Source organism: Streptomyces sp. NPDC054770 (assembly GCF_053611985.1).
Map to the genome: position 1 here is coordinate 1 of NZ_JBSHBL010000031.1, position 54573 is coordinate 54573.

At 71.3% G+C, this 54573-nt stretch carries 54 protein-coding genes and 3 pseudogenes (1 of these 57 only partly in view); 28 read left to right on the forward strand and 29 right to left on the reverse strand.

Annotated features, from left to right (window positions below; all coding sequences use genetic code 11):
* Positions 1-199 precede the first annotated feature (199 nt).
* A complete protein-coding gene (locus tag ACWGKQ_RS25450; RefSeq protein WP_453294248.1) occupies positions 200-610 on the forward strand; it encodes an SsgA family sporulation/cell division regulator in 411 nt (136 codons plus the stop codon).
* Between the two features lie 3 nt (positions 611-613).
* Here the strand turns inward: ACWGKQ_RS25450 and ACWGKQ_RS25455 are convergent, their stop codons facing one another.
* Genes ACWGKQ_RS25455 through ACWGKQ_RS25475 form a run of 5 tightly spaced genes read right to left on the reverse strand, consistent with a single transcriptional unit; the run spans position 614 to position 6071 of the window.
* Positions 614-1048 carry a hypothetical protein gene (locus tag ACWGKQ_RS25455; RefSeq protein ID WP_453294249.1) on the reverse strand — a complete coding sequence of 145 codons (435 nt, stop codon included), beginning with the start codon at positions 1046-1048 and terminating at the stop codon, positions 614-616.
* The gene (locus ACWGKQ_RS25460; RefSeq protein ID WP_453294250.1) at positions 1045-2565 is read right to left on the reverse strand and encodes an alpha-amylase; all 1521 of its coding nucleotides are present in this window, start codon (positions 2563-2565) and stop codon (positions 1045-1047) included. Before ACWGKQ_RS25460 ends, ACWGKQ_RS25455 begins: the two co-directional genes overlap by 4 nt.
* The gene (locus ACWGKQ_RS25465) at positions 2562-5255 is read right to left on the reverse strand and encodes an MGH1-like glycoside hydrolase domain-containing protein (RefSeq protein ID WP_453294251.1); all 2694 of its coding nucleotides are present in this window, start codon (positions 5253-5255) and stop codon (positions 2562-2564) included. Before ACWGKQ_RS25465 ends, ACWGKQ_RS25460 begins: the two co-directional genes overlap by 4 nt.
* Positions 5256-5280: 25 nt before the next feature.
* Positions 5281-5592 (reverse strand): WhiB family transcriptional regulator, encoded by a 312-nt coding sequence (locus ACWGKQ_RS25470; protein WP_453294252.1) that lies wholly within the window; start codon positions 5590-5592, stop codon positions 5281-5283.
* Complete coding sequence (locus ACWGKQ_RS25475; protein ID WP_453294253.1) at positions 5589-6071, reverse strand: DUF1003 domain-containing protein; 483 nt, start codon at positions 6069-6071, stop codon at positions 5589-5591. Before ACWGKQ_RS25475 ends, ACWGKQ_RS25470 begins: the two co-directional genes overlap by 4 nt.
* A 206-nt stretch (positions 6072-6277) precedes the next feature.
* Between ACWGKQ_RS25475 and ACWGKQ_RS25480 the strand changes: the two genes are divergently transcribed.
* Positions 6278-7066, forward strand: a complete 789-nt coding sequence (locus ACWGKQ_RS25480; protein ID WP_453294254.1) for an SDR family oxidoreductase — start codon at positions 6278-6280, stop codon at positions 7064-7066.
* 218 nt (positions 7067-7284) lie between these two features.
* Positions 7285-8853 (forward strand): sodium:solute symporter family protein, encoded by a 1569-nt coding sequence (locus ACWGKQ_RS25485; RefSeq protein WP_453294255.1) that lies wholly within the window; start codon positions 7285-7287, stop codon positions 8851-8853.
* Positions 8854-8947: 94 nt separating this feature from the next.
* Here ACWGKQ_RS25485 and ACWGKQ_RS25490 read toward each other — a convergent pair whose 3' ends face one another.
* The 5 genes from ACWGKQ_RS25490 to ACWGKQ_RS25510 form a co-directional block, all read right to left on the reverse strand.
* Positions 8948-10066, reverse strand: a complete 1119-nt coding sequence (locus ACWGKQ_RS25490) for an ADP-ribosylglycohydrolase family protein (RefSeq protein WP_453294256.1) — start codon at positions 10064-10066, stop codon at positions 8948-8950.
* Positions 10067-10204: 138 nt separating this feature from the next.
* A complete protein-coding gene (locus tag ACWGKQ_RS25495) occupies positions 10205-10495 on the reverse strand; it encodes a hypothetical protein (protein ID WP_453294257.1) in 291 nt (96 codons plus the stop codon).
* A complete protein-coding gene (locus ACWGKQ_RS25500) occupies positions 10492-10728 on the reverse strand; it encodes a hypothetical protein (RefSeq protein WP_453294258.1) in 237 nt (78 codons plus the stop codon). Before ACWGKQ_RS25500 ends, ACWGKQ_RS25495 begins: the two co-directional genes overlap by 4 nt.
* A 36-nt stretch (positions 10729-10764) precedes the next feature.
* Positions 10765-11562 (reverse strand): helix-turn-helix domain-containing protein, encoded by a 798-nt coding sequence (locus ACWGKQ_RS25505; protein ID WP_453294259.1) that lies wholly within the window; start codon positions 11560-11562, stop codon positions 10765-10767.
* Positions 11563-11786: 224 nt separating this feature from the next.
* Positions 11787-12224: an ATP-binding protein gene (locus ACWGKQ_RS25510; RefSeq protein ID WP_453294260.1), complete on the reverse strand. Its 438-nt coding sequence runs from the start codon at positions 12222-12224 to the stop codon at positions 11787-11789.
* A 113-nt stretch (positions 12225-12337) separates the two neighbouring features.
* On the opposite strand from ACWGKQ_RS25510, the gene ACWGKQ_RS25515 reads away from it, so the two are divergent.
* From ACWGKQ_RS25515 to ACWGKQ_RS25525, 3 genes are read left to right on the forward strand one after another with little or no spacing between them, the layout of a single operon-like run.
* Positions 12338-13150 (forward strand): helix-turn-helix domain-containing protein, encoded by an 813-nt coding sequence (locus ACWGKQ_RS25515; RefSeq protein ID WP_453294261.1) that lies wholly within the window; start codon positions 12338-12340, stop codon positions 13148-13150.
* On the forward strand, positions 13147-13341 hold the full coding sequence (locus ACWGKQ_RS25520) for a DUF397 domain-containing protein (RefSeq protein WP_453294262.1): 195 nt from the start codon (positions 13147-13149) through the stop codon (positions 13339-13341). The genes ACWGKQ_RS25515 and ACWGKQ_RS25520 overlap by 4 nt, the downstream gene beginning before the upstream one ends.
* On the forward strand, positions 13305-13625 hold the full coding sequence (locus tag ACWGKQ_RS25525; protein WP_453294263.1) for a hypothetical protein: 321 nt from the start codon (positions 13305-13307) through the stop codon (positions 13623-13625). The genes ACWGKQ_RS25520 and ACWGKQ_RS25525 overlap by 37 nt, the downstream gene beginning before the upstream one ends.
* Before the next feature lie 9 nt (positions 13626-13634).
* On the opposite strand, the gene ACWGKQ_RS25530 is transcribed toward ACWGKQ_RS25525, so the two are convergent.
* Positions 13635-16121, reverse strand: coding sequence for a tetratricopeptide repeat protein (locus tag ACWGKQ_RS25530; RefSeq protein WP_453294264.1), 2487 nt, complete (start codon positions 16119-16121; stop codon positions 13635-13637).
* 195 nt (positions 16122-16316) lie between these two features.
* On the opposite strand from ACWGKQ_RS25530, the gene ACWGKQ_RS25535 reads away from it, so the two are divergent.
* The 3 genes from ACWGKQ_RS25535 to ACWGKQ_RS25545 all read left to right on the forward strand — a co-directional run bounded on the left by ACWGKQ_RS25535 (position 16317) and on the right by ACWGKQ_RS25545 (position 19162).
* Positions 16317-16832: a SigE family RNA polymerase sigma factor gene (locus tag ACWGKQ_RS25535; protein WP_453294265.1), complete on the forward strand. Its 516-nt coding sequence runs from the start codon at positions 16317-16319 to the stop codon at positions 16830-16832.
* 62 nt (positions 16833-16894) lie between these two features.
* Complete coding sequence (locus tag ACWGKQ_RS25540) at positions 16895-17323, forward strand: hypothetical protein (RefSeq protein ID WP_453294266.1); 429 nt, start codon at positions 16895-16897, stop codon at positions 17321-17323.
* Positions 17324-17446: 123 nt separating this feature from the next.
* On the forward strand, positions 17447-19162 hold the full coding sequence (locus ACWGKQ_RS25545) for an ATP-binding cassette domain-containing protein (RefSeq protein ID WP_453294267.1): 1716 nt from the start codon (positions 17447-17449) through the stop codon (positions 19160-19162).
* Positions 19163-19186: 24 nt separating this feature from the next.
* Here the strand turns inward: ACWGKQ_RS25545 and ACWGKQ_RS25550 are convergent, their stop codons facing one another.
* On the reverse strand, positions 19187-20614 hold the full coding sequence (locus tag ACWGKQ_RS25550) for an aminotransferase class V-fold PLP-dependent enzyme (protein WP_453294268.1): 1428 nt from the start codon (positions 20612-20614) through the stop codon (positions 19187-19189).
* Positions 20615-20747: 133 nt separating this feature from the next.
* Here ACWGKQ_RS25550 and ACWGKQ_RS25555 point away from each other — a divergent pair, with 133 nt between their 5' ends.
* On the forward strand, positions 20748-21248 hold the full coding sequence (locus ACWGKQ_RS25555) for a DUF2165 domain-containing protein (protein WP_453294269.1): 501 nt from the start codon (positions 20748-20750) through the stop codon (positions 21246-21248).
* Between the two features lie 9 nt (positions 21249-21257).
* On the opposite strand, the gene ACWGKQ_RS25560 is transcribed toward ACWGKQ_RS25555, so the two are convergent.
* On the reverse strand, positions 21258-22232 hold the full coding sequence (locus ACWGKQ_RS25560) for an ArsR/SmtB family transcription factor (protein WP_453294270.1): 975 nt from the start codon (positions 22230-22232) through the stop codon (positions 21258-21260).
* Positions 22233-22469: 237 nt separating this feature from the next.
* Between ACWGKQ_RS25560 and ACWGKQ_RS25565 the strand changes: the two genes are divergently transcribed.
* Positions 22470-22919: a peptidase inhibitor family I36 protein gene (locus tag ACWGKQ_RS25565; RefSeq protein ID WP_453294271.1), complete on the forward strand. Its 450-nt coding sequence runs from the start codon at positions 22470-22472 to the stop codon at positions 22917-22919.
* Between the two features lie 172 nt (positions 22920-23091).
* On the forward strand, positions 23092-24084 hold the full coding sequence (locus ACWGKQ_RS25570) for a hypothetical protein (RefSeq protein WP_453294272.1): 993 nt from the start codon (positions 23092-23094) through the stop codon (positions 24082-24084).
* Here ACWGKQ_RS25570 and ACWGKQ_RS25575 read toward each other — a convergent pair.
* Positions 24077-24658 (reverse strand): hypothetical protein, encoded by a 582-nt coding sequence (locus tag ACWGKQ_RS25575; RefSeq protein ID WP_453294273.1) that lies wholly within the window; start codon positions 24656-24658, stop codon positions 24077-24079. The genes ACWGKQ_RS25570 and ACWGKQ_RS25575 overlap by 8 nt on opposite strands.
* Positions 24659-24768: 110 nt before the next feature.
* Positions 24769-27381 carry a bifunctional FO biosynthesis protein CofGH gene (locus ACWGKQ_RS25580; protein WP_453294274.1) on the reverse strand — a complete coding sequence of 871 codons (2613 nt, stop codon included), beginning with the start codon at positions 27379-27381 and terminating at the stop codon, positions 24769-24771.
* Between the two features lie 442 nt (positions 27382-27823).
* On the opposite strand from ACWGKQ_RS25580, the gene ACWGKQ_RS25585 reads away from it, so the two are divergent.
* Positions 27824-29467: a peptidoglycan-binding protein gene (locus tag ACWGKQ_RS25585; protein ID WP_453294275.1), complete on the forward strand. Its 1644-nt coding sequence runs from the start codon at positions 27824-27826 to the stop codon at positions 29465-29467.
* Between the two features lie 106 nt (positions 29468-29573).
* On the opposite strand, the gene ACWGKQ_RS25590 is transcribed toward ACWGKQ_RS25585, so the two are convergent.
* Entirely contained in the window at positions 29574-31052 is a 1479-nt protein-coding gene (locus tag ACWGKQ_RS25590; RefSeq protein WP_453294276.1) for a DUF2079 domain-containing protein, read from the reverse strand.
* 174 nt (positions 31053-31226) lie between these two features.
* On the opposite strand from ACWGKQ_RS25590, the gene ACWGKQ_RS25595 reads away from it, so the two are divergent.
* From ACWGKQ_RS25595 to ACWGKQ_RS25620, 6 genes and pseudogenes are all read left to right on the forward strand, one after another.
* On the forward strand, positions 31227-31955 hold the full coding sequence (locus ACWGKQ_RS25595) for a response regulator transcription factor (protein ID WP_453294277.1): 729 nt from the start codon (positions 31227-31229) through the stop codon (positions 31953-31955).
* 10 nt (positions 31956-31965) lie between these two features.
* The gene (locus ACWGKQ_RS25600; RefSeq protein ID WP_453294278.1) at positions 31966-33597 is read left to right on the forward strand and encodes a sensor histidine kinase; all 1632 of its coding nucleotides are present in this window, start codon (positions 31966-31968) and stop codon (positions 33595-33597) included.
* A gap of 141 nt (positions 33598-33738) precedes the next feature.
* On the forward strand, positions 33739-34110 hold the full coding sequence (locus ACWGKQ_RS25605; RefSeq protein ID WP_453294279.1) for a VOC family protein: 372 nt from the start codon (positions 33739-33741) through the stop codon (positions 34108-34110).
* A gap of 79 nt (positions 34111-34189) precedes the next feature.
* A pseudogene (locus ACWGKQ_RS25610) lies at positions 34190-34813 on the forward strand (transposase); the annotation flags it as partial.
* A 40-nt stretch (positions 34814-34853) separates the two neighbouring features.
* Positions 34854-35591, forward strand: a complete 738-nt coding sequence (locus ACWGKQ_RS25615; protein WP_453294353.1) for an aldo/keto reductase — start codon at positions 34854-34856, stop codon at positions 35589-35591.
* A gap of 103 nt (positions 35592-35694) precedes the next feature.
* Entirely contained in the window at positions 35695-36492 is a 798-nt protein-coding gene (locus tag ACWGKQ_RS25620; protein ID WP_453294280.1) for a hypothetical protein, read from the forward strand.
* 314 nt (positions 36493-36806) lie between these two features.
* Here ACWGKQ_RS25620 and ACWGKQ_RS25625 read toward each other — a convergent pair whose 3' ends face one another.
* The 4 genes from ACWGKQ_RS25625 to ACWGKQ_RS25640 form a co-directional block, all read right to left on the reverse strand.
* Complete coding sequence (locus tag ACWGKQ_RS25625; RefSeq protein ID WP_453294281.1) at positions 36807-37412, reverse strand: TetR/AcrR family transcriptional regulator; 606 nt, start codon at positions 37410-37412, stop codon at positions 36807-36809.
* 191 nt (positions 37413-37603) lie between these two features.
* Positions 37604-38458 carry an alpha/beta fold hydrolase gene (locus tag ACWGKQ_RS25630; RefSeq protein ID WP_453294282.1) on the reverse strand — a complete coding sequence of 285 codons (855 nt, stop codon included), beginning with the start codon at positions 38456-38458 and terminating at the stop codon, positions 37604-37606.
* 94 nt (positions 38459-38552) lie between these two features.
* Positions 38553-39299 carry an SDR family NAD(P)-dependent oxidoreductase gene (locus ACWGKQ_RS25635; RefSeq protein WP_362571767.1) on the reverse strand — a complete coding sequence of 249 codons (747 nt, stop codon included), beginning with the start codon at positions 39297-39299 and terminating at the stop codon, positions 38553-38555.
* 33 nt (positions 39300-39332) lie between these two features.
* Complete coding sequence (locus ACWGKQ_RS25640) at positions 39333-40052, reverse strand: SDR family NAD(P)-dependent oxidoreductase (RefSeq protein ID WP_453294283.1); 720 nt, start codon at positions 40050-40052, stop codon at positions 39333-39335.
* A gap of 197 nt (positions 40053-40249) precedes the next feature.
* Here ACWGKQ_RS25640 and ACWGKQ_RS25645 point away from each other — a divergent pair, with 197 nt between their 5' ends.
* The 5 genes from ACWGKQ_RS25645 (at position 40250) to ACWGKQ_RS25665 (ending at position 44289) form a co-directional block, all read left to right on the forward strand.
* Positions 40250-40603 carry a VOC family protein gene (locus tag ACWGKQ_RS25645; RefSeq protein WP_453294284.1) on the forward strand — a complete coding sequence of 118 codons (354 nt, stop codon included), beginning with the start codon at positions 40250-40252 and terminating at the stop codon, positions 40601-40603.
* 33 nt (positions 40604-40636) lie between these two features.
* Entirely contained in the window at positions 40637-41014 is a 378-nt protein-coding gene (locus ACWGKQ_RS25650) for a DUF427 domain-containing protein (protein ID WP_453294285.1), read from the forward strand.
* Between the two features lie 208 nt (positions 41015-41222).
* Positions 41223-41543: a hypothetical protein gene (locus tag ACWGKQ_RS25655; protein ID WP_453294286.1), complete on the forward strand. Its 321-nt coding sequence runs from the start codon at positions 41223-41225 to the stop codon at positions 41541-41543.
* Positions 41544-42121: 578 nt separating this feature from the next.
* On the forward strand, positions 42122-43051 hold the full coding sequence (locus ACWGKQ_RS25660) for a polyprenyl synthetase family protein (RefSeq protein WP_453294287.1): 930 nt from the start codon (positions 42122-42124) through the stop codon (positions 43049-43051).
* Positions 43052-43218: 167 nt separating this feature from the next.
* Entirely contained in the window at positions 43219-44289 is a 1071-nt protein-coding gene (locus ACWGKQ_RS25665) for a terpene synthase family protein (protein ID WP_453294288.1), read from the forward strand.
* A gap of 16 nt (positions 44290-44305) precedes the next feature.
* On the opposite strand, the gene ACWGKQ_RS25670 is transcribed toward ACWGKQ_RS25665, so the two are convergent.
* The 3 genes from ACWGKQ_RS25670 to ACWGKQ_RS25680 all read right to left on the reverse strand — a co-directional run bounded on the left by ACWGKQ_RS25670 (position 44306) and on the right by ACWGKQ_RS25680 (position 45636).
* Complete coding sequence (locus tag ACWGKQ_RS25670) at positions 44306-44479, reverse strand: DUF6207 family protein (RefSeq protein WP_453294289.1); 174 nt, start codon at positions 44477-44479, stop codon at positions 44306-44308.
* Between the two features lie 192 nt (positions 44480-44671).
* A complete protein-coding gene (locus ACWGKQ_RS25675; RefSeq protein ID WP_453294354.1) occupies positions 44672-44794 on the reverse strand; it encodes a DUF6233 domain-containing protein in 123 nt (40 codons plus the stop codon).
* On the reverse strand, positions 44788-45636 hold the full coding sequence (locus tag ACWGKQ_RS25680; protein ID WP_453294290.1) for an LLM class F420-dependent oxidoreductase: 849 nt from the start codon (positions 45634-45636) through the stop codon (positions 44788-44790). Before ACWGKQ_RS25680 ends, ACWGKQ_RS25675 begins: the two co-directional genes overlap by 7 nt.
* Before the next feature lie 161 nt (positions 45637-45797).
* Between ACWGKQ_RS25680 and ACWGKQ_RS25685 the strand changes: the two genes are divergently transcribed.
* Positions 45798-47300, forward strand: coding sequence for a CehA/McbA family metallohydrolase (locus ACWGKQ_RS25685; RefSeq protein ID WP_453294291.1), 1503 nt, complete (start codon positions 45798-45800; stop codon positions 47298-47300).
* A 142-nt stretch (positions 47301-47442) separates the two neighbouring features.
* Here ACWGKQ_RS25685 and ACWGKQ_RS25690 read toward each other — a convergent pair whose 3' ends face one another.
* Positions 47443-48372, reverse strand: a complete 930-nt coding sequence (locus tag ACWGKQ_RS25690) for an AraC family transcriptional regulator (protein WP_453294292.1) — start codon at positions 48370-48372, stop codon at positions 47443-47445.
* Positions 48373-48472: 100 nt separating this feature from the next.
* Between ACWGKQ_RS25690 and ACWGKQ_RS25695 the strand changes: the two genes are divergently transcribed.
* Positions 48473-49387 carry an MBL fold metallo-hydrolase gene (locus ACWGKQ_RS25695; RefSeq protein ID WP_453294293.1) on the forward strand — a complete coding sequence of 305 codons (915 nt, stop codon included), beginning with the start codon at positions 48473-48475 and terminating at the stop codon, positions 49385-49387.
* A 365-nt stretch (positions 49388-49752) separates the two neighbouring features.
* A complete protein-coding gene (locus tag ACWGKQ_RS25700; RefSeq protein WP_453294294.1) occupies positions 49753-50658 on the forward strand; it encodes an oxidoreductase in 906 nt (301 codons plus the stop codon).
* A 74-nt stretch (positions 50659-50732) separates the two neighbouring features.
* Here the strand turns inward: ACWGKQ_RS25700 and ACWGKQ_RS25705 are convergent, their stop codons facing one another.
* The 4 genes and pseudogenes from ACWGKQ_RS25705 to ACWGKQ_RS25720 all read right to left on the reverse strand — a co-directional run.
* Positions 50733-50945 (reverse strand): cold-shock protein, encoded by a 213-nt coding sequence (locus ACWGKQ_RS25705; protein ID WP_453294295.1) that lies wholly within the window; start codon positions 50943-50945, stop codon positions 50733-50735.
* 131 nt (positions 50946-51076) lie between these two features.
* Positions 51077-51294 (reverse strand): annotated as a pseudogene (locus ACWGKQ_RS25710) (transcriptional regulator); the annotation flags it as partial.
* A gap of 110 nt (positions 51295-51404) precedes the next feature.
* Positions 51405-52703, reverse strand: coding sequence for an MFS transporter (locus tag ACWGKQ_RS25715; protein ID WP_453294296.1), 1299 nt, complete (start codon positions 52701-52703; stop codon positions 51405-51407).
* Positions 52704-53143: 440 nt separating this feature from the next.
* Positions 53144-53551 (reverse strand): annotated as a pseudogene (locus ACWGKQ_RS25720) (endonuclease/exonuclease/phosphatase family protein); the annotation flags it as partial.
* Positions 53552-53639: 88 nt separating this feature from the next.
* On the opposite strand from ACWGKQ_RS25720, the gene ACWGKQ_RS25725 reads away from it, so the two are divergent.
* Positions 53640-54026 carry a nitroreductase/quinone reductase family protein gene (locus ACWGKQ_RS25725; RefSeq protein WP_453294297.1) on the forward strand — a complete coding sequence of 129 codons (387 nt, stop codon included), beginning with the start codon at positions 53640-53642 and terminating at the stop codon, positions 54024-54026.
* Position 54027: 1 nt separating this feature from the next.
* Here the strand turns inward: ACWGKQ_RS25725 and ACWGKQ_RS25730 are convergent, their stop codons facing one another.
* Positions 54028-54573 carry the 3' portion of a DUF3455 domain-containing protein gene (locus ACWGKQ_RS25730; RefSeq protein ID WP_453294298.1) on the reverse strand. It continues 9 nt past the right edge of the window, so only the last 546 of its 555 coding nucleotides appear in the window; its start codon lies off the right edge, out of view — the gene reads right to left on this strand; its stop codon occupies positions 54028-54030.

The following is a 54573-nucleotide window of genomic DNA, read 5'->3' on the forward strand; positions in this document are numbered from 1 at the left end:
CGCTCGCGGTGGTCGCCGGCACGAAGGCGGCCCCCCGCGCACCATCCCGCCACCACTCGTTCCATGAGGCACCGCGCCACCGGCTCGCCCGCTCCGCGGGCCACCTGTTCGGTTACGCGATCCTCGGCTACATCGTCGTCCACCAGCGGCGGAGCCTCCGGAACCCGGTCGTCTGACGGGGGCCCAGAAAGGGAAGCACATGGATCTCGCCCTGCGGATGTGGCGGCACGTGTCCCTGCACGAGGCGCTGCCGGTCGAGGCCCGGTTCCACTACGACCCGGCCCGGCCCCTGGAGGTGCGCGTCGACTTCCTCACCGGCAACGGCGGCGCCGTCGCCTGGGTGCTCTCGCGCGACCTGCTCGTCAGGGGCCTCGGGCAGCCGGCCGGTGACGGCGACGTGCACGTCTGGCCGGCCTGCCCGCGCCATGACGGGGACGGCCTCTGGATCTTCCTCCAGGGACGGACCTGCGCGGCGCTCCTCGAATGCCGTACCGGCCCGCTGCGCGCCTGGCTCGAAGAGACGCTCAGAGCGGTTCCCTCCGGCACCGAAGGCCTCTCGATGGACTGGGACGAGGCCTTCGCGCACGTGCTGGCACAAGGGGACCGCTGACGGTCACCCGCCGACGGCCTGGACCCGGTGGCGCAGGTCCAGGCCCTCGGCGAGGGCGGACTCGGACAGCCGCGGCCGCCCCTCGCGGGACCGCAGCAGGGCGAGTTCGATGTGGTCGAGCCCGGCGCGCCGGGGCAGCACGTCGACCAGGCCGTACCGGACCGCCCGCAGCAGCCGGTCGCGCCGCACGTACCGGGCCACCAGTACGACGCGCGGCCGCCCCTGGTCCCCGCCGGCGCCGCGCATGAACGCCAGCGCCTCCTCGTCGAGTTCCGTGGCCAGGACCAGCAGCGCCTGCGCCCGTGTCTCCTGCCCCGGACGCAGCAGGCGCACCCGGGGCCGGGCCCGCAGGGCGGTGGAGATGTCGCAGGCGAACCGGAGGTCACCGGACCTGACCGCCACGGTCACCGGAGAGGTCCTTCGTTCCGTTCTTCTCATGCCTCCGAAGCTAGGCGGCCAAAACCGGCCGGGCTTCCGTCGGACGACTGCCCTGTCCCGGCCGCCGGCCGGCCGACCGCGAGCAGGTGCCAGTGCCAGGCGCCGAGGTCGACGAACAGGCCCGGGCCGGCCAGTTCGCCGCCGTCCCGTTCGAAGGTGTTCCCGGCCAGCAGGTCGGTCAGTTCGCACGGCTGCCCGGCAAGGTCGGCCCAGGGCAGCGGGACCCGCCCCTGGGCGGGCCGGCCGGAGTAGTTGACCACGACGAGGTACCGTTCCCGGCCCGCGGTCCAGGACCAGGCGAGCAGGTCGAGGTGGGTGTCGTTGTCCGGCCAGCCCGTAGCGGCCAGCTGCTGCCAGTCGCCCTCGCGGGCGGGTGCCACGGCGGCCAGCAGGCGGCCGTAGAAGTCGCGCAGGGACTCGTCGGCCGGTTCCTCGGGCCGCCGCGACAGGAACACCGGCGGCCGCACCCGGCGCCCTTCGAACTGGCCCTCGTGCCACAGCGTCGCGCCGGGCAGGGTGGCGACGGCCACGGCCGCCGCCCGCTCCTTGTCGCCCGGCAGGGTGGCGGCGGCCCGGGGTTCGTCGTGGTTCTCCAGGAAGCGGACGAGCCCGCGCTGGTAGTCGAGGCCGGCGCCGAGGTGGGCGCTGACGGATCCGGCGTCCTGGTGGACCAGGCGGTCGTAGAGCCGTTTGTCGTAGCAGTGGTCGAAGCCCTGCTGCTGGAGCGCCCATTCGAGGTCCCAGTACGCCTCCGCGACGAACAGGAGGCCGGGATGGCGCTCGCGCACGCGGGGGACGACGTACGGCCAGAAGTCCGCCGCGGGGGCCGCTCCCGCCAGGTCGCCCCAGGTCTTGGCGAACACGTCGTTCATGAGCAGCATCGCCATGTCGCAGCGCACGCCGTCCGCCTGGTCGCCGATCGAGACCAGCGTGTCGACGGTCGCCGTGCGGAGCCGCTCGCTGAAGGCGTTCAGCTGGACCACGTCCGGCCACGGCGGGAAGTACGGGTCGCGGCCGCGCGCGTACACCTGCCCGCCCGCCGCCAGGAAGGCCCCGGGATCGCGGGCCAGGTCGTCCGGTGTGCCCCGGACCAGGCAGTCCGGGCGCTCGGTGAGCCAGGGGTGGTCGGGGGCCACGTGGTTGGGGACGTAGTCGAGGATCAGGCGGAGTCCGCGCGCGGCGAGTTCGGCCCGGGCCGCGGCCAGCCCCTCCGGACCGCCGAGGCCCGCGTCGACGACGTAGTTCCGCACGCAGTACGGGGATCCGGCGATGTCCGCCGGGGCCAGGTCGGGCAGCGCGGCGCGGAAGGAGGCGAGCAGGCCCTCGTCCGCCAGGGCGATCGCCAGCCCGGCCGGGCTGCGCTCCCAGACGCCCATCAGCCAGACGGTGTCGATGCCCGGCCGGGCGACCTCGTCCCAGACCTCGCCGGGCACGTCCCCGAGGGTGACCCGGCGCCCGTACCGCCCGCTCAACTCCCCCAGCCACACCAGGGTGTTGATCTCGTAGATCACCGTCATGACAGCGGCTCCTCCCGCAGGGCGCCCCAGTCTCCCGCGCCGACGACATGGAACAGGGTGGCGGTGACCGCGGCCAGGCCGCTCCAGCCGGTCTGGTGGGAGGCGCCCAGGCCGGCGCCGGTGTCGCCGTGGAAGTACTCGTAGAACAGGATCAGGTCCTTCCAGTGCGGGTCCTTGGCGAACTCGGGCCGGGCCCCGTGCACCGGGCGGTGGCCGTCCGCGTCGCCCAGGAAGGTCGAGGTGAGCCGGCCGGAGATCTCGCGCGCGACCTCGTAGAGGTTCAGCATCCGCCCGGAGCCGGTCGGGCACTCCACGGTGAAGTCGTCGCCGTGGTGGGCGTGCAGGTTCAGCAGGGCGCGGACGAGCAGGATGTTGACCGGGAACCACACCGGGCCGCGCCAGTTGGAGTTGCCGCCGAACATGCCCGTGTCGGACTCGCCGGGCAGGTAGCCGACGCCGTAGGTCTCGCCGTGCACGTCGAAGGTGTACGGGTGGTCGGCGTGGTACCGGGAGAGCGAACGGATGCCGTACGGGCCGAGGAACTCCTCCTCGTCGAGCATGCGGGACAGGATGCGCCGCAGCCGGTCGTCGTCGAACAGCGCGAACAGGTGGCACCCCGCCGGGCCCGACCCGAGGATGTGGGACGAGACCAGGGTTTCGACAGCCGGGTGACTGCGGACGAACTCCTGTGCTCCCCGCACCAGTTCCGGGAAGCGCCGGTCCGTCCAGCCGCCGATCACGCTGGTCGCGGCCAGCGGGATCAGCCCGACCAGGGAGCGGACCTTCAGCCGGGTCGCGCCGCCGTCGGGCAGGCGCAGGACGTCGTAGAAGAAGCCGTCCTCCTCGTCCCACAGGCTCTGGTTGTCGTTGCCGATGCGGTTCATGGCCACGGCGATCCAGGCGAAGTGCTCGAACAGGGTCTGCGCGTGCTCGACGTAGACCTGGTTGCCGCCGGCCAGTTCGATGGCGATCTCGAGGAGGTTCTGGCAGTAGAGCGCCATCCACGCGGTGCCGTCGGCCTGGTCGAGGTGGCCGCCGGTGGGCAGCGGGGCGCTGCGGTCGAAGACACCGATGTTGTCCAGTCCCAGGAAGCCGCCCTGGAAGACGTTGTTGCCGTCGATGTCCTTGCGGTTGAGCCACCAGGTGAAGTTCTTCGACAGCTTCTGGAAGGCGCTCTCCAGGAAGACGCGGTCCCCGCTGCCCGTGCGGCGCTTCTCCAGTTCGTAGACGAAGAGGACGGCCCAGGCGTGCACGGGCGGGTTGACGTCGCCGAAGTTCCATTCGTACGCCGGGATCTGGCCGTTGGGGTGCAGGTACAGGCGGCGCAGCAGCAGGTCCAGCTGGTCCTTGGCGAAGCCGATGTCGACCATGGACAGGGCGATGGTGTGGAAGGCGAGGTCCCAGGCCGCGAACCAGGGGTACTCCCAGGTGTCCGGCATCGAGATGACCGCGTCGTTGACCATGTGGTACCAGGAGCTGTTGCGGATGCGCGGGTCGGCGGCGAGCGGATCGGCGCCGTGCTCGGTGAGCCAGCGCTCGACGTCGAGGTAGTAGTACTGCTTGCTCCACAGCATCCCGGCGAGGGCCTGCCGCACCGTGCGCCGTTCGTCCTCGCCCAGGCCGTCGGGGACGACGCCCTCGAAGAACACGTCCGCCTCGGTCCGCCGCGCGTCGAACACCTGCTGGAACTCGCCCCAGGGGTCGGCGAGTTCGGTGCCGGTCAGACGCAGCCGCACGGTGACGCTGCCGCCCGCGGGCACGGTGAGCACGTGGTGGACGGCGGCCTTGGTGCCGGTCCGCGCCGGGTTGACGGCGCCGGTCTCGCCGTGGACGACGTACCGGTCGATGCCGTCCTTGACGTACGGGGTGGCGTTCGGGCTGTCGAAGATCCGCTCGTTGTTCGTGTCGTTCTCGGTGAACAGGGCCTGCGGCCCGCCCCCGAAGCCCTCGAAGTACAGCCAGCGCGGGCCGAGTTCCTCGTGATCGGCGCGGATCGCGCCGTCCGCCTGCCGCAGGGCGGGCACGGCCGTGCCGCCCGCCCAGGACCAGGTGTGCCGGAACCAGAGCGTCGGCAGCAGGTGGAGGGCGGCCTCGTCGGGGCCCCGGTTGTGTGCGGTGATCTCGATCAGCAGGTCCTCGGGGCCGGCCTTGGCGTACTCGACGAAGACGTCGAAGTAGCGGTCCTCGTCGAAGACCCCGGTGTCGAGGAGCTCGTACTCGGGGTCGTGGCGCCCCCGGTCCCGGTTGACGCGCACGAGGTCGTCGTACGGATAGGCCGCCTGCGGGTACTTGTAGAGGTACTTCATGTACGAGTGGGTGGGCGTGGAGTCGAGGTGGAAGTAGTACTCCTTGACGTCCTCGCCGTGGTTGCCCTCGGCGTTGGTCAGGCCGAACATCCGCTCCTTGAGGATCGGGTCGCGGCCGTTCCACAGGGCGAGCGCGAAGCACAGCCGCTGCTTGTCGTCGCTGACCCCCGCGATGCCGTCCTCGCCCCAGCGGTAGGCCCGGGACCGGGCCTGGTCGTGGGTGAAGTACGACCAGGCGTCGCCGCCGGGGCTGTAGTCCTCGCGGACCGTGCCCCACTGCCGCTCGCTCAGGTACGGCCCCCAGCGCCGCCACGCGGTCCGGCCCGCGTCGGCGTCCGCCAGCCGCAGCCGCTCGGCGTCCGCCCTGTCACTGCTCTCCGTCATGACACGTCCTCCCCGCGCAGTACCTTCACTCAGACTCCGGCGTCCCGGACTCGGCCGCAACGGCTCCACGGGACCGGGACCGCCGGAGCCGGTCCCGGTCCTGCTCGGACAGGCCGCCCCAGACGCCGTACGGTTCGGGGCCGCGCAGCGCGGTCCAGGCACAGGCCTCGATCACCGGGCACCGCACGCAGACGGCCCGGGCCTGCTTCTCCCGCGCCCGCTTCTCGGCGCCGCGCTCGCCGGGCGGGGAGAAGAAGACGGAGCTGTCCATGCCCCGGCAGCGGGCGTGCTGCTGCCAGTCCCAGTAGGCGAGGAGCGGGCGGTGTCGCTGGATCATGACGCTTCCGCGGTCCCGTCCGCCTTCACTCCGTTCAGCCGCGCCTGGTTCTGTGCGAGGAAGGCCTGCACTTCCTGTTCGACCTGCCGGGCGTCGATCCCGAGGGCGTGTCCGATGTGGGCCGACCACACCTCGGAGCGGACATTGGTCTCGAAGTCCAGGTCGGCGCGGACCTTCTCGCGGATCGCCTGGCGGTTCTGGCTCACCATCACGAAGGTGGAGAGAAAGATCGCCTCCAGGCTGACGATCATGGTGAGCAGTCCGAAGGGGTACGGGTCCCAGACCGCGGCGCGGCCGAACAGCCCCTCGTTGAAGGCGATCCACACCGTGAACCACGCCGCGTGGAGGTAGACGAACGTCATGGTCCCGGAGAAGGCGGTGATCGCGTCCGCGATCCGGTCCTGGGTCCCGCGCATCCGCGCCAGAACGGCCTGCTCGTTCGGAAGACGTATGTCCAGCCCGTTGAGTCCGGGGGCCATGGCCACTCCTTGATCCGCTGGTCGCGACAGACGCCCGCCAGCGTACGGGCGGGGCGGCCGCCCTCCATGGGTCAATCGACTGCGTCGAAGACCGCACCCGACGACGGCACCGACCCCGCCCGCGCCCGCGCGGTTCCCCTTTCCGGCGCCCGCCCATACCCTGACGCTCCGTCAGAAACTCCATCACATCCGGGAGATGGTTCGCGATGTCACTGCTGACAGGCAAGACGGTCGTGGTGTCCGGAGTCGGCGCCGGGCTCGGGCACCAGGTCGCGGCGGCCGTCGTACGGGACGGCGGGAACGCCGTGCTCGGCGCACGGACCGAGGCGAACCTCGCGAAGAGCGCGGCCGGCATCGATCCGGAGGGCACCCGGACCGCGTACCTGGCCACCGACATCACCGACGAGGCCCAGTGCGAGGCGCTGGCGGAAGCGGCCCGGGAGCGGTTCGGCGGGATCGACGCGGTGGTCCATGTCGCCGCCTGGGACTCCTACTTCGGCGGAGTCGAGGACGCCGACTTCGCGACCTGGGCCTCGGTGATCGACGTGAACCTGCTGGGGACGCTGCGGATGACCCGGGCGTGCCTGCCGGCACTGAAGGCGGCGGGCGGCGGATCGGTGGTGTTCATCGGCACCCAGTCGGCGGTCGCCGCGCCCTCACAGGTGAGGCAGGCCGCCTACGCCGCGTCCAAGGGTGCGCTGACCAGCGCGATGTACTCGCTGGCGCGCGAGCTGGGACCGCACCGGATCCGGGTCAACACGGTGCTGCCGGGCTGGATGTGGGGGCCGCCGGTGCAGGCCTACGTCCAGTTCACCGCGCACACGGAAGGGGTGCCGGAGGACGAGGTGCTGGGCCGGCTGACCGGGCGGATGGCGCTGCCGGAGCTGGCGACGGACGGGGACGTGGCGGACGCGGCGGTGTTCCTGGCGTCGGACCGGGCGCGGGCCATCACGGGCCAGTCGCTGCTGGTCAACGCGGGTGAACTGATGCACTGAGGAGCTGCCCCACGACCTTCGAGTTGTTCATACTTGTGAACTAAGGTCAGGAAGACGAACGATTTTACTTTCACTTGACCTTACGCCCGCTTGTCGTGCCCGCGTAACGGAACCCACGATGAGCGGGCACTTCGCGGCCTTCCCCGTCCCCGCTCCGCTTATGCGAAGTGCCAGCCAGCTGAGCGGAGTTCAGTAGGCGGACCCTGGAAGGGGGGCGCATGAACGGGCTCGACTGGGCCGTGCTCATCGGCTACTTCGGTGTGATGGTCGCGATCGGTGTGTGGTCGCACAAACGCGTGGACAACGTCAGCGACTTCTTCACCGCGGGCGGCAAGATGCCCTGGTGGCTGTCCGGCATCTCGCACCACATGTCGGGCTACAGCGCGGTGATGTTCACCGGGTACGCGGGCATCGCCTACACCTACGGCGTGACCTCGTTCGTCACCTGGTCCTTCCCGATCGCGCTCGGCATCGCGATCGGCTCGAAACTCTTCGCCCCGCGCATCAACCGCCTGCGCTCCCGGCTGCACGTGGCGTCCCCGCTGGAGTACCTGAAGAACCGCTACAACCTCTCCACCCAGCAGGCGCTGGCCTGGTCCGGCATGCTGCTGAAGATCGTGGACGTGGCCGCGAAGTGGGCGGCGATCGCCACCCTGCTGTCGGTGTTCACCGGGGTCTCCCTGAACCAGGGCATCTTCATCACCGGCGCGATCACGGCGGTCTACTGCACGATCGGCGGCCTGTGGGCGGACGCGCTCACCGAGCTCGGCCAGTTCGTCATCCAGCTCCTGGCCGGCGTCTCGATGTTCGTCGCCGTCGTGCTGAAGCTGAACGACAAGGGCATCGGCTTCTTCGACGCCTGGGACCAGCCGGCCCTGCACGGCCACGGCAAACCACTGGTCGGCCCCTACGGAACGGTCTTCCTCCTGGCCTTCCTCTTCATCAAGCTCTTCGAGTACAACGGCGGCATGCTCAACCAGGCCCAGCGCTACATGGCGACGGGCAGCCCGAAGGAGGCCGAGCGCAGCGCCCGCCTGTCCGCCGCCCTCTGGCTGGTCTGGCCGGTGGTCCTCTTCTTCCCCATGTGGATGTCGCCGCTCCTGGTCCACGCCCAGAAGCCGGACGGCTCCGACTCCTACGGCCTGATGACCGAACAGCTCCTCCCGCACGGTCTGCTGGGCCTGGTCGTCGTCGGCTTCTTCTCCCACACGATGGCGATGTGCTCCTCCGACGCCAACGCGATCGCGGCCGTCTTCACCCGTGACGTGGCCCCGGTCCTGTCGCAGCGGGCCCGGGCCTGGGACCAGCGCTCGGGCCTGATCGCGGCCCGCGTCACCACGGTCGTCTTCCTCGGCCTGTCCATGACGGTGGCCACCCAGATCAACTCCCCCACCTTCAAGGACATCATCACCGTGGTCATCAAGTGGGTGGCCGGCCTGATGGGCCCGATCGCCATCCCGATGATGCTGGGCCTGCTCCGCCCGTTCCGCCGCTCGGGCCCCACCGCGGCACTCACCAGCTGGGCAGCCGGCCTGCTGGCCTTCTGGCTGGTCAACTACCCCATCAACTGGAACGTGGACGGCGGCGTCCCGCTCCAGTACCAGGTCTCGGTCCCGCTGGCCGTCTCCCTCGTCCTCTACATCCTCATCGGCTACCTGAAGCCGGAGGACACCCCGGAACGCCTGGCCGTCATCGAGACCGTGAACACGGACGGCGACGGGGCGACGGCGGCGGTGCCTGCCGGGGCCGGAGCGGGTGCGGGAGCCGGGGAAGGGGTGCCGGCGTAGTAGGGAAGCAAGGAGGGGCGCGCGCCGTGGGCCGGCAGCCGGCCGGTGGGGGCTGAGCGCGCGGTTCCCCGCGCCCCTTTCGGGGCGCTGTTGCTCAGGCGCCTCTCGGGTACCGGGCCAGCCACCCCGGTGCCGCGCCCGCCGGGTTGTGCAGGGCCGGGCCCTGGGTCATCTCCATCGCGAAGTCGTCGGAGAGTTCCAGGATCGTGGGGCGGCCCTCCAGTTCGGCCACCCAGGCCGGGGGGAGGGCCGTCTCGCCGTGCAGGGCGCCGAGGAGGCCGCCGGTGAGGGCGCCGGCGACGGCGGACGGGCCGGCCTGGTTGACGGCGAGGCACAGCCCGTGCCGTACGTCTTCTCCGACGAGCGCGCAGTAGACGGCGGCGGCCAGCATCCCGTCCGCCGCTCCGTCACCCGTCAGCTCCTCGACCCGGGCCGGGGAGGGCATCCCCTGCCGTACGGCGCCGAGCGCGTGCTGCAACGCGTCCGACACGGGCCGGTGCCCCGGCCGGGCGGCGAGCAGGGCCAGCGCCCGCTGGACGGCCCCGTCCAGCGAGTCCCCGCGGGCCAGGGCGTGCACGATCACCGCGTACGCGCCCGCCGACAGGCAGGCGGTCGGATGCCCGTGCGTCTGCGCCGCGCACTCCACGGCCAGCTGTACGACGAGCTGCGGCTCCCAGCCGACGAGCAGCCCGAACGGCGCGGACCTGGCGACGGCCTCCGGCCCCATGTCATCGGGATTCTTCGGCGACTCCAGCGTGCCCATCCTGTCGTCCCCGAGCCCGAGCAGCAGCGCCCGCGTCGGCTCCCGCCGCGCGTACAGCCACTCCTCCCGGGCCAGCCACCCGTCCTCCTCCCGCCGCTCGTCCGGACCCCAGTCCCGCTGGGTGGCGGCCCACCGCAGATAGGCCCGATGCAGGTCGGTGGGCGGATGCCAGGCCCCCGTGTCCCGCCGCACCTGGGCTCTTATCAAGCCGTCCACGGTGAAGAGGGTGAGCTGCGTGTGGTGCGTCACGGTCCCGCGCCGCCCGTACCCGAACCCGAGATCGACCAGCCCTTCGGGCCCGTAGGCCGCCCGGATCTCCTCCAGGGTCAGCCCGTCGACGGGCCCGCCGAGCGCGTCCCCCACGGCGGACCCGAGGAGAGTCCCCCGCACCCGGCTCCGGAAGTCCTGCTGCTCGACACGGCCCCAGACGGCACCCAACGTCGCACTCACCACCATGACCTCCTCACGGGCACCGTCCGTACATACGAGCGCACAGCACTGTAATCGACCGGGAACGGTCCGTTCAGGGGGCAGTTAGGTATGCGAAGTGTGGGTTGTGTGCTCCCGCGTGACCGGGTTTCGGCCAGGTCAGACAGGGAGAAAGGGGTCAGCCGTACACGGCCCGGCCTCCGCCTCGGCCTCGGCTCGGATCACACAGATCTCTTCAATGGCCTCGGTCGGATCCTGCTCCCCGGCATCCACGATACGTTCGAGCTCGCGCAGGCGCGCGGCACGCACCGGGCACCGTTCGATCGCCACGAACACGGCCCAGGAGGCCACGAAGGCTTGCAGGGGCGCGAGGCGTTCGACCGCTGTCCGTATAACCGCAGGTGTGAGCGCAGGCAGGGGAACAGGCGATTGTGCCGGGTCAGCAGTCATGCCCTGGGCAGGAAGCCGCGGTCTCGCAGTTCCTGGAGGGCGGCGGCGATCTCGAACTCGCTGTCTCCGAGCTGCCCCGCCAGCGCCTGGACGCTCGTAGGGGCGCCCTCGGGCAGCATCCTGAGATGGACGCCGACGCCCATCGCCATGAGGGACAGCCCCGGGCACCGGGCGAGGTCGTCGTGGCCCGCGAAGATGCGCGCCTTGGCCGTGGGCCTGAACGTGTAGGGCATCGAGAAGTGTCCCTTTCCTTGAGTGGGCCTCGCTGCTCAAGCAGCTCGCTCGGACCGTGCCCGGCAGTCGCGGCAGCGGCCGGGACGGGCCGACCGGAAGGCCCGCTCGCAGCCTTCGCACGTCTGGAGCGGATCCGGGCGGGCCGGCGCGGACGTGTCCCGCGGGGCCGGAGCCGGAAGGTGGGGCGGCAACCGGCTGGTGAGGCGGTGGGCCAGGAAGGCCGCCGGGTGCTTGATCGGGTCCTGGGGCAGGTCGGTCGTGAGAACGCGTGCGACGGCGGTGGGCGGCACGCCACGTTCCAGCCACTGGGAGACGGCCGGTACGAGACGGAGCACGTCCCGCTCGCCGAGAATCAGCCGGGAGTCGTAGGCACGAAGCCCCGCGAGCAGGTCGGCGGCCTTGCGGGGAGCCTGCGGCGCCCTCGGCAGGACTGCGGCCTTCGGCTTCGGTTCGGGGGCCCGGGCGGCTTCGACCATCGCCAGGCGCGGCCTGTTGTACGAGAACGTCCGGGTCACGACCTGGCCCGAGGGAAGACGCTCCTTGGTACGCAGATGGAACCCGTACCGCTCCAGCTCGCGCAGGGCCGCGGCGATCCTGATCTCGCCCTCGGGCAACTGCTCGGCGAGTGCCTTGATGCCGACCGGGGAGCCCTCGGGCAGCGACTGGATGTAGCTACCGATGCCCTTCGCCGTGGAGGACAACTCCGGGTGCTGGAGCAGTTCGTTGCTGACCACGGTGAAGTTGCCTTCGAGGCGTTCCTTCACATGGGTGACACCGGAGTGGGAACGCCGGGTCTTCGCGGGCGCGGGCGCGCTAGGCTGCTGGGCAGTCATGGGGAAGCGTCTCTTCCTTGATGATCAGGCCCTCGCACTGGGATGGCAGTCCCGGCGAGGGCCGAAGTATGTCTGGACTTGTCGCCGCAGACGCTGCCGCACAACTGACCCTCCACGCCAGCTGAGTTCGGCATATTCACTCCGGCGGGTGATCGCCGGGGACGGTAGGGGCGGGTTGGGTTCTTTCCCCGGTTCTTTGGTCTTTGACGTCGGGAACGGCCGGGTCATGGGCTCCCGCGATCCGGTGCCAGCTCGGCCCATACGACCTTGCACCCGGCCGGCGCCTCCGCCACGCCCCACCGGTCGGCGTACGCCCCGACGATCAGCAGGCCCCGCCCCGATTCCGCATCGCCGGACACCGGATCGTGGAGGCGCGGGACGCGGTCACCCCGGGCGTCCGTCACCTCGATACGGAGCGTGCGGTCGGCCGACAGCCGCAGCCCGAGCCGGAAGTCCCGTCCCGCCACGCGTCCGTGCAGCACCGCGTTCGACGCAAGCTCGGCCACGATCTGCGTCGCCGTCTCCGCGAACGGCATTCCCCATTCGTCTAGTTGGCGTTCGGTGAGCAGCCTCGCGAGTCGAGCACCTCTTCGAGTTGCGGACAGCTGAACCGTGAAGAGGCGCGTCGGGGCGATGACTTCCGGGAGGGATTTCTGGCTCATGTGACCCAGCGTGGCCTCCTCTCCCTACCCTGAACAGCGACGACCCCGGCACAGAGCGTGACTGTCCGGGTGCCGGTCGGGGTCGTACGGGTCGTACGCCGGAAGGGGCGGGTGTGGAGGACGAGGAGGCCGAGGCCGTACTCAGGGCGGTCGGGCGACAGATCAAGGTGTGGCGGGAGGCCGCCGGGATGCGACAGGGCGAACTCGGGGCCGCCATCGGCTACAGCGAGGAGATGGTGTCGGCCGTGGAGCGCGGGCGACGGATCCCCAAGCCCGACTTCCTGGAGAAGGCCGACGAGGTGCTGGGGGCGAGCGGGAAGCTCGCGTTCATGAAGGAGGACGTGGAGCGGGCCAGGTATCCGAAGAAGGTTCGGGATCTGGCGCGGTTGGAGGGCGAGGCGGTCGAACTCGGCGCCTACGCCAACCACAACATGCACGGCCTGCTCCAGACACCGGAGTACGCGCGGGCGTTGTTCGCCATGCGGCGACCCGCGTACCCGGAGGACGAGATCGAACGCCAGGTCGCCGCACGCGTTGCGCGACAGAGCGTCTTCGAGCGGGCACCCCTGCCGGAGCTCACCTTCGTCCTGGAAGAGGTGACACTGCGGCGGCCCATCGGAGGCAGAATGGTGCTACGGCAACAGCTCGAACACCTTTTGGACATCGGCACGTTGAGGCATGTCGCGATCCAGGTGATGCCCACGGAACGTGAGGACCACGCGGGAATGGGCGGCTCGCTCCAGCTGCTGAAACTCCGGGACGGCAAGACACTCGGCCACTCGGAGGCTCAGCTGCACAGCCGCCTGATCAGTGATCCCCGGGAGGTACAGATCCTGGAGATGCGCTATGGAATGATCCGGGCGCAGGCTCTCACGCCCCGGGAGTCGCTGGCCTTCATCGACAAAGTGCTGGGAGAAAAGGCATGACCCCCACCACGCTGAACTGGTTCAAGAGCAGCTACAGCAGCAACGACGGTCCCGAGTGCGTCGAGGTCGCCATATCCCCCGCGACCGTCACCACCGTCCACATCCGCGACTCCAAGGACAAGGACAGGGCCGGGCTCGCCTTCGCGGACGCCTCATGGGCCGAGTTCGTGCGGGACCTCGTCCGTCCGTGAACGGCGAGCCGGAAGTGAGTGCTCTGGCGATCAATGTCACGATCCCGCAGGCGCTCCGATGGACAGACACCCGACGCGATGAAGAGTTCACGCTGACCACACTCAACATCCGGCTTCTCCCGGACGGTCACGTCGCCGTGAAGGCCTACGGCCGACCGGTCGCCGGTGGCCGGGGGGCCTACGTCTCGTTCCCGGTCCCCGACCGACCAGAACTCGCGGCCCTGGTCGCCGCCGCGGCCGACCGGGCCGGGGTGTTGTGGGCCGCCCATCGCGGTCTCGGCTGAGCGTGGGCTTCAGGCCCGGTCGTACTCGTCGGCCTCCGCCAGTTCCCGGGGCAGCCAGCCGGCGTCGGGATCCATCGCGGCGGCCCGGCACAGGTCCTCGCGCATGCCCGGCAGGTCACCCAGCCGACGCCGGACCCGGGCCCGCATCGCCAGCGCCCACGAGTAGTCGGGGTTCAGCGCGAGGGCGCGGTTCAGGTCGGTGAGGGCCTCCTCCTGGCGGCCCAGGTTGGACAGGGACGCGCCCCGGCTCGCGTACGCCGACGCGTAACCGGGGTCGAGTTCGAGGGCGCGGTCGTAGTCGGCCATGGCCTCCTCGTCGCGGCCGGTGACGCGCAGGGCGTCGCCGCGTTCGCAGCGGCCCCAGGCCCAGTCGGGTTGCAGGGCCAGGGCGTGGTCGAGGTCGGCGAGGCGGCGGACCTGGTCGTCGAGACCGCGCCAGACGCGGGCGCGGCGGGCGAACGCCCAGGCGTAGTCGGGCTTGAGCTCCAGAGCGTGGTCGAAGTCGGCCAGGGCCGCGTCGAGGTCACCGTGGCGTTCGTGCGCGGCGCCGCGGGAGGCCAGGGCGAACTCGCTGGTGGGGTCGCGTCGGATCCCCTCGCTCAGGTCGGCCATCGCCTCGTCGTGGTGGCGGGCGAGTCTGTGGTGCTCGCCGCGCAGGATGACGTTCCACGGGTTGTCCGGCTCCAGTTCGAGCACCCGGTCGAGGTCGGCGAGCGCGCCTTCGTAGTCGCCCGTCCCGCCCCGGGTGACGGCGCGGCCCCGGTGGGCCCGCACCAGATCCGGGTCCAGGGCGAGGGCCCGGTCGTAGTCCTCCAGGGCCCGCTCGTGCGCGCTGTCCCGGGCGAGCGCGTCGGCCCGCAGCGCCCACGCGGTCGCCCGCCACGGCTCGTCGCCCCGGGCGCGGCCGAGCAGCAGCCGGATCAGTTCGGCGAGGCCGCCGCCGGCGAGCGCCCGGGAGAGTTCGCCGCCGCGGGTCCGTACGGCCTCGGCGTCCGCGTCCTGGCCGGCCTCGGCCAGCAGCCGCGCCCAGGGCCGTACGACCTCGTCGCCGTGGGCGCAGGCCGTGACGACGTCGGCGAGGACGGCCGGGAGCGCGGCGCGGGGTCTCGCGCACAGCAGGTGGTACGACTCGCCCAGCCGCAGCTCCCGCCACTCCTCGTCCGCCCACAACTCCTCGGGACTCAGGCCTGCTTCGGCCTCCGCGCGCCGCCTGCCGTACGCCTCGGCGAGCCGGGTGTGCCGCCGGGCCCAGCCCTGGGGCGAGCGCAGTCGCTGGAGCCGGAGCATCGGCGCCCGTACCACGTCGTGGTACTGCAGCCGTCCGCCGCGCTCGCTGACGAACGGCATGCTCCTCAGCCATGCGAAGAGCGCGGCCGCCTGGTCCTCGGGGCCGTCCAGGACCGACCGGAACGCGTCCTCGTCGAGCCGCCGGGGCAGGGCGCCCGCCAGCGCGGCCGCTCTGCGCACGGGGTCCCGCTCCCATTTCAGGAACCGGTCGACGGCCGTGGCGCTCGGGTCCCCCACCTCCTCGGGGCCGACGGCCCCGGACTCGGCCAGGGTGGAGACGAGCACCGGAAGGCCGCCCGCGAGACGGAGCACCTCCGCGACCACCGGTTCGTCCCGCACCCCCTTGTCCGCGAGCAGCCCCCGCGCCTCCGCCTCCGTGAACGGGCCGAGCGGGAGGTCGGTCATGAAGTCCGCGAAGCCGCCCCAGCGGGCGGTGTCGAAGGGGTGCTGGCCGGAGGTGACCACGACGACGTTGGCGGGGAGGGTGCCGTACCGGTCGGTGGTCATCACGTCGTGCAGCCAGGGGCCGAGGAACGGGCCGGTGCGCTCGTAGGTGTCGAGGAGGAGGACGATCCAGGGGGCGGTGTCGGCCGCGCCGGCCAGCTCGCCCAGCAGCACCGGGGTCAGCACCCGCTCCGGGGACAGCACCAGCTGGGCGTCCTCCTGGCTGCGGAACCGGGCCCGGAGCCGGTCGGCGCCCTGGGCGAGCCGGTCCGCGTCCAGGGCGACGGCGAAGGCCCCGGCCACCGGCACCATCCCCAGTCCCACCTGCGCCGCCCGCGCCACGGCCAGGCTCCCCGCCGACGGCCCGTCCGGCTCCGCCGGATCACCCATCACGAGGGCGGCCTCCGCCTCGTGCCGCCGCTCCCGGTGCACGGCCAGCAGCCGCTCCAGCTCCTTGAACCGCCGCCCCTGGGCGGCGAATTGACGGGCCATCGCCGTCATGGCCTCGGGCACGCTGCCCGCGCCCTCGTCGACGTATGCGGTCAACGCGCCGGCCTCCCGGGCGATCTGCTCCAACTCCCGCACCAGGAAGGTCTTCCCGACCCCCGCGTCCCCGTGCACATGGAAGAGGAACCGGTGCCGCTCGTCCTCCGGCGGCAGCTCCAGGTTCCGCCGGAACGCGGCCCGCTCGTCGACCCGCCCGACGAATCCGGCCCTCCGCCGCCGCCCGATCAGCTCCTGCATCGACGGCCGTGTCGACCCCATCCGCACCACCCCCGCAGCCGGTCCGTGCCAAGTCTGGCAGAGGCCCCGGCGAGGATCACGCCCGGAACGGGCCCCGCTCGGCGTCGGCGGGGACGCGGGCCTCGCCCTCGCTGCTGTGACTCAGGTCTCATCACGTACGTGCAGCAGATCCCGGGGTGTCTCCGTCGAGGAGGGGTGACAGGAAGGGAGGAGCGTGTGGAGACGGACTTCGACGGTTTCGTCACCGCCCGGTCGGCCGCGCTGTTCCGGGGCGCCCTCGTCCTGACGGGGAACCGCGACGCCGCCGAGGATCTGGTCCAGGAGACCCTGGAGCGGGCCTGCCGCAAGTGGCGCACGATCTCCGCCAAGGACGCCCCGGAGGCCTATGTGCGGCGGATCATGGTCAACCTGGCCAACGACCGCTGGCGGCGCTTCCGCCGTGCGGCTCTGCAGGCGGACGGCCCCGACCGGGCCGCCCGCGGCGACGAGTACGGACAGGTCGACAGCAGGGACCAGTTGCTGCGCGCGCTGCAGCAACTGCCCATGCGGATGCGGACGGTGGTGGTACTGCGGTACTTCCACGACCTCTCGGACAGCGAGATCGCGGCCGACCTGGGCATCTCGCCCAGCACGGTGCGCTCCCAGCTCGCCCGGGGGATCGAGAAGCTCAGAAGCCAGTTCCCCGCGCTCTCCGCCCCTTCACCACGGCAGCACACGGAAGGAATCCGATGACTTCGTACGGCGACGCACGGCCTTCCGGCTGCACACCTTTCGAAGAGGAACTGATGAACGCCATGAACCGTTTCGCGAACTCCGCCGATGCGCCCGACTTCGACGCGTCCCGGATCGTGCGCCGCACCCGGCGCAGGCGGGCCGTCGGCATCGGCGCCGTCGCCGCCGCCCTCCTCATGGCGGGTGGGGGAACCGCTCTGGCCACCTCGGTCGCGGGCGGCTCGCACTCGGCGGCGAGCAGCACGGCCGCCAAGAGCGACAGCACCACCCTGCTGTTCGACGACCACGGCGTGACCGTCCCGATCGACTTCTCGCGTCTGGACCTGGTGCTCGCCAAGGAGGTGCTCCTGAAGACACAGACGAAGCTCGGCACCGTCACCAAGAAGGCCGTCGAGAACTGCAAGCCCGGTGCGGTGGTAGGTGTGGACCCGCACGCCCCGAAGATCGTCGAGTCCGGCGCCACGGTGAACCTGACCCTGTGCGCCGGCTGATCCGCCGGGTCGAACCGGGTTCCTGATCGGGCGATCGCGCCTGATGGACGAAGTCGGCACGGGCCCGGCGGAGTTGGCCGGCCCGTGCCCTCCACGGGCCGGCTCACCTGACATGCTGCCCCCATGTCGACACCGCCCCCGCGCCCCCGCGCGTCCGTCGAGTCTCCCGCCCCGTCCCCCTCCGTCAACGGCCTGCGCCTGCGGGCGCGTCGGGTGGGCCGGGAGGTCCGTGGGGGAGGGCGGATACTCAACGGCATATCGGTCGATGTGCTCCCGGGGCGGCTCACGGTCATCGCCGGGAGCAGCGGGGCGGGCAAGACCGTGCTGTTGCAGACGCTGGCGGGGCTGAGCGCGCCGACCGAGGGGGAGGTGCTGCACGACGGGCGCCGACCAGGGCCGCCGGGGCCGGACTTCGGGTTCGTTCCGCAGGAGGACATCATCCACCGCGAGCTGCCGCTGCGCCGCACGCTGGTGTACGCGGCGGGTCTGCGGATGGCTCCGGGTACGGCGGCCCGGACGGTGCTGGAGACCGTCGACCGGGTGCTGGACACGCTCGGTCTGGCGGAGCGGGCGGAGACTCCGGTGCGCGCGCTGAGCGGCGGCGAACGCAAACGGGCAAGTATCGCGGTCGAGTTGCTCACCCGTCCCCGGGTGCTGTTCCTCGACGAGCCGACGTCGGGGCTGGACCCGGTCACGGGTGCGGCGCTGCTGCGCACCCTGCGGACGCTGGCCGCGGACGGCACCACCGTCGTACTGACCACACACGTCCTCGCCGACCTGCTCCGCGCCGACCAGGTGGTGTTCCTCTCCGCGGGCGGCGAGGTCGCGTACGCGGGCGAACCGGCGGCCCTGTTCGAGGCCTTCGGGGTCGGCTCGGTGGAGGAGGTGTACGAGGCGGTGGCGGGCGGCGCGCGCGTCGAACGAGCCGTGGCCACCGAGGACGTCGACCTGCCTGATGCCGTATCGCCGCCTTCCGATGCAGCGCGCGTCGGTGTCCTGGCCCAGTGGTCGCTGCTGACCCGGCGCGGTACCGCGCTGCTGCTGCACAACCGGCTCTCGGTCGCCGTCCTGGCCGGCTCGCCGGTGATGATCGTGGCGATGTTCGCGGTGCTGTTCCGCGCCGGCGCGTTCGATCCGGCGGCACCGGATCCGGGCTCCACCGCGATGATCATGTTCTGGATCGCGTTCGGCGCGTTCTTCTTCGGGCTGACGTACGGCCTGCTCCAGATCTGCACCGAGCTGCCGGTCCTGCGCCGGGAGTGGCTCGCGGGGCTGCGGATCGGCCCCTACGTCGCCTCGAAGCTGACGACCATGCTGCCGGTGCTCGCGGTCGCGGACGCGTTGTTGCTGGTCGTGCTGCGCGCCCTGGACCGGCTGCCCGCGGCGGGCTGGGACACGTACGGCTCGCTGTTCGCCTCCAGTGTGCTGGCCTCGGCCGCCGCGCTCGCGCTGGGGCTGCTCGCGTCGGCGGCGGTGTCGGAGCCGGGGCAGGCGACGCTGATGCTGCCGCTGCTCTGTTTCCCCCAGGTGCTGTTCTCGGGCGCCTTCGTGCCGGTGCCCCGGATGACGGTGGCCGGGAAGGCGATCAGCTGGGCGATGACCAACCGCTGGGCGTTCGAGGCGCTCGGCAGCGGGGTGGGGCTGGACTCGCTGTGGCGGGCGGGGGGCTCGCGGCTCGGTCCGCCGCTGCTGGCGTCGTACGGGGACTCGTTCGGGCATCCGGCGAGCCGCGGGTGGCTGGTCCTGGCGGGCTTCGCGGTGGTGTTCCTGGCCTGGACGTGGGTGATCCTGGTGCGCAAGTGCCGGGACGGTGCGGCGCGGGACCGGGCGGGGCGCTGATCCCCCGCGCGGTCACAAGGAGGCTCAGCAGCTCTCCCGTGCGGCCAGCCCGGTTGCCGTCGGCACCCGGTCCCGGTAGGTCCGCGTCACGAACGTCAGGAACGTCTCGATGTCCTCGGGCTGGGACGACAGGCCCAGGGAGACCCGGACGGCGCCCGCCGACGGCAGCCCCAGCAGCTCCAGGTACTCGTCCAGGGAGCCGACCTGCCGGTCGGCCGCCGAGCGCAGCAGGGTCAGCGGCAGGTCGAACGCCTCCTCGCCGGCGCCCGGATTGCAGAAGCAGCCGGTGCGCAGGGATATCCCGTGGGCGGCGCTGTCGCGGGTGACGACGCGTTCGTCGACGATCCGGCCGTCCGCGCCGAGCACGTTCAGCGCGACCGTGCCGCCGCGGGCCGCGTCGGCCCGGTCGGGGCCGTACACCCGGACCAGCGGGGAGCCGTCGCTGTGCCGCAACTCCCGTAGTCCGGCGAGCAGTCGGCCGGTGAGGGCGGTGACGTGGGCGTGGATGCGGTGCATGCCGATGCCGTCGATCCAGGCGAGTCCTGCGGTCACGTCCGGCAGGGACAGGAAGTTGACGGTGCCGTCCTCGAAGGCGGCCTCGTCGGCGGCGAGGACGTGCCACTGGGCCTGGGCGCTGACGGCGTAGATGGTGCCGCCCGAGAACCAGGGGCGGCGCAGCTTGGCGAGGGCCTCGCGGCGGGCGATCAGGCTGCCGATGCCGGTGGGGTGCCCGAAGACCTTGTACCAGCTGACTGCGGTGAAGTCCGGGTGGTGGCGGCCCAGGTCCAGGACGTTGGTCGGAGCGAAGGCCGCCGCGTCGAGCAGGGTGTCGTAGCCGTGTGCCCGGGCGGTGGCGATCCAGTCCAGCGAGTGCTGGACGCCGGTGAAGTTGCTCTGCGCCGGGTAGGCGAGCAGGCCGCCGGCGCCCGGTCGCGGGCCGGGTTGGGACAGGGCGGCGAGCAGCCGCTTCTCGTCGATGTGCAGGCCCGGTACGTACACGGTCGCGGCGCCCCGGGCCCGCGCGTACTCCCGGAGGCCGTTGACCGAGTTGTGGTTGTCGAGCGACATCACGAGCCTGCTGTCGCGGGTGAACGGGTACGCCTCACCGACCAGGCGCAGGGCGCCGGTCGCGTTGGGGGTGAAGATGACGGCGTATTCGCCGGGGTCGGCGTTGAAGTGCCGGAGCACCGCCTGCCGGGCCTCGTCCAGCAGGAGTCCGGAGGCACGGGAGGCCGGACTCTCGGAGTGCGGGTTGCCGAACAGGCCGCCGGTGATCCGGCGGGCGCTGCCCATGACGAGGGAGCGCGGCGGAAGCCCGGCGCCGGTGTGGTCGAGGTAGGTGTGTCCGCCCTCGTCGAGGTAGCCGAACTCGCGCGTCCGCAACTCCGCGAAGCCGTCGGGTCCTTCCGCTCCCCCGTCGCGTATGCATCCGGTGGCGTCCGCCGTATCCATGAGAACCCCCTCGCATGAAACTTCGACAAAGGTATCCGCGTGCGAGCGGATCGCGACCGCGCCACGACGTCGGACGGCCCGGCAACTGCCGAACAGGGGGGTGCAGTTGGCCGGGCCGGGGAAGGACGGTGGCATGTCCACCTCCCACGCGCCTCGTGCGCTTCCGCTCGCCGCCGCCGTTCTCACCGGCACGGTCGCTCTCTACATCGCCCTCGTCGCCTTCGGGAACATCACCGACTTCGGCACCAACCAGGCCTTCGTCCAGCATGTGCTGGCCATGGACACCACGTTCAAGGACGACGACCTGATGTGGCGGGCCGTCACCGACAAGGGACTCGAGAACACCGCCTATGTCGCCATCATCGTGTGGGAGACGCTGGCCGCGCTCGTGCTGATCGCCGGGACCTGGCTCTGGGTGCGCCGTGACGACGTGCGCGCGCGGCGCGTCTCCACCTACGGCCTGCTGATGCTCGTGCTGCTCTTCGGCGCCGGGTTCATCGGGATCGGCGGCGAGTGGTTCTCCATGTGGCAGTCCAAGACCTGGAACGGGCTGGATGCCGCGACCAGAGTGCTGGTGCTCACGGGGCTCGCGCTCATCGTCGTACAGCTCTCGGACCGGTCGGCCACGGACTGAACCCGGCGCTCAGCCCACGTTGGCGCGGAGCATGGACGCGCCGAGCGGGGTCAGGGTGTGCAGGACGCTCGCGGCCTGCCGCTGGCTGGTGATCAGGCCCGCGTCGCGCAGCACGGTGGTGTGCTGGCTGATCGAGGACGCGGAGACCCCGGCGACCCGGGCGAGTTCGCCGGTGGTCGCGCCGGCGGCGGCCGCGCGCAGCACGGTGGCCCGGGTACGGCCGAGCAGCGAGGTCAGCGAGGCGCCGGCGCCCCGGACGGGGCTCGGCTGCTGGTGCAGCGGGTAGACGAGGACCGGATCCATGGCGGGGTCGGCGATCGGGACCGGGGTCTGCCAGCAGAAGTACGACGGTACGAGCTTCAGGCCCCGCCCGCCGAGCCGGAGGTCCCGGTCGACGGTGGGGTGGCCGACGTACAGGACCGGTCGCCGCCAGCGGATGTCCGGTCCCAGGCCGTCGAGCAGGGCCTCGACGCCGCCGTCCAGCAGCGCCCGGCACCGGATGACCCGGTCCGCGTCGATGCGCGCCTGTATCTCCTCGCCGTACGGGGCGATCGCCGTGTCGTGGTAGTCCCGCAGCGCCCGGACCAGCTCACGGCGGCCGTCCGGGCGGACCAGTTCCGGCACCCAGGGCGGGGCGCCCGAGATCCCGGCGAGGGTCAGCAACTCGGCCAGCACCCGGCGGGGCGGGGTGGCAAGCACGGCCTCCAGACCGGCCTCCAGGCCCTCGGACGCCTCGGCCGGATTGAGGAAGTCGGGGTAGTAGGGGCCCCGGTGGAAGAGCGGCAGCAGCATCTCCCGCAGGACCCGCTGCTGTCCGCTCTCCTGTAAGCGCCGGCACGTGCCCCGGTACCAGTGCGCGTACGCCCAGCGGCCCTGCCGGGTCTGGAAGCGGTGCAGACTCTGCCCGACCTCCCACAGCGGATCCGGCTCGTGGATCACGCGGGTCCGGGCAAGGTCGGCGTCCGTGAAATGAATGCGGAGCATGGCGGTCCCCCCACCCCCACGGGCCCTGGTCCGGGGCCTGTTCGTCCCAGGATGACCAGCCCCGTCCGCCGCTGAACACCACGAAACCCGAAAAACTTCTGGAGTAACCGATTCCCCCCTGTTGACCTGCGTCTTTAAGGCCACGCTGCACATCATGGCCACCGGTGGACGCCTCTGACACCGTGAATCCCGTCCATGCCATTCACCCTGCTCAGTCACCGTTCAGGGAGCGACAACATGAAGAGAATGTCAGCCGTCGCGGCCGGCGTCGTCCTGCTGCTCGGCACCGCGGTCGGCACCGCTGCCGCCGACTCGTCCACGAGCTCTGTCATCGCCGGCTCCGCGTCGTCGGCCCTCTCCGCCCAGGTCGCCACGCCCGCGGCCGTCCCCTCCGGCTGCTCGGCCGGTTACCTGTGCTTCTGGGTCAACAGCGGCTACAACGACGGGCCGGGCAAGCTGTCCGGCTCCAACACCAACTGGACCGCCTTCTCCCACTCCACCTGCCAGACCGGGACGTGGAACGACTGCGCCTCGTCGATCTACAACGACGGCGTGAACGACAACGCCGTGGTGTACACCGACGCCGGTTACTCGGGCAGTTCGGGCGTGATCGACAGGGGTGTGGGCGGCGACCTCAGCGCGGCCTGGAACGACGTCATCTCGTCCAACTCGTGGGTGGCGCCCTGACCGCGCCCCGGCCCCGGTGACCCCCCGCGGGCGGCCGGGGTTCCGCCCCCGGCCGCCCGCTCCGGGCACCTCGCGTCCGAGCCGCAGCCCGAGCCGCAGCCCGAGCCGCAGCCCCAGTCGCCGCCCCAGCCGCAGCCCCAACCGCCGTTTCAGTCGCAGGAGCACCTCCACGATGCCGAAGGCCTGCACACCCCTCGTCCGTACGCCCAAAACCGGCGGCCTCCTCGCCTGCGCCGCAGCGGCCGCTCTCGCCCTCACGGGTTGCGCGAGCCCCGCCCCGGCACCGCACGCCGCCCGGACCACCGCGATCACACCGGTCGGGCTCGACCTGCTGACCTATTCCGGAACCTACCCGGCCGCCGAGAAGTCACTGACCCGCGCCGAGTCCCGGCTCATCGCCTCCTGCATGACGGCCAAGGGACTCCGCTACGTGGTCGTCGACTCCGCAGCGGCGTCCGCGACCACCCCGAGCGCCCAGGTGGACCTCCCGCGGCGGCGCGCCCAGGGCTACGGGCTGTACGCGCAGTACGCGGCCGCCACCGGAAAGCCGACGCCGACCGGCACTTCGAACGGATCCTCGAACGCGGCCTCGGCGAACGACGCGTACGTCCGGCGCCTGCCCACCGCCGAGGCGGCCGCCTACATGACGGCCCTGCGCGGCGCCACGTCCGACCTGCGCACGTTCCGCATGCCGGAAGGCACCCTGGAGTTCTCGGTGAAGGGCTGCGAGGCGGACAGCCGCAAGCGTCTGTACGGCAGCCTGACCACCTACGCGGAGCTGGCGCTCATCCCCCAGAACCTGAACGCCACGCTGACCCGCCCGGTCCAGCGCGACGCCGCCTACCTGGCCCTGATGCGGAAGTGGAGCACGTGCATGGCGGCCAAGGGCTACCACTACGCGCTGCCGACCGACGCCCAGGCCCGCTTCAAGGCGGCGTACGCGCGGTCCGGCGCCACCACGGCGCTGCGGAAGCGGGAGATCGCGACCGCGGTGGCGGACGGCACCTGCGCGCTGCGGCTGCGGATCCCCACCGAGGTCGTGACGATCAGGAAGCGCCTGGCCGGTTCCCTGCTGACCGCGCGGCAGAAGACCGCCATGGCCGAGCTGGCGCAGGACTGGCAGCGGGCGACGGCGACCGCGCGGCGGGTCGTCCGGTCTACTTGACCACCGTCACCCTGGTGTCCGGCTCGGTGCCGAAGGTCCACAGTGCCGCGCCGTCCGCCTTGGGCATCCGGATGCCGCTGGTCTGCTTGCCGGCGGCGGGCGCCGGGGAGGAGCCGTCGACCGCGTTGGAGAAGGCGATCGACAGCCCCGACTTCGCGGCGAAGTAGAGGATGTGCTCGATCTGGACGCCGTCCGAACCGGTCGTGGACGCCAGGGTCTTGGAGATCGTGTAGGTGCCGGGGTCGGGGCTGACCGTCCCCGGCCACACCGCGAAGGTGCGGGTCGCCTTGTCGCTCGCGTCGACCGTCCACACCCGCTTGGCGCCGAGCGAGTAGACGATCCGGCGGCCGGTGCCGGAGGCCGCCGGTACGGCGGGGGCCTCCGCCGGGGCCGATGACGCGGAGGGGTGGGCGCCCGCCGAGGCACCCGCCGACGCACTCGCCGACGGGCGGACCGCCGCGGCCGTGGGATGCGGCCCCTTGTCGGCCTGGACGGCCAGGAGGACGACGGCGACCGTCGCCCCGGCCGTCAGGCCGGAGACCCAGACCCAGGAGGGCAGCAGTCGGGCAGCCACGGGTACGCATCTCCTCCGCTATGAGCCCCCGACTGTTCGCACAGGGGTCGGATCATCGTACTGTGCGCTGCCCGCCCGCCCGACGGCTCAGTCACGGCTCAGTCCATGGCTCAGTCCAGCACCGGCAGCAGCTCCGGCAGGTGCCCGTCGGAGGCCTCCGCCGCCCGCTGCCGTTCCTGAGGCACCTCGCCGTACAGCGTCGTACGGGGCCGCGCCGGACGGCCCGCCGCCTCGGCCACCGCGATCAGGTCCCGGACCGACTTGTACGAGCCGTACGACGACCCCGCCATCCGCGAGATCGTCTCCTCCATCAGGGTGCCGCCCAGGTCGTTGGCGCCCGAGCGGAGCATCTCCGCAGCGCCCTCCGCGCCCAGTTTCACCCAGCTCGTCTGGATGTTCGGGATGTAGGGGTGCAGGAGGAGCCGGGCCATCGCCGTCACCGCCCGGTTGTCGCGCATCGTCGGACCCGGACGGGAGATGCCGGCCAGGTAGACGGGTGCGTTGGTGTGGATGAAGGGCAGCGTCACGAACTCCGTGAAACCGCCGGTCCGCTGCTGGATGCCGGCCAGCGTGCGCAGGTGGCCCAGCCAGTGGCGGGGCTGGTCGACATGGCCGTACATCATGGTGGAGGAGGAGCGGATGCCCACCTCGTGGGCGGTGGTGATCACCTCGATCCAGGTGGCCGCGGGCAGCTTGCCCTTGGTCAGCACCCACCGCACCTCGTCGTCCAGGATCTCCGCCGCCGTGCCGGGGACGGTGTCGAGACCCGCCTCCTTCGCCGCCGTGAGCCACTCCCGGATCGACATGCCGGTGCGGGTCGCGCCGTTCACCACCTCCATCGGCGAGAAGGCGTGCACGTGCATGCCGGGGACGCGTTCCTTGACCGCCTTCGCGATGTCGAAGTACGCCGTGCCGGGCAGGTCGGGGTGGATGCCGCCCTGCATGCAGACCTCGACCGCGCCGACGTCCCAGGCCTGCTGGGCCCGGTCGGCGACCTGGTCCAGGGAGAGCGTGTAGGCGTCCGCGTCGGTACGCCGCTGCGCGAAGGCGCAGAAACGGCATCCGGTGTAGCAGACGTTGGTGAAGTTGATGTTGCGGGTGACGATGTAGGTGACGTCGTCGCCGACGGCCGACTTCCGGACGTCGTCGGCGATCCCGGTCAGCGCGTCAAGGGCCGGGCCGTCCGCGTGGAACAGCGCGAGGGCCTCGGCGTCCGTCAGCCTCGTGGGATCGTCGGCCGCGGTCGCCAGGGCCGCGCGGACGTCCGTGTCGATGCGCTCCGGCGCCATCCCGGGGGCGGCCGCCTCCCGCAGCGCGCCCCAGTCGCCGTACACCTCGTCGAAGTCGTCGCGCCGGTCGGTCGTACGGCCCTCGGTGTCGATGGCGGCGTGCAGATCCGTGCGGCCGGAGGCGACGAAGACCTCCTCCGGCTCCTGCCAGGGGTGCCCCTCGACCACCGCGTCCGGCACCGCGAGGCCCGTCTCGGGATCCGCCAGCGCGGCCACGTGCGGGCGCAGCCGCGGGTCCAGCCAGGGTTCGCCGCGGCGGACGAACTCCGGGTACACGCAGAGACGTTCCCGCAGCTCGAAGCCGGCCGCCGCCGACTTCTCCGCCAGCTCCTCGATCTGCGGCCAGGGCCGCTCGGGGTTGACATGGTCGATGGTGAGCGGCGACACCCCGCCCCAGTCGTCGATACCGGCCGCGATCAGGCGCTCGTACTCGCCTGCGACCAGGTTGGGCGGCGCCTGGATGTTGCCGGCCGGCCCCATGACCAGCCGCGCCACGGCCACGGCCGCCACCAGCTCGTCCAGTTCGGCGTCCGGCATGCCGCGCATCGCCGTGTCCGGCTTGGCGCGGAAGTTCTGGATGATCAGCTCCTGGACGCCGTGGTACGACCGGGCCACGCGCCGCAGCGCGAACAGGGACTCGGCACGTTCCTCGTACGTCTCGCCGATGCCGATCAGGATCCCGGAGGTGAACGGGACGGAGGAGCGCCCGGCGTCCTCAAGGACCCGCAGCCGCACGGCGGGTTCCTTGTCCGGGGAGCCGTGGTGGGGGCCGCCGGGCTCGGACCACAGCCGGGTGGCGGTCGTCTCCAGCATCATGCCCATCGACGGGGCGACCGGCTTCAGCCGCTGGAAGTCGGTCCAGGACATCACACCGGGGTTGAGGTGCGGCAGCAGGCCGGTCTCCTCCAGGATCCGGATGGAGACGGCCCGGACATAGGCGATCGTGTCGTCGTAACCGTGCGCGTCCAGCCACTCGCGCGCCTCCGGCCAGCGGTCCTCCGGCTTGTCGCCGAGGGTGATCAGGGCTTCCTTGCAGCCGAGGGCCGCACCCTTGCGGGCGACGTCGAGGACCTCGTCGGGGGACATGAACATCCCGTGCCCGGCCCGGCGGAGCTTGCCGGGGACGGTGACGAACGTGCAGTAGTGGCACTTGTCGCGGCACAGGCGGGTGAGAGGGATGAAGACGCTCTTCGAGTACGTGATGACACCGGGCCGGCCGGCCTCTGCCAGACCGGCGTCGCGGACCCGGGCGGCGGACGCGGCGAGGTCGTCCAGGGCGGCGCCGCGCGCCTGAAGCAGCACGGCGGCCTCGGAGACGTCGAGGGCGACGCCGTCCCGGGCGCGTTTGAGGGCGCGACGCATGGAGTTCTCGGTGGGGCCGGTACCGCCGGGGCGGTCGGTGGGGCCGGTTCCGGAGGTCGCGGAAGTCGTCATTCTTCGAGCATACGTAGGGGCTCCGTGGGTTCAGTGGGGCCGGGGCATGCGATGCGGGGAGCGGGCGGGGGCCTCCGGCCGGCCGGCCGGCGCGGAGGGGGCGGGTGCGGGGGCGTCCGGCCGGTCGGTCGGCGCGCGGATCACGTTCTTCGTGGACCGCGCAGCTCCGCGCACCGTGGCGCGCGTCCCACGGACGTCCCAGAGCCGCCGGAGCGTCGCAGGTCGGTGCGGCAACGGCGTCCCGGTCTCCCGCGGCCGCCGATTCTCCTTCCCGGGGCGGGCCGCCGTCCGTAGCGTCCGCCTCGCTCGCGGTGCGCCGGCCGGCCGGGCCCGGCAAGCCCGTCGGGGCCACCGGTCCGACCCGCCCGAACCGCAGTCCGCACTTGCCCTTGTTCTCGCACTCCGCACTCCGCGGATCCAGCGAAGGAGAGGTTCCGCCGTCATGAGAACTCCGTATCGTGCTCCCACCGGCAAGGCGTCCACCCGGCAACGCGGCTCCATGACCGCGAGACCCGGCTGGAGAGTCAGAGCCGGCGTCTTCGCCGCCACGGCCGCGCTCCTCTCGGCGGGCACGCTGCTCGGTGCCGCTCCGGCGTCGGCGGCGCCCGCGGCGATCAGGCTGACCTCCTCGTCCTGCCCCGCCGAGATCGTGCAGGGCCAGGTGAGCGGCTGCGTCACGGAGTTGCAGAACCTGCTCAACGCCCACGGCGCCGGCCTGACGGTGGACGGCAGTTTCGGGGCGAACACGCTCTACGCGGTGCGCCAGTACCAGTCCGCCACCGCGATCGCCGTGGACGGCAGGGTGGGCCCCCAGACCAAGGCCAAGCTGTACGCGACCGGGGGATCGGCACCCTCGCCGGTCAACCTCAACTCCTCGTCGTGCCCGGCGAACATCGTCCAGGGCGACAAGGGCGGCTGCGTCACCGAACTGCAGCGGCTGCTCCGCCACTTCGGCTACTCGATCGACCTGGACGGCGATTTCGGACCGGCGACCTACAGCGCGGTCCGGTCCTTCCAGTCCTCCAACGGACTGACGGTCGACGGCCAGGTCGGCACGAACACCAAGCGGGAGCTCTACGACACCGACGAGTCGCCGTCCACCGCCATGGACCTGCGCTCGGCGTCCTGCCCGTCGAACATCGTGGAGGGAGACAGCGGCGGCTGCGTCGCGACGCTGCAGGCCCTGCTCAACGGCAAGGGCCAACAGCTCGACGTGGACGGCCAGTTCGGCCCGGCCACGCTGGCCGCCGTGCGGTCGTTCCAGTCGGCGGCGGGCCTCTCCGTCGACGGACAGGTCGGCCCCAACACCAAGGCCGCCCTGTACGCGAACATCAGCACCGGCGGCGGCAGCGGCGCACCGGCGCCGGTCAACCTGAACTCCGCCTCGTGCCCGGGCAACATCGTGCAGGGCCAGAAGAGCGGCTGCGTCACCGAGTTGCAGAGCCTGCTCAACCACCACGGAGCCGATCTCGCCGTCGACGGCGACTTCGGACCGCTGACCTACAGCGCGGTACGGGACTTCCAGGCCGAGAAGGGCCTGTCGGTCGACGGCCAGGTGGGCCCGAACACCAAGGCCGCCCTGTACGGCGCGGTCACCCCGCCTGCCACCACCCCGCCCGGCGGCGGGTACGGCAACATCCTCGCCGTGGCCGAGGCCGAGGTCGGCACGGTCGAGGGCAGCGCCCGGGCGAACAGCTACGGCTCGGCCGTGGGCCTGTCGCTGTCCACCAGCAACTACGCCTGGTGCGCGACCTTCGTGAGCTGGGTGGCCAAGCAGACCGGGGCCAGCTCCTACCGCAACACCTACGTCTCGGGCTGGGTCAAGCAGGCGCGGGCCGGCAACTACCACCTCTCGGTGACGACGAACCCGCAGCCGGGCGACATCGTGGCCTTCGACTGGAACGGGGGCAACGACTACACCGGCGGACACGAGCACATCGGCATCGTGCGAACGGTGAGCGGCGGCTCCGGCTTCACCACCGTCGAGGGCAACACCGGCAACCCCAACGGCGGTTCGGACGGCGTCTACGTCAAGAGCCGCAGCACGAACGACGGCTACGACGTGCTGTTCATCCGGGTCCGCTGACCGGCCGCCCCGGAGGCCGGCCGCCGGGCACGGCAGCCGGCCCCGAGGAAGCGCAGGGACGTAGGAGGTGCCACGAGTTCCACGGCGTCGCCGGCCTGCGGCTCTGTCAGGGCCGCCGCCGCAGGAGAACGTAGCCGTCCTGGTCCGCGACGGTCCGGTAGCGGCCGCTGTTCCGGACCTCGGACAGCAGCCTGCGGTCGTCGTCGGGTGAGATCGGCCAGCCCATCGGCTGCGCGCTGTCGTCGATGATCCACTCCGGGTCGGGACGGCTGCCCCCCAGGCCGAACACGCTGACCTGGGCGCGGTTGGTGAGCTGCGGGACCAGCCGGTTGGAGGCGGCGACGGTGGCGCCGTCCGGGATGCGGTCCATCAGCCGCCGGGCGGTCGCGAGCCGGGGGTCGGTGTGCCAGGTGGCGGGCTGCGTCAGCTGCCACAGCGGGAACGCGGGCAGCATGAGCACGGTGACGGCCGCGCTCGCCGCCAGCGCGTACCGCACCGGTCCGGGCCGGGTCAGCGCGTCGACGAAGGCGGCGAAGAGCACCGGCATCAGGACCGCGCTGTAGTGGTAGCCGGTTCCCCAGTAGGCCTGGTTGTCCGACGCGAAGCGCCACAGGAGCGTCGGCAGGGCCGCCCGCAGGAGCGGGGAGCGCACGGCCAGGAACCCGGTCACGGACAGCAGGGCCAGCACCGTCTGCGCCTTGGTGTCCGGGGTGACCAGCCCCACCGTGTAGTGGAGGAGCAACTCGCCGGCGCCCGGCGTGGCGGACCCCGCGCCGGGCACGCTGGAGCTGTAGGCGAACGTGCCGCCGGGGTTGAACGCCGGTATCACGACCAGCATCTCCAGGAAGGACCCGAGCACTCCGGCCAGGAACAGGACACCCCCCGTCCTGCGGTCGTCGCGTTCGCCGGTGCGCGCGATCAGCAGGCCTATGACCGCGACGGTCAGCCCGAGGTCCTCCTTGACCAGCAGCAGCGGCAGCGCCCACAGGGCCGCGGCCCGCGCCCTGCCACGGCCCACCGCCGTCAGGGAGAACGCCAGCAACGGCACCGCGAAGCACACCTCGTGGAAGTCGAACCCGACCGCCTGCGCGACACCCCAGGAGGCGCCGTAGCCGAGACCGACCACCAGCGCCGCCCGCCGGCCGCGTACCTCCTCGGCCCACCTGGCCAGGGGTATCACCGCCACCGCGAACAACGCGGCCTGCGCCACCAGCAGGGTCACCGGCGTCGGCCAGACCCGGTACAGCGGTGCCAGCAGGGCCAGTACGGGCGAGAAGTGGTCGCCGAGCAGCGGGAACCCCGGTCCCTTGAGCTCGGCCACCGGCAGGTGCCCGTGCGCGTAGGACCGTACCGCCTGCTCGAAGATCCCCAGGTCGTAGCCGGTGGTCAGCATCCGCTGGTGCAGCCGCACGGACAGCGCCGTGTACGTCACGAAGCACACCAGGGCGAGCGACAGCGCGGTCGCCCAGCCGGGGGCGCCCCGCGCCGGCCGGGCCGTTCCGGCGACGGGCCCGGCCGCGTCGTCGCGGGACGCCGGGCGGGACGGGCGGGGCGTGGAGAGGAGCGCGGTCAGGCGGGTCGGCATGTGGAGGCCTTTCGTCCGGCGGATCACCGGTGCGGCGCTCGCCGCGCGGGTGAGCCGGCGCGGCGAGCACCCTTCCGGGGCCCGGACACCGTGCCGGGGAGCCGCTGACCGGGCCCTGACCGAACCTGACGAAGCGGTCAGGAAGCCGCCGGAAGCCTGTGCCAGGCTGGCGGGGTGAGGATTCTGGTGGTGGAGGACGAGCGCGAGCTGGCGGAGACGCTACGCCTCGGGCTGACGGCCGAGGGCTATCGCGTGGACGTGGCCCATGACGGCCGCGAGGGCCTGTGGAAGGCCCGCACGGGTGACTACGCGGCCGTCGTGCTCGACCTGATGCTGCCGCTGCTCAACGGCTACCGGGTCTGCGCCCAGCTGCGCCGTGAGGGCATCACCACGCCCGTGCTGGTGCTCACCGCGAAGGACGGCGACTGGGACCAGGCCGAGGCCCTCGACACCGGCGCCGACGACTACGTCACCAAGCCGTTCACCTACCTGGTCCTGGTCGCGCGGCTGCGCGCACTCATGCGCCGGGCGCGGGGACCCGCCTCCCCGCTGCTGGCGGTGGGCGACCTGGTCCTGGACGTGGCGGCCAGAACCTGCCTCAGGTCGGGCGTCGCCGTGCCGCTCACACCCCGGGAGTTCGCAGTCGCCGAGGTGCTCGCGCGGCGGCCGGGCGAAGCGGTCACGAAGTCGGAGATCCTGCACCACGCGTGGCCGGACGAGGCCGAGGACCTCAACCTGGTCGAGGTCCGGGTCAGCGCCCTGCGCCGGAAGATCGACACGGCCTTCGGACGGCAGTCCCTCCTGACGGTGCGCGGGGTGGGCTACCGGTTGGTCGACGACCGCGGGGAGACGGAGGAGGGCGCGGTTCAGGAGCCCCCGGCCGGGCGGTGGGACGGTGCCTGACGGAACTCCGGTGACTGACGTTCCGAACGACCGGGATCCGAACGACCGTGATCCGAAAGGGCGGGATCCGAAAGGGCGCCGCGCCCTGGTATCCGCGTTCCCGTCCGGCGTGCTCCGCCGACTGCGGCGCGCCCGCCTTCTCCCCCGCTCGGTGCGGGCGCGTTCGGCGCTGGCCGCCGCCTTCGCCGCGGCCGTGCTCTTCACCTCCGGGGCCCTGCTGATGCGGCATCAGCTGTACGACGAGCGGCTGCGGGCCACCTCGTCGGTGGCCCAGCAGCAGGTCGACACCCTGCTCAGCGCAACCGCCGACTCATCCGTCGGCGGCCCCTGGGGAGCGCCGTACGAAATCGTCGCCGACGACGGCCTGCTCCTGGCGTCCAGTCCCGAGCTGGAGCCGTACGAGAAGGACGACCGCGCGTTCCTCCCGGGCCCGGGCCGGGGCGGGAGCCTGCCCCTGTACACCAGACGCCGGTTCACGTTCCCCACCGTGGCCGAGCCGGCGGCCCGCTCGCTGTCCGGACAGACCCTGACCACCGTCGAGGGGACGGTGCCCGCCTCCTACCTGCCCGGCGAGACGCAGGGGCGCGGGGTGGCCGCCGGCGCCCGGGTCCGGGTGTACGTCCTGATCGTCCCGGACGATGCCGAGCGGGCGGTCGGCGAACTCGACCGGGAACTCGTCGTGGCCGTTCCCCTCGCGACCGCGCTGGTGGCCGGGGTGGCCTGGCTGGCCACGCGGCGGGCGCTGCGGCCGGTCGAGGCGATCAGGGCGCGCACCGCCTCGGTGACCGCGACGGACCCCCGCGAACGGGTGGAGGTACCCGACACCGCCGACGAGGTGGCGGAACTGGCGCTGACCATCAACGCCACCCTGCAGCGGCTGGAGGAGGCGGCCACGGCACAGCGCCGGTTCGTGGCGGACGCCGCGCACGAACTGCGCAGCCCGCTCGCCACCCTGCTCGCGGGGCTGGAGGTGGCCACCGCCTACCCCGACCGGGCCGACTGGCCCGCCGTGGTGACCGCGGCCGGCCGGCAGGCGCGGCGGCTGAGCGGTCTGACGGAGGAGCTGCTCCTGCTGGCCCGGCTGGACGCGGGCGCCCCGCCGGCCCCCGCCGAACGGGTCGACCTGGCGGCACTGGCGGGTCGGCTCTTGGAGGAGTACGCGGAGCGCGCCGGGGGTTCCCCGCAGGTGGATCTCCTGGTCGCCGCGCCGGATGCCGCGACGACGGTGTTGGCGGCACCCGGTGACCTCGAACGGATCCTGCGGAACCTGCTCGACAACGCCCTGCGGCACGCCGTCGGCCGCGTGCTGCTGACCGTGGCCCGGGACTCGGCCGCACCCGGGTCGGTGCTGTGCACCGTCCGCGACGACGGGGCCGGCGTCGCGGAAGCCGACAGCGAACGGATATTTGAGCGGTTCACCCGCCTGGACGAGTCCCGCACCCGTACGGACGGCGGCACCGGCCTCGGCCTCGCCATAGCCCGCGACCTGGCGGCCCGGCACGGCGGCCTGCTCGTGCTGGCGGTGCAGCCGAAGGGTTCGGGGGCGTGCTTCGTCCTCCGTCTGCCCGCGGGAGACCCGATGCCGATACGGCCCCGCCCCTTCAGGGGTCGGGGGCGGTCCGCCAGGTCGCAGCGACCATGAAGGAGCGCGCCGCCGTCCACCGAACGCGCAGGCTCACACCTGGTCAGGCAAGGACCTGACACAGGCACTCAGCTTGTTCTTTAGCCTCGGGCTGGGCCTCTGCCACTGGCCCGCTCGCGGGCCAGTGGCAGAGTGAGCCGGATGATCGGACGCCTGTACACCGTTGTCATCGATTGCCCCGACCCAGATGAGCTCGCCGACTTTTACGAGAAGCTACTGTCGCTCTCACGGCAGGCGGACACGGGCGACTTCGTCGTGCTCCAGAACGCGGCGGGCACCCCGGTGGTCGCCTTCCAACGCGTGGAGGATTTTCGCGCGCCGCGGTGGACGGATTCCACGCGTCCTCAGCAAATGCACATCGACGTGATGGTCACGAACCTCGATACGGCTGAGGCCCAAGTGCTCGCCCTCGGTGCGACGCTGTTGGATGGTTCGGACAAGCCGATCGGTTACCGCGTCTACAAGGATCCCGTCGGCCATCCCTTCTGCCTGATCACTCCCGAGGGAGCCTGACCTCCGGCGTCGAAATGTGCCTCGAACTGGCTAGCTGACCTGGGCATTCTCCGGACGCCGAGGTGGCCTTCGCCTGATCATGTGCTCCGACCAAGGTGCACCGATCAGAACGAAGGCCGTGAGGGTGAATCACCTGCCTGAAGCCATTCCTGGGGAAGCGTTCGCGGAAGTGTCACGCTTCCGGACGGAGTTGTACGCGTGCCTGACCGGGCGGGGCGACGCGCTGTTCGAGTTGTGCGACGCGTTGCTGTGCACGGACGGGCCGGTGCGGACGCTGGTCGATCTGGCACTCGCGCCGGAACACCGCCGCGGGCACGGGGCTCTCTACGGCGGTCTCAACCGGGGGCGGATGGATGTGGCCCGGCTACGCCGCGCACTAGCCTCGGTGCCGCTGCCGCGGGCGGCGGACGGCCGGATCGTGCTGGCCGCGGACGTCTCGCCATGGCTCCGGCCGGACGCCAACACCTGCCCTGACCGGGCCTTTTGCCACACCTACCGGCGCGGAGGGGCAAAGCACCAGATGATCCCGGGCTGGCCCTACTCGGTCGTGGTCGCGCTGGAAACCGGCCGGACCTCATGGACGGCGGTACTGGACGCGGTCCGCCTGGCCCCCGGCGCCGACGTCGCCGCGGTGACCACGGTCCAGCTCCGCGAGGTCGTCGAACGGCTCGCCGCCGCCGACCAGTGGAAGCAGGGCGATCCCGGAGGCGGCCGTCCGTGCGGCCGCCTCCGGCGCGCAGTGGATCGACACCGCCCCCAACTACGCCACCGGCCGTGCCCAGGACCTGCTGGCTCCGGCCCTGGCCGCCCACCCGTCCCTGCGGATCGCGACGAAGGCCGGCTACTTCACCGCAGCCACCGGTGCCGACGCCGTGCACGCCGGTGTCCTCAACCAGGACCAAGCGGTGACCGGGCACAGCCTTGCCCCGGACTACGTGCGCTGGCAGACCGGCCGCAACCGAGCCCAGCTCGGGCGCGAGCGGCTGGACCTGGTCCTGCTGCACAACCCGGAGCGCGCCCACCCCGGCGATCGCCCCGCCCTGCACCGTGCGATGCGGGACGCGTTCGTCGTCCTGGAGCAGGCCGTGTCGGTCGGGCACGTGGCCGGGTACGGCATCGCCACCTGGGCAGGCCTGGAAGAAGAGGCGTTCACGGTGGGGCAGCTGCTCGCCCTGGCCACTGAGGCCGCGGGTGGCCGGCACCACCTGGTTGCCATCCAGATGCCCGTCAGCCTGGTGATGATGACGCCGATCGTGCAGGCCCTTCACGGCCGGGGCCCGCTGCCGGCCGCCGCAGACGCGGGACTGCGGGTCATGGCCTCCGCACCGCTGCACGTCGGCGAGCTCCCTGGCATGGTCGACCAGGAGCTCGCCGACCTCATCCGGCCTGGCCTGACCCCCGCACAGGCGTGCGTCCTGGCCGTCGCGTCATGTCCAGGAGTGACGGACGTCCTTCTCGCCGCCTCCGGTACGTCACACTGAAGGGAGGCGGCCGGCGCCGTCGCTCAACCCTCCCTGACCGTCGCCCAGTTGCGGGAGATCACCGATGTACTCGCCTCCCCCTGACCCAGACACCGAACGGCGCATGCGCGCCCACCACGCGCGCGCCGCGAAGGCCCTGGACGTCCAGGTGGAGCCGGGGACGGAGTTCTGGGGCTGGGCAGGGCGCACCCTGGGTGCCCCGGCCCGCACCGCTACGGGCGCGCCCGTGTGGCTGCGGCTGGTGTCCGCACCGGAGGACAAAGCCTCGGGGAAGTTGTGGGACGGCGCCCTTGACGCACAGCACGCCTACGGCGACCTTGACGGGCACCGGCCCGCGCTCCTGGCCGTCCACGACGCCGTCGACGACGGCACCGCCTACCGGGCGGAACTGTCGGTGCGCGTCAACCAGCCCGTCCTGTCCGACGACCCGATCCTCCAGCACGACCTCCAGCTGCCGGACTCCTGGTGGAACGACCTCGCCGGAACACTGGAGAAGGTGGCGGCCGTCGACACCGACCGCGTCGCCGTACGGCAGCAGTACATGGAGCGGGCCATCCCCGAGTTCGTCGGCATCCCGGCGCCCGCCGTGGCCCGTTGGAGCACCGCCCACTCCGACGTGCACTGGGCGAACCTCATCGCCTCGCCCCTGCGGCTTTTGGACTGGGAGGGCTGGGGCCGCGCTCCAGAGGGCTTCGACGCCGCCACCCTCCACGCCTACACGCTGCTCCAGCCGGAAACCGCCGCCCGCGTCCGCACAGCCTTCCCTGTGCTCGGCAGCCCGGCCGGACTCGCCGCCGAAGCGACCGTGTGCGCCCAGCTGCTCCAGACCGTGGCCCGCGGCGACAACCTGGTCCTCGAAGCCCGGCTCCGCAAGTGGGCTGAGGAACTCCGCCGCCGCTGAGTCCGCCATACCCCGCGTGCGGTCCGGGCAGTGTGCCGCCTCAGCACCTTCGAATGAGCGCGGCCGCGGCTTGGCTGTCGCCGGCCACGGCAGGTCAGGGCATGCCCGGCAGCGCGGAAGACCGTAGGCAGGGCGGCCGCGAGGGCGAAGCAGCCGAGGTGGCTGGTGGCGACCTGCGTCTATCGGCGCTGGTTGGCGTACTGCTGGGTTGGTCAGGGCACGACGTCAAAGGCGGTCGGACCCCGCGCTGAACGCCGTGCGACGGGCGATTTCCCTCCGACGGTCCCAGCTCTCGGTTCGGGAACCGCCTTTGCTTACTGCCTGGGGATGGCCGCTGTTCCGTCCTTGGGTGCCGCATCGAACAGTGCTGCAGCTGCTGCGCGGGCGGTGGTCGCTGCCGAGGGGTCCCGGTCCATGCGGGCCGATACTCCGGCGCCGTCGTACAGGAGGTGCAGTTGGCGTGCCAGTTCTTCGGGGTCGGTGGCGCCGGCCTGCCGGGCCAGGTCTGTGAAGAGCGCCCTTACCCAGAGCCGGTACCGGTCCGTGGCGTCTTCGACGGGGCTGCCCGGTAGTGCTTCTGCGCTGGCCGTCATGTGTGCGCAGCCGTTGAAATCGGGTTCGGTGAACAGCTGGCCCTGTGCGTCGAAGACGCCCAGCAGCCGCTCGCGGGGTGTGCGGAACCGGGTCAGGGCGCGTTCGACCTGCTCGCGGGTGTCGGCGTGGCGGGCGTCGAGATACGCCTCGACCAGTTGTTCTTTGCTGCCGAAGAGGTTGTAGAGCGATGCCTTGGCAACGCCTGCCTTCTGCACGATGCGCTCGATGCCGACGCTCTGTACACCTTCCTGGTAGAACAGCTCGTCGGCGGCGGCCAGGAGACGCTCACGTACGGTCGGTTTCGAGGCGTTGACCTTGCTGGGCATGACGCTTTCCTTCTTTCAGACTAGTGGTTCAGTTTACAGCTCCGCTCAGGGCTCCTTCGGCTGCTGGCCATGGCTAACAAGGTTAGACCGACCTGTCTTCCCGATCTGCGAACGGAGGTGGTCACCGCGATGCGGTGACCACCTCCGTTTTGCTGCCCGTCGGTGGCCAGGTTGTGTCGGCCGCTCGTGGGTCAGCGGTCGAGGAAGAACGTGGTGTGGGCGACGAACCGCTCGGGGTACTGGAAGTGGGCGCCGTGGTTGGCGTCCGGGTAGAGGATCAGCTCGGCGTTGGGGAGGAACTGCTGGAGGATGTAGGAGTTGATCGTGGGGATGATGATGTCGTCGGTGCCGTTGACCACCAGGACCGGGATCGTGATGTTCTTCAGGACCGCGTACGCGGGGTCCTTGGTGGCGCCGTAGGTGTGGATGGCGGTGCCCTGGCCGGCGTAGACCTGCTCGCCGAACGCGGAGTCGTCGCGGTCCTTGCGGGCCACGATCCTCTCGACGTATGCGCGGCCCGCCTGCTGGCTGGTCTCGGTCGGGGCGAACAGGACCGGCAGCCACATGTCTTCCTGCCGGGGCAGCTTGACGGTGAACAGTGCGGCGGTCTGCGCCGGTGTCTCGCCGATGCCCACGCCGCCGCGCGGGCCGGTGCCCACCAGGACCATTTTGCGGGCCAGGTCGGGGCGCTGGATGGCGACCTGCTGGGCGACGAGGCCGCCCATGGAGTGGCCGACCAGGTCCACGCTCGTCAGCCCGAGGGCGTCGATGAAGCTGCCCGCGTCGGTGGCCATCTGCTCGATGGTGTCCGGGACGACGCCGCTGGTGGAGGCCACCCCGGTGTTGTTGAACAGGATGACTTCGCGGTCGGCGGCGAGCCCGTCGCTGATCGCCGGGTCGTGGTCGTCGAGGTTGCCGATGAAGTGCTGGAAGAACACGACCGGCGTCCGGCCGGCGGCCGCGTTGCCGAAGCGGCGGTAGGCGAAGCGGATGCCGTCGGCCTCGATGAACCGGGTCGGGGCGGTGTCGTGGGTGTGGTCGGTCACGGTGGCGCTTCTCCTTGAATCAGCGTCTTGAGATGGTGTGGCAGCCGCACGTGGGCTGTCCGGGCGCGCGGGCGAGCTGCGTGCCCGGTGCAGGTCAGTTGGCGCTGTGGCCGCCGTCGGCGTTGAGGATGTGGCCGGTGATGAACGACGCCTGGTCCGATGCGATGAACACGATCGCGTCGGCGACCTCCTCCGAGAGGCCGAGGCGGGCCAGCGGGACCTCGCTCACCAGGGCCGCCTTGTTCTGCGGTGTGCCGGTGAAGCGGGTCAGCATGCCGGTGTCCGTGGGGCCGGGGGCCACGCCGTTCACGCGGATTCCCGAGGCGGCGACCTCCAGGGCCACCGACTTGGTGATGCCTTCGACGGCGTGCTTGCTGCCGACGTAGACGGAGGCTCCGGCGGCGCCCTCGTGCCCGTAGGTCGAGGAGATGTTGACGATGCTGCCGCTGCCCTGTTCCTGCATGACGCGGACCTGGTGCTTCATGCTCAGGAGCACACCGAGGACGTTCGTGTCGAACGTCGCGTTGTACGTCTGCGCACTCTGGTCGGTGATCGGGCTGGGACGGCCCTCGGTACCGGCGTTGTTCACAGCGACATCGAGACGGCCGAAACGGGTGACGGTCTCGTCGACCATGGCACGCACCTCGTCCTCGTTACGGACGTCGGCGTTGATGAACTCGGCCCACGAGCCGAGCCCGCGCAGTTCCTCGACCAGGGCCTTGCCGGCCTCGTCACGGCGTCCGGTGACGACCACGTTCGCGCCCTGCTTGGCGAAGGCGACGGCGGCGGCGCGGCCGATGCCGGTCAGCGCACCGGTGATCAGTACGACGGGGGTATCCATTGCTCTGCTCGGATTCTGTAGATGTGGTGGCGGTCAGACGGCAGTGCGTCCGCCGTCGGCGGGGATGACGGCGCCGGTGATGTACCGGGCGGCGCGTGAGGCGAGGAAGCCGACGACGTCGGCGATCTCCTCGGCCTCCGCCGCGCGGGCCAGGAGCGTGGTCTTGCCCAGGTCCGTGAGTCGCTCCCTGGACGAGCCGCCGGTGTAGACCGGTCCGGGGGCGATGGTGTTGACCCGCACGCCCCGCGGGCTGTACTCGGCGGCCCAGGACCGGGTCAGCGAGGTGAGCGCGGCCTTGGTGGCGCTGTAGGCGGCGCCACCCGCAAGACCGATCTGCCCGGCCATGCTGCCCAGGTTGATGACGACGCCCTCGCCTCGCTCGGCCATCGCCGGTGCGATGACGGCCGTGAGGTAGTAGGCGCTGCGCACGTTGGCGTCGAACAGTGCGTCGTAGGTGTCGGGCTCCAGGTCGGCGGTAGGGCCGAACCAGGAGAACCCGGCGTTGTTGACGAGGACGTCGACGTTCTTGGCCGCCTCTGCCAGCTGCTTGACGGCGGTGACGTCGGTGAGGTCGGCGGCGATGAACTCGGCCCGGCCTCCGAGGCCCTCGATCCCCTTGACCACTGCGGCTCCGCGGCCGGCGTCGCGTCCGTGCACCAGGACCTTGAACCCGTCCCGGGCGAGCTTCTCCGCAGTCGCCCGGCCGATACCGGACGTCGCGCCTGTCACCAGGGCTGTGCGCACCTCAGACATGGCACGCCTCCTTCCGATTGACCAGACTGGTCTGTCTGATCTCGCAATCCAGCTAAACACTACGACCTGGTCTCGTCAAACGGTGGCCGACACTGAGCGTTCCACCTGCTGTTTGACAGCCCTGGGCATGGAATCTACGGTTGAAGAACAGATTAGACAGACTGGTCTGGCCAGTAGGTCACGACAGGAGACAGCGCATGAGCATCACCTTCTTCGGCGCCTCGTTCGACGCCACCGACGCCGCACGTGCCGCGGCGTTCTGGGCCGCCGTCCTTGGCCGCCGGGTCGCCGACGGGGCCGACGAGCACGACGCCGTGGTGGAGGCCGGCGATCCCGGCAGCGGGCCACGGCTGGCCTTCCACCGGGTCCCCGAGGCCAAAACCACCAAGAACCGCTTCCACCCGGACCTGATCACCAGCGACTACGAGGGCGAGAGAGGACGTCTGCTCGCGCTCGGGGCGACCAAGCTCCACGAAGTCGTGCGCGACGGCGCCCGGTGGACCACGTTCGCCGACGTCGAGGGCAACGAGTTCGACCTCATCGCCGGCTAGACCCCCCCCCCACCAGGAATCGAGGAGAACACCATGACGACGACAAGGCAGCCCAGGATCCCCGGCCCCGACCACCCGATCACCGTCGAGCCCACCGGCGCCCGCGTCGTGGCCCGTATCGGCGGACAGATCGTCGCCGACACCACCCGGGCCCTGACCCTGCGCGAGGCCGGCTACCCGCCCGTCCAGTACATCCCGCTCGACAACGTCGACCAGTCGCTGCTCACCCCCAGCGACACCCAGACGTACTGCCCGTACAAGGGCGACGCGTCCTACTACGGCCTCGCCCTCGCCGACGGCGCGCGGACCGACGCCGTGTGGTTCTACCCAGCGCCGTACGACGCCGTCGCGGACATCGCCGGCCACGTCGCCTTCTACACCGACCAGGTCGACGTGGTCGTCGGGGCTTGAGAGCCCAGAGGATTACCCGGTCCCGCCTCTGACGGGGGGGCGGTCATTCACCTGTGTTCCGTGAGCCCCGGCCGGACCGGAACTGAGTACTTCATCTCAGCAAACGCCGGGGGCGGCCGGGGTAGGACCCGGCGGGGCGGAGGGGGACACCGGCGTTACGGACGTCTCGGACGCCGAAGTCGACGAGGCCATGGAGCTGATCGAGCGGATGACCACTGACCGCCTGGAGGGCCCCGACTTCGTCGACCACTACACCGAGGCGCTGGAGAAGGTGATCGACGCGAAGCGGGAGGACCGCCAGCTGCCCGACGTGCCGGAGCCGGAGAAGGCACCGGGCAAGGTGCTCGATCTGATGGCGGCCCTGCAGGAGTCCGTGGACAAGGCAAAAGCCTCGCGCGGTGAGGACACCGACGCTCAGGTCCACGAGTTGCCCGAGAAGAAGGCGGCGAAGGCTCCGGCGAAGAAGGCGGCCGTGAAGAAGACGACGGCCAAGAAGGCAGCCACCCGTAAACACCGCCACAGCGCGTAGCCGTCGTATACGGCAGACTCACCGCCCTCAGCGCGAGGCGCGATCGGCATGGCCCCGGGCGGCCGGCCCGGATCGGGATCGGGACTACTGGCCGGGTTGCTGGCGCAGGTCCAGGAAGAACCGCAGCCGTACGCCGGGCTCGCTGTGACTGAGCACGATAGGTGTCACCGCTGCCAGGGCGTGAGCTGGCGTTCCTCGCGACCGTGAGCACCGTTGTTGTCACCGGATGAGCAAGCTGCTTGTCACCGACCACGTCCCGGACACCACCAGCGGGTCAGAAACCGTCTGAAGGACGGATACGGAAGCACGGGCCCCTGGGGCGGGGCGGATCCGTGCTCCGATGATGCCGCTGCGAGCCGTTCCGGCTCGGGCCATAGATCTGTTGGTGTTAGCCCAGCACGCGGAAACGTTCATGAAGACGGCTGACAAGGGGCCCGCACATGACCGAACTGCCAAGCCAGCGCGCTGTACCGATACCCGCGCAGTCCGCAGTGCAATGGGCTCCCGGTTCATCGGGGGACCCCATCGAGATCCTCGATGGGCTGGAAGCGGAGTTCGCTCGCCGATGGCCGGACGGCATGACGGGGTTGGACGCGGTGCACCGGTACGCGATGATCCCACCGGGCAAGCTCTTACGGCCGTTGCTGGTAGTGCATGCGGCACTGACGGTGGGCGGGGAACTGAGCTCCGTACTGCCGGCTGCCGCCGGGATCGAGGGTGCACACGTCGGCAGCCTGATGCACGACGACATCATCGACCGCGACACCCAGCGGCGCGACCGAGCAGCCGTGCATGCTGCTTTCGGACCCGCGCAGGCCATCGTCGCCGGCAACGCCCTGTACTTCTCGTGGTTCGCGGCGCTCGCCGAGTGCGCCGACCGCGGAGTGCCCACCGACCGCATCGCGCGCGCCCTGGCGGTGCAGGCGGGCGCCGGGGTGACGATCTGCCGGGGCGCCTTCGACGAGCTGGCGATGAGAGGCGGCCTGGACCGCTCCGTCGACGACTACCTGGCGATGGCCCGGGACAAGACCGCGGCACTCTTGCAGGCGGCCTGCCGCATCGGCTCCATCCTCGGCGGAGGCGACATTCCCACCACGGACCTGCTCGGCGCCTTCGGTGACCACCTCGGCATCGCCTTCCAGATCCGCGACGACCTCCTGCCCTATGACCCCGCCACCGCTGGCCTGACGGGCAAACCCGCCGACAGCGACCTGCGCAACCACTACGCCACCCTGCCCGTCCTACTCGCCCACCAGCGAGCCGGCCCCGCCGGCCGCGCCGCCCTGCGCCACACCCTGCTCAACGAAGCCGACCCACAAACTGCACTGCGCCGGATGCGAGCCCTTCTGGACGAGACACGCGCCCTCGAAGCCGCACACGCGATGGCCGACCACCACGCTCAACTTGCGCGCGATGCCATCTCCCAACTCCCCGCCACCGCCCACACCCACGCCCTCTCGCTCCTGACCTGGCCCCCGAGCGAGACGACCCGGCGGGCGCCGGCATGAACGCGGGCGCGCTGGCCGCCACCGCCCTGACCGACTGGCCCGCGCGTTCGCCGGCTGCGGCCGCTGGGCCTCCCAGCCCGACCAACCTCGACGGCGCCTCGCCGACAACTCCCAGAAGTCTGACCTGGAAACCGCACGACCCAAGAGACACACGCGAGGAGAGCACCGTGACGAACGCCGAAGCGCCGGACAGCGCATTCGTCAAGCTCCTGGCCTTCTACAGCCCGCTCATTGCAGAGATCCACCCCGACGCGGAGCGCCTGCGAGCACGCACGCAGGCATGGGCGCGGCAGTTCGATCTCGGCGCTGGCAACACCCGGCTAACCACGATGCTCGCCCAGACCGGAGCTGACTTCACCGCGCACGCGCTTCCGCACACGCCCATAGAGATCGGGCAGGCATTCTCCGACTACAACGCGTGGGCCTGGTACCCCAGCGAGTTCGCCGGCTCGGGTCGACCGACCTCTGACGTCGTAGCTTCGCTGGCCCGCTGGGAGCGCACCTTCCGTTCGCCGAACTCTTGGCCGGATGCCACCGCCCCCGCCGACATCGCCATCCGTGACGTGTGCCTGCGTATGCGGAGTCTGTTGACCCCAGTGCAATGGGAGCGTTTCGCTGCGGGCCAGTGCCAGTGGCTCTACCACATGGCGTGGGAGGCCAGCCTCTTGGAACGGGGTGCCGATCTCTCGGTCAACGACTTTCTGGCCATGCGGATCGGGTCCGGTGGAGCGAATGCTGCGGCCGCCTGCATGGACGCGGCGGAGGGCATTGAACTCAGCGAGCAGCAATGGCTCCGTCCCGCCGTCCGCGCGGCCGCCGAGGCCAGCATGCTCGCCAGCGTCCTGGACAACGATCGCTACTCCTATCTCCGGGAGCGTGATCTCCCGGTCAGGAAGCTCAGCCTGTTCGACGCCATCCGCCACGACCATCCCGACTACACCTTCGAGCAAGCCGTCATCAAGGCCGTCGCCATCCGCGACCGCATGATGGCCCTGTACCTCCAGCTACGCGAGGAGCTCCTAGCGGACGGCGACGACGACCTCGGCCGCTACCTGACCGGGCTCGACCGCATGGCCAGCGGAAACATCAACTTCGCCATGACAACCGGCCGCTACCTGCTCCCCGACTCTCCTCACACCGTCACGCGGGTGGACAAGCCCAGCGACCCCAGCACCGCACCACTCCCTTACCCGACCATCGCCTGGTGGTGGGGGACATCCTCCCGTGGTGACAGTTAGCCCGCTCAGGTGACAACTATCGCGCTCCGACACACTCGCCCGGCTCCCGGGTCGTGTGGGACGCCGACGCGAGCGCGCACTGTGCCGCGAGCAGTTCCTGGACTGTGAACGCTGTCTTGTCGTCCAGGGCCGCTACTTCCACCACTGCCAGTCCAGGCTCCGCCACGTGCGCGTCGATGATCTCCCTCATGCCCGGGACGACGCACCACAGTGGTCAGAAGTTCAGCCGGCCGGAGGCTGTCACCCTTTCGGGCCGGATACACGCGGGTGCCGGCGTGGCGGAGGTGCTGCTCCACTGCTCCCGCGCACCACTGCCAGAGCGTGCGGCCCGGCGAGAGGCAGCACGACCGCCTTCGCTCCGGCGGTGATGTCGTCCCGGGAATCAGTCGATGATGTGCAACTGGGTGTCAGGGTGGCAGATCGGGCACGCCGGTACTCCGTGTGCGGTGAGGAGACGGCGGGCTTCGTCGCGGCCGATCGCGCGGTGCCGTCTGCCTGTCAGCAGAGGTACTCCGCATACCCGTCCAGTACCCGGAGGACCTCGGCCTCCCCCGCCGGAGGCAACTGCACCACCGCCTCCTCGATGCCCAGCTCCGCGTAGTGCGCGAGCTTCCCCGGCGTCGGCAGCACCGCGTACGGCACCACCTGGAGGGCGGCCGGGTCGCGCCCCGCGTCGGCCCACACCGAGCGGAGCACCGGCACCGACTCGGCCAGCCCGCGTCCCCCGATCGGCAGCCACCCGTCGGCGTACTCCGCGATGTGCGCGAACAGCTTCGGCCCCGCCGCCCCGCCGACCAGCGTGCGCGGCCCGGCGACCGGCCCGCGCGGCTTCTGGACGGGCTTGGGGAACGCGAAGCTCGGCCGGACGCTCCCGAACTCCCCCTCGTACCCGGTCGGTTCCTCCGCCCACAGCGCCCGCATCAGGGCCATCCGGTCCCGGCCCAGCTCCCGCCGGTCGCGCCACCGCACCCCGTGGTCCGCGGCCTCCTCGACGTTCCAGCCGAAGCCGAGGCCGAGGGTGAAGCGGCCGCCGGACAGGTGGTCGAGGGTGGCGATCTGCTTGGCGAGGCCGATCGGGTCGTGCTGGGCGACCAGGGTGATGCCGGTGCCGAGGCCGAGGCGCTCGGTGACGGCGGCGGCCTGGCCGAGGGCGACGAAGGGGTCGAGGGTACGGCCGTACTCGCGGGGCAGGTCGCCGCCCGCCGGGTACGGGGTGGCCCGTTCGACGGGGATGTGCGTGTGCTCGGGCAGGTACAGCCCGGCGAACCCGCGTGCCTCCAGCTCACGGGCGAGCCGGACGGGGGCGATGGTCTCGTCGGTGAGGAAGATCGTGACGGCTATGCGCATGCACCATCTGTACCGGGGGTGGCCCGATCTGTCCATACCGACTGGTCGGCATCAACCGCCCCACCCTTCCCACAGCTATGCACATGACATACGGACGCCTGTGGATTCCCTGTCCTTCCGGGTTCCGGGGGAGTTCACGTCGAGAAGGGAGAGTGAGCGGCATGTGTGAGGACACGCACGGCATCGGCAGACGCGCGCTGTTCGTGACGGGCGCCGCGGCAGCCCTTACGTTGGGAACCGTGAGCTTCGCAGCGGCGGACGGTCAGGACCAGGAGACCCGGACGGTACGCGGCACACTGCCGCCGGGCTGCCCGGACTTCGTGTACGTACCGGTCGACGTACCCGCCGGCGTACGGGAGATCAAGGTCTCCTACACCTACGACAGACCGGCCGTCCCGGCCGGCACCATGGGCAACGCGCTCGACATCGGCGTCTTCGACCAGCACGGCACCGAGCTGGGCGGCAAGGGCTTCCGGGGCTGGTCGGGCGGCGCGCGCACCGAGTTCTTCGTCCGCGCCGACGACGCGACCCCGGGCTACATCCCCGGCCCGGTCGGCGCCGGCACCTGGCACGTCGCCCTCGGCCCCTACACGGTGGCCCCGCAGGGCCTCTCCTACGAGCTCACGATCACCCTCACCTACGGCGAACCCGGCACCCCCGTCCGCCCGGTCTACCCGCCGTCCCGGGCGAAGGGCCGCGGCCGCGCCTGGTACCGGGGCGACTGCCACCTGCACTCCTGGTACTCCGACGGCCGCCGCACCCCCGCCGAGATCGCGGCCCTGGCCCGTGCCGCCGGACTGGACTTCATCAACTCCTCGGACCACAACACGCACTCCTCGCACCCGCACTGGGCGGACCAGGCCGGCGACGACCTGCTGATCATGCTCGGCGAGGAGATCACCACCCGCAACGGCCACGTCGTCGCCCTCGGCACCGACCCCGGCACCTTCGTCGACTGGCGCTACCGGGCCCGGGACAACCGCTTCGGCCGCTTCGCCCAGCAGATCCACAAGGCCGGCGGCCTGGTCGTACCGGCCCACCCGCACGCGACCTGTGTGGGCTGCGCCTGGAAGTTCGGGTTCGGCGAGGCCGACGCGGTCGAGGTCTGGAACGGCCCCTACACCCCCGACGACGAGGTGGCCCTGTCCGCCTGGGACGCCGCCCTGGTCGCCTCGGTGCGCGGCAACCGGGAGTGGCTCCCGGGCATGGGCAACAGCGACGCGCACCGGGACCCCGACGCCGTCGGCATGCCCCAGACGGTCGTCCTCGCCGACGACCTGACCCGCGAGGCCATCCAGGCGGGCCTGCGCGCGGGCCGCTCCTACGTGGCGGAGTCGAAGAACGTGACGCTCGCCTTCACGGCGACGGGCGGCCACGGCCGGCAGGCGGGCATCGGCGAACGTCTCCCCGTCGCCCCCGACACCCCGGTGACCGTCCGCCTGGAGGCCTCCGGCGTCCCGCGCTGCACGGTCCGCCTCGTCACCGACGAGGGCGTCCTCCTCACCACCGACCCGCTCCCGGTGTCCGGCTCGGGGGTGGTGGAGTGGCAGACGACCCCGTCGTACGCGGCCTACGTCCGCGCGGAGATCCGCCACGAAACAGCAGCGGGCCCGGTCCCCGGCGCCCTGGCGGCACTGACGAACCCGATCTTCCTGGGGCGGTGAGGGTCACGCCGACTTCGGCCAGGTCCGAGGTGCGCCCGCTTCGGTGGCCCTCCCGGGGTAAGGGGGGTCTGAGTCCCCAAGTCGCCCGTGGAACGGGTTGGTTGGGTTTCAGCATCCGCACTCTTCGTCTCTTGGCGGACTCTCACGGGGAGGCCGATCGCCCCGCTGTCTCTGCCCGGTACTGCCCCGGGGTAGTACCGAATTGCCGGCTGAAGGCATGTGAGAGGGCGTAGGGGGTGCCGTAGCCGACGCGGCGAGCGATGACGGCCAGAGGGTCCGGGGTGTCGCGGAGCAGGGTGGCGGCGAAGGTCAGGCGCCACCAGGTGAGGTACGCCATCGGCGGGCGGCCGACCAGGGTGGTGAAGCGGCGGGCCAGGGTGGCGCGGGACACCCCTGCCTCGGCGGCCAGACGGTCGTTGGTCCACGGGGCGGCCGGGTCCGAGTGCAGCGCCCGCAGGGCGGCGGCCGCCACTGGGTCGCCCAGTACGGTCGGCCAGGTACCGCTCGTGCCCTGGGCCGCCCAGGAGCGGATCATGTAGACGAGGAGGAGGTCGAGCAGGCTGGGCACCGCGATGCAGGCGCCGGGTCCTTGTGCGCCCAGCTCGTGGCCCAGCAGGTCGACGGCGGCGCGCAGTTCGGGATGGGTGCCTACTCGGTTCGGCAGGTGGACGACCTTCGGCAGTTCCGCCATGAGCGGGTGCATGCGACTGCGGTCGAGCCGGTACTTGCCGCACAGCATCTGCACCTCGCCGGAGGTGGCCCGGGGCCGGCGCGACCCCCTCTCGTCGTGCCATCGCTCGAACGGCACCGCCTGTTCCACGGTCGTCGCATCGACGGGGGCGTCGGCGATCACGTGCCCCGTGCCGTGCGGCAGCAGCACCACGTCACCCGTACCGAGTGTGACCGGAGAGCCGCTGTCGGGCAGCAGCCAGCAGCTGCCCTCCAGCACCACGTGGAAGCCCGCACCGTCGTACGGGGCGAGCCGCGCGCACCAGCTCCCGCTCACCCGCACTCGGTTCGAGGAGGGACGCCCGATGCGTACTGCCGAGACCGCGTCGCTCACCACATCCATCGGGTGAGGATACCGGTAGCGTCAGCGGTGAGACAGATGCGTATCCGAATGAGCTGAACAGGCATTGAGAGGCTCATCTGCCCTTCCTAGAGTCGATGGCATGAAGAGCGAGAGCATGGAGAGCATCATGCTCGGCGATGTCGAGGTCAGCCGAGTCGTCGAGTGGCAAGGGGCGTTCGCGCCCGCACGCGGCCTGGTTCCGGAGTCCGGCGCCGAGGTGTGGCAGGGCAACGAGGGCTGGTTGGCGCCGGATCACTGGGACCCGGACAGCGACAGGGCGGTAGTGGCGCTGCAGACCTGGGTGCTGCGCAGCCGCGGACGGACGGTCCTGGTCGACACCGGGGTGGGGAACGGGCGCGAGCGGCCCGGCTCTGCACTGTTCCACCACTGGCAGGGCGACTTCCTGGGTGGGCTGGCGCGGGTCGGCGTCCGGCCGGAGGACGTCGACGTCGTCGTCAACACCCACGTCCACGGTGATCACGTCGGTTGGAACACCGTCGGTGTGGACGGAGGGTGGGAGCCCACGTTCCCTAACGCCACGTACCTCATCCCGGCCGCGGACGACTTCCACTTCGGCCCGGACAACGCGTACGGGAACAGCCGCCGGGAGGATGACCGGCTGATCTACGAGGACAGCATCGCGCCCGTCCACCGGGCCGGGCAGACCGTCCTGTGGGACGGCACCCACCGCATCGACGAATACCTCACTCTGGAGTCCGCGCCGGGCCACACGCCCGGCTCATCCGTACTGCGGCTCGCATCCGGGAGCGACCGGGCGGTCTTCGTCGGCGATCTTCTGCACAGCCCGGTGCAGATCCTCACCTCCTCCTGCAACAGTTGCTTCTGTCTGGATGCGGAACAAGCAGTGGCCAGCCGCCGCCGGATCCTCGAACGAGCCGCCACCGAAAGCGAGTTGATCGTCCCCGCGCACTTCGGCGGGGCGGGTGCCGTGGAAGTCCGGCGAGAGAACGGCGGGTTCACCCTCGGACGGTGGGCGGCCTACGGCACGGAATAGGTCGCGTCAGTCAAGGCAACTACGGACTCCACCGGCGGCCCAGCTCGGTTCTACGGGGTGAGGCAGGGTCCATGAGAAAACACAAGCAATTTCAGCGCTTTCCGGAGAAAACTCGCCTGGTTCGATCGTGATTCGCTGTACTACAGCGTGCTCGCGGATGAGTGGCCCTCCCTGCGCGACAGACTGCTCGCCCGGCTCACGGCCAAAGTCACTGTCCGATGCTCTCTCGACACATCCAACGGCTGTGCGCCGACGATTGGTTCCCGCTGGAAATGTGACATTCCGCCCCGCCGTTCGACCTGTCGCGGCAGGCCCTGACCGGCCCATACTCCAGGACCTGACGAACCGACAGGCGAAGGAGCGCGATGAACGCGGCGGCCGCGGCAGGGACCTGGAAACTCGGGGACCTGGAGGTGAACCGCATCGGCTACGGCACGATGCGGCTGACGGGCAACGGCATGATGGGGAACTCCGACGGGCCGCCGATCGACCGCGATGTCGCCGTCGGTCTGCTGCACAGCGCGTTCGAGCAGGGGGTGAACCACGTCGACACGGCCGCCTTCTACTTCTCGCCGCTGCGGTCCGCGAACGAGCTCCTCAACCGCGCCCTCTCGTCCTGGCGCGGCGACGTGGTCGTGGTGACCAAAGTGGGCCCGGCGCGCGATCCCTCCGGACAGTGGCTCTACCGGGGCGGCCCCGACCAGCTGCGCGGCCAGGTCGAGGAGAACCTGCGCCAGCTCGGCCGGGACCACCTGGACGTGGTGAACCTGCGCGTCAACGGCCCCAGGACGGCCTCGGTCGCCGAGCACTTCGGCGCCCTCGCCGAACTGCGCGAGGCCGGTCTGATCCGGCACCTCGGGCTCTCCGGTGTCCTGCCCGAGCACGTGGCCGAGGCCCGGACGATCGCGCCCGTGGTCTGTGTGCAGAACTCCTACGGCCTGGACTGGCGCCGCGCCGACGAGCGCGGGCTGGTGGACCTGTGCGGGGAGCTCGGCATCGCGTTCGTCCCGTTCTTCGCGCTCTCCGGCCTGCGGCGCGAGGCAGCAGCGGACCAGGAGCAAGACGCCCGCGTCCACGCCGTCGCCCGCGCCCACGACGCCACGCCGGCCCAGGTACGGCTCGCCTGGACCCTGCACCGCGGTCCGCACGTACTGGCCATTCCCGGCACCGCGAACCCGGCACATCTCGCGGAGAACATCGCCGCGGGCGCCCTGCGACTGACCGAGGAAGAGCTGGCCGCCCTCGACAGGCAGGGTGAGCGGACCCCGTAGGGAAACGCATCCAACCCCGGCCGTCTCCAGCGGCGTTGTGCCAGGTCCTGCCGCTGTCCCGGGTCGGACCGGTCCTAGTCGGGGACGACGTTCTCGGCCTGAGGCCCCCTCTGGCCCTGGGTGACCTCCATCGTCACCTTCTGGCCTTCCTTCAGCGACTTGAATCCTGTGGCCTGAATCGCCGAATGGTGCACAAACACATCCGGCCCGCCGTCCCGCTCGATGAAGCCGAATCCCTTTGAGTCGTTGAACCACTTCACGGTGCCCGATACACGCTGTCCAGTCATGCCTTCTCCCAGCCCGGAGCGGCTGTCGCTTTCGACAACAGCCCTAATCGATCGTGACACGGAAACAACCCACACGCGATCTGTCGGTGGCCACCACGCCACCGACCGGTCGAGGTCATCCACCGGACAGCGATCCCTCGGGCCCGCCGTCCGCCAGATCCGGCGGGCTCCCTCAGCGTCTTCCAGGCCTTCGGGCGAAGGGCGATGTTGTCGGCGTCGCCGAGCCGGAGTTCGGCGTACCGGTCCTCGACGACGACCAAGCGGTCATCCAGAACCCAGAAGCCTCGACGCTGTCCATGCCGATCACGCCCGCGAGACGGTCGAGCTGGGCGACGAGGACCGAGGGCGGGGTTCCCCCATCCGATGACGGTGCGACTGTCTTCGACGACACTCGTTCCTGGTGGCGGCGCCGGTCGTTCGGTCGGCCGTGGTGAACGGCCTGACGACATCGGGGTGTTGTCACGGCTTTTCGGCCACGGGTTCAGGTTCGGGTTCAGGTTCGGGTTCCTTGAGCGGGATGTCGCGCATGCCGCGCAGCGGTGAGAAGAACAGCCACAGTCCCGCGCAGCAGCCGCCGACGACGGCGATCCACAACGTGGTCCGGACGCCGAAGGCGGTGGCGAGCGCGCCGCCGGCCAGACCGCCGAGCGGCAGTGTGCCCCAGGTGACCCAGCGAGCGGCGGCGCTGACCCGGCCGAGCATCTCCGGCGGGCAGGCAGCCTGGCGGTAGCTGGTCAGGGAGATGCCCGCGACGGTGGAGGAGAAGGTCCACGAGATCCAGCCGATGCCGAACAGCAGGACCCACCAACCGTGCCCGGCCAGGGGGATGAGCAGACCGGGCAGCGACAGCACGGTCATCGAGATCCAGCTGATCCGCGCCGAGCCGAACCTCAGGGCGAGGAACCGTGCCGCCACGCCGCCCGCCACCCCGCCGACGGCCCCGAGCGCCAGCAGCAGCCCGACCAGGCCCGGCCGTAGATGCAGCGTGCGGATCAGGAACACCGGGCCGAGGGTCTCCACCATGATGACGAAGAAGTTGGCGGTGCCGTTGAACGCCACCGAGTTGCGCAGGATGGGATCGCGGAAGACGTGGTCGAGGCCCTCACGGATCTGCGACCGCAGCGTGGGGCGCCGGTCGGCCTGTGGCCGGGGACGGTGCGGTTCACGGGTACGGATCGCCGACAGTGACCACGCCGAAAACGCGAAGGAGAACGCGTCGGCGGCCATCGCCCCCGCGGCTCCCACCAGCGTCACCAGCCCCGCGCCCGTACTGGGGCCGGCGATCTGCGCGACCGACCGGGAGGCGGCGAGCTTGCCGTTGCCGTCCATGAGCTGGTCGTGGTGAAGGACCGTCGGCAGATAGGCCTGGTAGGCGACTGAGAAGAACACGGAGAGCACGCCGGAGACCAGTGCGACAACATAGAGCTGAGCGAGCGTCAGCGCTCCGGTGGCGTGTGCCAGCGGCACCGAGCCGATCACCACGAATTGCGCGAGGTCGCACCAGATCATCAGCCGGCGCTTGGCGATCCGGTCCACTATGGCCCCGGCCGGCAGCGCCACCAGGAGAAACGCACTTGTCTCCGCCGCCGCCAACAGGCCGACCTGGAACGCGGAGGCTTCCAACAACACGACGGCGACCAACGGCAGAGCGAGAACGGTGATCTGCGTCCCCATCTCGCTGACCGTCTGGCCGCCCCATAACAGCAGAAATTCGCGATTGTGCCAGATCGAGGAACGCGTTCTACTGTCGTCGGCCATTCATCAGATGGTGTCAGCGCCCCCAGCCCATGTCCATGCCACCCTCAGTCGCAGACATCGCCGAAATCCCGTCAGCTGTGGCGCGGCATGAGGTGCATGCTCGCCCTGGCCTTCCTCGCCAACGAGACCACTCACCGTGACAACACCGGCTGTAGTACTGGGCCGCCGGCAGCAGGGGAAAGGGGACCGAGGAAGAGCCGATACCCCCCGTCATAGGACCGGGCGCCCCCATTTCAAGGGGTTGGCTTTTCCCTCGCCCACCGTGAGTTTCAATCCGGCCCTCAATCCGATGCGATGGACACAGTGGCGGAGTGCACGCCGGCCGACGGGTCCTGTGCGATCACGCTCAGCGCCTCCCGCACCGCTTCCCGCTCCCCCTCCGTCAGGTCGCCGAACGCCTTCCTGGCGGGCTCGGCCTCCTCCGACGGGACGTCGTTCACGGTGACCTGTTCGACGCGTACGGCCGACAGGCGCAGCTGTGAGGTCAGGTGCACGGTGAAGAAGGGGACGGGGTGGGCGGGGCGGCCAGGCGGGTGTAGAGGGCGAGGCGGCCGTCGTCCAGCTCCCGGGGCGCCGGCCGGCGCAGCACCTCGCTCTCCAGCACCGGCCAGCGGCTCAGCACCGCGTTGCCGATCTCGGTGTCCGGCTCCCCGATCCGCCGCTGCCGGTGCTCGGAGGCCGGGGAGGGGGCCCAGGCCCAGTGCAGGCCGAGTTCGCCGGCGAGCCACCCGGCGAGGTTCTCGCCGCCCCTGGCCCACACCTCCTGGAGGCCGACCACGTCCGGTCGCAGCTCACGCAGCACCGCGGGGCCCGAACCGCCACCAGAGGTTCCAGGTCACAATCCGCACGGGCCCACCGTCTCTCGTCGGGGAAGTGTGAGAGACATTGAAAGACACCGGCGCCCAAGGGCGGCAGACGAGAGGGCCGAGGAGCAACATGTCCGACCGCAGATTCCGTGCCACCACCGCCTTCCAGCGGCACATCGCCAACCCGTTGACCCGGCTGCTCCCCTTCCAGACGCTGCTGGAGACCACCGGGCGGGTGTCCGGGGAACCCCGGCGCACCCCGCTGGGCGGGCGGCGGGTCGGGGAGAGTTTCTGGCTGGTGTCGGAGTTCGGGACGAAGTCCCAGTACGTGCGGAACATCCAGGCCGACCCGCGGGTGCGGGTGCGGATCGGCGGGCGGTGGCACCACGGCACCGCCCACCTGCTGCCCGACGACGACCCGGTCGCCCGGCTGCGCACCCTGCCCCGGGGCAACAGCGCGGCCGTGAAGGCGCTGGGGACCCAGCTCCTGACGATCCGGGTCGACCTCAGCGACTAGCTCACGCGGCCGCCTTGTAGAACGCGTACGTCGCCGAGTACGGCACCGAGATCTGGTCCGTGCCGGTGCACGCCGCCGCCGGGGCCACGCCGCCCTCCGTGTCCAGGCGCTGGACGTAGGTGACGCCCTCGAACGTCCCGGCGCCGCGGGTGGCCGTGGCCTTCAGGAGCAGCTCGGGGACGGCGCCGTCCTTCGGGGACGTGGCGACCGCGGCGGCGTTGACCGCGCTGCCGTCGACCGTGGAGACCCAGACCGGGCCGCGGGAGTGCAGGGCGACCGGGCGGTGGGCGCGGTCCCGCTTGTCGGAGAGGGTGGCGGCGGGCTCCAGGAGCTTCCAGGCGCCGTCGGTGCAGGTGTAGGTCTGGACGCCGTGCGCGGAGTAGACGCCGGTCAGCTTGTTGCCGTCGGGCACGGCGAGCGCGGCGGGGGCGTGGACGGCCGGGAGGCGGGCGGGCTGCGCGGACGCGGCCTGGACGGCCGTCGTGCCGAACAGGGTGGCGGCGGCCGCGGCGGCGAGGGCTGTGGTGGTCAGAGCGAGTCTCTTGAC

Bases quoted from the DNA above. Each gene is read 5' to 3' on its own strand.
- ACWGKQ_RS25450 (WP_453294248.1), top strand. From the start codon at position 200: ATGGATCTCGCCCTGCGGATGTGGCGGCACGTGTCCCTGCACGAGGCG.
- ACWGKQ_RS25455 (WP_453294249.1), bottom strand. From the start codon at position 1,048: ATGAGAAGAACGGAACGAAGGACCTCTCCGGTGACCGTGGCGGTCAGG.
- ACWGKQ_RS25460 (WP_453294250.1), bottom strand. From the start codon at position 2,565: ATGACGGTGATCTACGAGATCAACACCCTGGTGTGGCTGGGGGAGTTG.
- ACWGKQ_RS25465 (WP_453294251.1), bottom strand. From the start codon at position 5,255: ATGACGGAGAGCAGTGACAGGGCGGACGCCGAGCGGCTGCGGCTGGCG.
- ACWGKQ_RS25470 (WP_453294252.1), bottom strand. From the start codon at position 5,592: ATGATCCAGCGACACCGCCCGCTCCTCGCCTACTGGGACTGGCAGCAG.
- ACWGKQ_RS25475 (WP_453294253.1), bottom strand. From the start codon at position 6,071: ATGGCCCCCGGACTCAACGGGCTGGACATACGTCTTCCGAACGAGCAG.
- ACWGKQ_RS25480 (WP_453294254.1), top strand. From the start codon at position 6,278: ATGTCACTGCTGACAGGCAAGACGGTCGTGGTGTCCGGAGTCGGCGCC.
- ACWGKQ_RS25485 (WP_453294255.1), top strand. From the start codon at position 7,285: ATGAACGGGCTCGACTGGGCCGTGCTCATCGGCTACTTCGGTGTGATG.
- ACWGKQ_RS25495 (WP_453294257.1), bottom strand. From the start codon at position 10,495: ATGACTGCTGACCCGGCACAATCGCCTGTTCCCCTGCCTGCGCTCACA.
- ACWGKQ_RS25500 (WP_453294258.1), bottom strand. From the start codon at position 10,728: ATGCCCTACACGTTCAGGCCCACGGCCAAGGCGCGCATCTTCGCGGGC.
- ACWGKQ_RS25505 (WP_453294259.1), bottom strand. From the start codon at position 11,562: ATGACTGCCCAGCAGCCTAGCGCGCCCGCGCCCGCGAAGACCCGGCGT.
- ACWGKQ_RS25510 (WP_453294260.1), bottom strand. From the start codon at position 12,224: ATGAGCCAGAAATCCCTCCCGGAAGTCATCGCCCCGACGCGCCTCTTC.
- ACWGKQ_RS25520 (WP_453294262.1), top strand. From the start codon at position 13,147: ATGACCCCCACCACGCTGAACTGGTTCAAGAGCAGCTACAGCAGCAAC.
- ACWGKQ_RS25525 (WP_453294263.1), top strand. From the start codon at position 13,305: ATGGGCCGAGTTCGTGCGGGACCTCGTCCGTCCGTGAACGGCGAGCCG.
- ACWGKQ_RS25530 (WP_453294264.1), bottom strand. From the start codon at position 16,121: ATGGGGTCGACACGGCCGTCGATGCAGGAGCTGATCGGGCGGCGGCGG.
- ACWGKQ_RS25540 (WP_453294266.1), top strand. From the start codon at position 16,895: ATGAACCGTTTCGCGAACTCCGCCGATGCGCCCGACTTCGACGCGTCC.
- ACWGKQ_RS25545 (WP_453294267.1), top strand. From the start codon at position 17,447: ATGTCGACACCGCCCCCGCGCCCCCGCGCGTCCGTCGAGTCTCCCGCC.
- ACWGKQ_RS25550 (WP_453294268.1), bottom strand. From the start codon at position 20,614: ATGGATACGGCGGACGCCACCGGATGCATACGCGACGGGGGAGCGGAA.
- ACWGKQ_RS25555 (WP_453294269.1), top strand. From the start codon at position 20,748: ATGTCCACCTCCCACGCGCCTCGTGCGCTTCCGCTCGCCGCCGCCGTT.
- ACWGKQ_RS25560 (WP_453294270.1), bottom strand. From the start codon at position 22,232: ATGCTCCGCATTCATTTCACGGACGCCGACCTTGCCCGGACCCGCGTG.
- ACWGKQ_RS25565 (WP_453294271.1), top strand. From the start codon at position 22,470: ATGAAGAGAATGTCAGCCGTCGCGGCCGGCGTCGTCCTGCTGCTCGGC.
- ACWGKQ_RS25570 (WP_453294272.1), top strand. From the start codon at position 23,092: ATGCCGAAGGCCTGCACACCCCTCGTCCGTACGCCCAAAACCGGCGGC.
- ACWGKQ_RS25580 (WP_453294274.1), bottom strand. From the start codon at position 27,381: ATGACGACTTCCGCGACCTCCGGAACCGGCCCCACCGACCGCCCCGGC.
- ACWGKQ_RS25585 (WP_453294275.1), top strand. From the start codon at position 27,824: ATGAGAACTCCGTATCGTGCTCCCACCGGCAAGGCGTCCACCCGGCAA.
- ACWGKQ_RS25590 (WP_453294276.1), bottom strand. From the start codon at position 31,052: ATGCCGACCCGCCTGACCGCGCTCCTCTCCACGCCCCGCCCGTCCCGC.
- ACWGKQ_RS25605 (WP_453294279.1), top strand. From the start codon at position 33,739: ATGATCGGACGCCTGTACACCGTTGTCATCGATTGCCCCGACCCAGAT.
- ACWGKQ_RS25620 (WP_453294280.1), top strand. From the start codon at position 35,695: ATGCGCGCCCACCACGCGCGCGCCGCGAAGGCCCTGGACGTCCAGGTG.
- ACWGKQ_RS25625 (WP_453294281.1), bottom strand. From the start codon at position 37,412: ATGCCCAGCAAGGTCAACGCCTCGAAACCGACCGTACGTGAGCGTCTC.
- ACWGKQ_RS25635 (WP_362571767.1), bottom strand. From the start codon at position 39,299: ATGGATACCCCCGTCGTACTGATCACCGGTGCGCTGACCGGCATCGGC.
- ACWGKQ_RS25640 (WP_453294283.1), bottom strand. From the start codon at position 40,052: ATGTCTGAGGTGCGCACAGCCCTGGTGACAGGCGCGACGTCCGGTATC.
- ACWGKQ_RS25645 (WP_453294284.1), top strand. From the start codon at position 40,250: ATGAGCATCACCTTCTTCGGCGCCTCGTTCGACGCCACCGACGCCGCA.
- ACWGKQ_RS25650 (WP_453294285.1), top strand. From the start codon at position 40,637: ATGACGACGACAAGGCAGCCCAGGATCCCCGGCCCCGACCACCCGATC.
- ACWGKQ_RS25655 (WP_453294286.1), top strand. From the start codon at position 41,223: ATGACCACTGACCGCCTGGAGGGCCCCGACTTCGTCGACCACTACACC.
- ACWGKQ_RS25660 (WP_453294287.1), top strand. From the start codon at position 42,122: ATGACGGGGTTGGACGCGGTGCACCGGTACGCGATGATCCCACCGGGC.
- ACWGKQ_RS25670 (WP_453294289.1), bottom strand. From the start codon at position 44,479: ATGAGGGAGATCATCGACGCGCACGTGGCGGAGCCTGGACTGGCAGTG.
- ACWGKQ_RS25680 (WP_453294290.1), bottom strand. From the start codon at position 45,636: ATGCGCATAGCCGTCACGATCTTCCTCACCGACGAGACCATCGCCCCC.
- ACWGKQ_RS25685 (WP_453294291.1), top strand. From the start codon at position 45,798: ATGTGTGAGGACACGCACGGCATCGGCAGACGCGCGCTGTTCGTGACG.
- ACWGKQ_RS25690 (WP_453294292.1), bottom strand. From the start codon at position 48,372: ATGGATGTGGTGAGCGACGCGGTCTCGGCAGTACGCATCGGGCGTCCC.
- ACWGKQ_RS25695 (WP_453294293.1), top strand. From the start codon at position 48,473: ATGAAGAGCGAGAGCATGGAGAGCATCATGCTCGGCGATGTCGAGGTC.
- ACWGKQ_RS25700 (WP_453294294.1), top strand. From the start codon at position 49,753: ATGAACGCGGCGGCCGCGGCAGGGACCTGGAAACTCGGGGACCTGGAG.
- ACWGKQ_RS25705 (WP_453294295.1), bottom strand. From the start codon at position 50,945: ATGACTGGACAGCGTGTATCGGGCACCGTGAAGTGGTTCAACGACTCA.
- ACWGKQ_RS25715 (WP_453294296.1), bottom strand. From the start codon at position 52,703: ATGGCCGACGACAGTAGAACGCGTTCCTCGATCTGGCACAATCGCGAA.
- ACWGKQ_RS25725 (WP_453294297.1), top strand. From the start codon at position 53,640: ATGTCCGACCGCAGATTCCGTGCCACCACCGCCTTCCAGCGGCACATC.